The 57,671-nt window shown below is 42.5% G+C and carries 45 protein-coding genes and 3 pseudogenes (1 of these 48 running past the window's edge); 30 read left to right on the top strand and 18 right to left on the bottom strand.

The genetic code is table 11. From position 1 onward, the window contains the following. Positions 1 to 1,763: pseudogene (locus tag MICAI_RS27895) on the top strand (TIGR03032 family protein); it begins 1,357 nt to the left of the window's first position. Between the two features lie 148 nt (positions 1,764 to 1,911). Here MICAI_RS27895 and MICAI_RS13555 read toward each other — a convergent pair. Next, positions 1,912 to 2,793 (bottom strand): glutaminase, encoded by an 882-nt coding sequence (locus tag MICAI_RS13555; RefSeq protein ID WP_008202921.1) that lies wholly within the window; start codon positions 2,791 to 2,793, stop codon positions 1,912 to 1,914. An 11-nt stretch (positions 2,794 to 2,804) separates the two neighbouring features. Between MICAI_RS13555 and glp the strand changes: the two genes are divergently transcribed. After that, positions 2,805 to 4,031 (top strand): molybdopterin molybdotransferase MoeA, encoded by a 1,227-nt coding sequence (gene glp / locus MICAI_RS13550; RefSeq protein ID WP_008202919.1) that lies wholly within the window; start codon positions 2,805 to 2,807, stop codon positions 4,029 to 4,031. Positions 4,032 to 4,257: 226 nt separating this feature from the next. On the opposite strand, the gene MICAI_RS13545 is transcribed toward glp, so the two are convergent. The 5 genes from MICAI_RS13545 to MICAI_RS13525 form a co-directional block, all read right to left on the bottom strand. Next, complete coding sequence (locus tag MICAI_RS13545; protein ID WP_008202917.1) at positions 4,258 to 5,898, bottom strand: MBL fold metallo-hydrolase; 1,641 nt, start codon at positions 5,896 to 5,898, stop codon at positions 4,258 to 4,260. Positions 5,899 to 5,922: 24 nt separating this feature from the next. Further along, positions 5,923 to 6,045 (bottom strand): hypothetical protein, encoded by a 123-nt coding sequence (locus MICAI_RS27585; RefSeq protein WP_002737208.1) that lies wholly within the window; start codon positions 6,043 to 6,045, stop codon positions 5,923 to 5,925. Between the two features lie 493 nt (positions 6,046 to 6,538). Beyond that, complete coding sequence (locus MICAI_RS13535; protein ID WP_008202915.1) at positions 6,539 to 7,069, bottom strand: HNH endonuclease; 531 nt, start codon at positions 7,067 to 7,069, stop codon at positions 6,539 to 6,541. 15 nt (positions 7,070 to 7,084) lie between these two features. Then, the gene (locus tag MICAI_RS13530) at positions 7,085 to 7,447 is read right to left on the bottom strand and encodes a hypothetical protein (RefSeq protein ID WP_008202912.1); all 363 of its coding nucleotides are present in this window, start codon (positions 7,445 to 7,447) and stop codon (positions 7,085 to 7,087) included. Then, complete coding sequence (locus MICAI_RS13525; protein WP_008202910.1) at positions 7,444 to 8,139, bottom strand: hypothetical protein; 696 nt, start codon at positions 8,137 to 8,139, stop codon at positions 7,444 to 7,446. The genes MICAI_RS13530 and MICAI_RS13525 overlap by 4 nt, the downstream gene beginning before the upstream one ends. Before the next feature lie 83 nt (positions 8,140 to 8,222). Between MICAI_RS13525 and MICAI_RS26475 the strand changes: the two genes are divergently transcribed. From MICAI_RS26475 to cysK, 3 genes are all read left to right on the top strand, one after another. After that, on the top strand, positions 8,223 to 8,369 hold the full coding sequence (locus MICAI_RS26475; RefSeq protein WP_008202908.1) for a hypothetical protein: 147 nt from the start codon (positions 8,223 to 8,225) through the stop codon (positions 8,367 to 8,369). 106 nt (positions 8,370 to 8,475) lie between these two features. Further along, positions 8,476 to 9,711 (top strand): RNA-guided endonuclease InsQ/TnpB family protein, encoded by a 1,236-nt coding sequence (locus MICAI_RS13520; RefSeq protein WP_008202906.1) that lies wholly within the window; start codon positions 8,476 to 8,478, stop codon positions 9,709 to 9,711. Between the two features lie 89 nt (positions 9,712 to 9,800). After that, positions 9,801 to 10,760, top strand: a complete 960-nt coding sequence (gene cysK / locus MICAI_RS13515) for a cysteine synthase A (RefSeq protein WP_008202905.1) — start codon at positions 9,801 to 9,803, stop codon at positions 10,758 to 10,760. 219 nt (positions 10,761 to 10,979) lie between these two features. On the opposite strand, the gene MICAI_RS13510 is transcribed toward cysK, so the two are convergent. Then, positions 10,980 to 11,696 (bottom strand): hypothetical protein, encoded by a 717-nt coding sequence (locus MICAI_RS13510; protein WP_008202903.1) that lies wholly within the window; start codon positions 11,694 to 11,696, stop codon positions 10,980 to 10,982. Between the two features lie 532 nt (positions 11,697 to 12,228). On the opposite strand from MICAI_RS13510, the gene MICAI_RS13505 reads away from it, so the two are divergent. From MICAI_RS13505 to MICAI_RS13420, 17 genes are all read left to right on the top strand, one after another. Further along, a complete protein-coding gene (locus MICAI_RS13505) occupies positions 12,229 to 12,912 on the top strand; it encodes a hypothetical protein (RefSeq protein ID WP_008202902.1) in 684 nt (227 codons plus the stop codon). Positions 12,913 to 13,285: 373 nt separating this feature from the next. Continuing rightward, positions 13,286 to 13,906: a YcbK family protein gene (locus MICAI_RS22575; RefSeq protein WP_008202900.1), complete on the top strand. Its 621-nt coding sequence runs from the start codon at positions 13,286 to 13,288 to the stop codon at positions 13,904 to 13,906. Between the two features lie 61 nt (positions 13,907 to 13,967). Further along, positions 13,968 to 14,933, top strand: a complete 966-nt coding sequence (locus tag MICAI_RS13495) for a hypothetical protein (RefSeq protein WP_008202898.1) — start codon at positions 13,968 to 13,970, stop codon at positions 14,931 to 14,933. A gap of 27 nt (positions 14,934 to 14,960) precedes the next feature. Further along, positions 14,961 to 16,400: a hypothetical protein gene (locus MICAI_RS22570; protein WP_008202896.1), complete on the top strand. Its 1,440-nt coding sequence runs from the start codon at positions 14,961 to 14,963 to the stop codon at positions 16,398 to 16,400. 39 nt (positions 16,401 to 16,439) lie between these two features. Then, the gene (locus MICAI_RS22565; RefSeq protein ID WP_008202893.1) at positions 16,440 to 17,336 is read left to right on the top strand and encodes a peptidoglycan-binding domain-containing protein; all 897 of its coding nucleotides are present in this window, start codon (positions 16,440 to 16,442) and stop codon (positions 17,334 to 17,336) included. A gap of 80 nt (positions 17,337 to 17,416) precedes the next feature. Next, entirely contained in the window at positions 17,417 to 19,072 is a 1,656-nt protein-coding gene (locus MICAI_RS13480; RefSeq protein WP_008202890.1) for an N-acetylmuramoyl-L-alanine amidase, read from the top strand. Positions 19,073 to 19,124: 52 nt separating this feature from the next. Continuing rightward, a complete protein-coding gene (locus MICAI_RS13475; RefSeq protein WP_008202888.1) occupies positions 19,125 to 19,550 on the top strand; it encodes a tetratricopeptide repeat protein in 426 nt (141 codons plus the stop codon). A 34-nt stretch (positions 19,551 to 19,584) separates the two neighbouring features. Beyond that, positions 19,585 to 20,601: a hypothetical protein gene (locus tag MICAI_RS13470; RefSeq protein ID WP_008202886.1), complete on the top strand. Its 1,017-nt coding sequence runs from the start codon at positions 19,585 to 19,587 to the stop codon at positions 20,599 to 20,601. Between the two features lie 43 nt (positions 20,602 to 20,644). Continuing rightward, positions 20,645 to 21,394, top strand: a complete 750-nt coding sequence (locus MICAI_RS13465; RefSeq protein WP_008202884.1) for a DUF2272 domain-containing protein — start codon at positions 20,645 to 20,647, stop codon at positions 21,392 to 21,394. Positions 21,395 to 21,740: 346 nt separating this feature from the next. Then, positions 21,741 to 21,932 carry a hypothetical protein gene (locus tag MICAI_RS23970; protein ID WP_223210022.1) on the top strand — a complete coding sequence of 64 codons (192 nt, stop codon included), beginning with the start codon at positions 21,741 to 21,743 and terminating at the stop codon, positions 21,930 to 21,932. Positions 21,933 to 22,182: 250 nt separating this feature from the next. Beyond that, complete coding sequence (locus MICAI_RS22555) at positions 22,183 to 26,874, top strand: ExeM/NucH family extracellular endonuclease (RefSeq protein WP_008202882.1); 4,692 nt, start codon at positions 22,183 to 22,185, stop codon at positions 26,872 to 26,874. A gap of 52 nt (positions 26,875 to 26,926) precedes the next feature. Next, positions 26,927 to 27,439, top strand: coding sequence for a PEP-CTERM sorting domain-containing protein (locus tag MICAI_RS13445; RefSeq protein ID WP_008202879.1), 513 nt, complete (start codon positions 26,927 to 26,929; stop codon positions 27,437 to 27,439). Positions 27,440 to 27,646: 207 nt separating this feature from the next. Then, a complete protein-coding gene (locus MICAI_RS13440; protein ID WP_002736230.1) occupies positions 27,647 to 27,916 on the top strand; it encodes a YciI family protein in 270 nt (89 codons plus the stop codon). A gap of 173 nt (positions 27,917 to 28,089) precedes the next feature. Beyond that, entirely contained in the window at positions 28,090 to 31,620 is a 3,531-nt protein-coding gene (gene smc, locus MICAI_RS13435) for a chromosome segregation protein SMC (protein ID WP_008202877.1), read from the top strand. Between the two features lie 363 nt (positions 31,621 to 31,983). Further along, positions 31,984 to 33,564, top strand: coding sequence for a photosystem II high light acclimation radical SAM protein (locus tag MICAI_RS13430; protein WP_008202874.1), 1,581 nt, complete (start codon positions 31,984 to 31,986; stop codon positions 33,562 to 33,564). Between the two features lie 42 nt (positions 33,565 to 33,606). Next, positions 33,607 to 35,136: a WD40 repeat domain-containing protein gene (locus MICAI_RS13425; RefSeq protein WP_008202872.1), complete on the top strand. Its 1,530-nt coding sequence runs from the start codon at positions 33,607 to 33,609 to the stop codon at positions 35,134 to 35,136. 180 nt (positions 35,137 to 35,316) lie between these two features. After that, positions 35,317 to 37,197: a DNA-directed RNA polymerase subunit gamma gene (locus MICAI_RS13420; protein WP_004163413.1), complete on the top strand. Its 1,881-nt coding sequence runs from the start codon at positions 35,317 to 35,319 to the stop codon at positions 37,195 to 37,197. Between the two features lie 40 nt (positions 37,198 to 37,237). Here the strand turns inward: MICAI_RS13420 and MICAI_RS13415 are convergent, their stop codons facing one another. From MICAI_RS13415 to MICAI_RS13405, 3 genes are all read right to left on the bottom strand, one after another. Continuing rightward, complete coding sequence (locus tag MICAI_RS13415) at positions 37,238 to 37,654, bottom strand: RidA family protein (protein ID WP_081504677.1); 417 nt, start codon at positions 37,652 to 37,654, stop codon at positions 37,238 to 37,240. A gap of 125 nt (positions 37,655 to 37,779) precedes the next feature. After that, complete coding sequence (locus MICAI_RS13410; protein WP_008202866.1) at positions 37,780 to 38,283, bottom strand: HEPN domain-containing protein; 504 nt, start codon at positions 38,281 to 38,283, stop codon at positions 37,780 to 37,782. Continuing rightward, entirely contained in the window at positions 38,273 to 39,382 is a 1,110-nt protein-coding gene (locus tag MICAI_RS13405; RefSeq protein WP_008202864.1) for a DUF262 domain-containing protein, read from the bottom strand. The genes MICAI_RS13410 and MICAI_RS13405 overlap by 11 nt, the downstream gene beginning before the upstream one ends. 90 nt (positions 39,383 to 39,472) lie before the next feature. On the opposite strand from MICAI_RS13405, the pseudogene MICAI_RS23960 reads away from it, so the two are divergent. Beyond that, positions 39,473 to 39,660: pseudogene (locus MICAI_RS23960) on the top strand (helix-turn-helix domain-containing protein); the annotation flags it as partial. Here the strand turns inward: MICAI_RS23960 and MICAI_RS13400 are convergent. The 3 genes from MICAI_RS13400 to ileS form a co-directional block, all read right to left on the bottom strand. Beyond that, positions 39,658 to 40,869: a ParA family protein gene (locus MICAI_RS13400; RefSeq protein ID WP_008202862.1), complete on the bottom strand. Its 1,212-nt coding sequence runs from the start codon at positions 40,867 to 40,869 to the stop codon at positions 39,658 to 39,660. The pseudogene MICAI_RS23960 and the gene MICAI_RS13400 overlap by 3 nt on opposite strands. 10 nt (positions 40,870 to 40,879) lie before the next feature. Continuing rightward, entirely contained in the window at positions 40,880 to 41,302 is a 423-nt protein-coding gene (locus MICAI_RS13395) for a hypothetical protein (protein WP_008202860.1), read from the bottom strand. A 103-nt stretch (positions 41,303 to 41,405) separates the two neighbouring features. Beyond that, positions 41,406 to 44,264: an isoleucine--tRNA ligase gene (gene ileS, locus MICAI_RS13390; RefSeq protein WP_008202857.1), complete on the bottom strand. Its 2,859-nt coding sequence runs from the start codon at positions 44,262 to 44,264 to the stop codon at positions 41,406 to 41,408. Between the two features lie 209 nt (positions 44,265 to 44,473). Between ileS and MICAI_RS13385 the strand changes: the two genes are divergently transcribed. Both MICAI_RS13385 and MICAI_RS13380 read left to right on the top strand, forming a co-directional pair. Then, complete coding sequence (locus MICAI_RS13385) at positions 44,474 to 45,046, top strand: Uma2 family endonuclease (protein WP_039900140.1); 573 nt, start codon at positions 44,474 to 44,476, stop codon at positions 45,044 to 45,046. Positions 45,047 to 45,316: 270 nt separating this feature from the next. Next, positions 45,317 to 48,169: a UvrD-helicase domain-containing protein gene (locus MICAI_RS13380; protein WP_008202853.1), complete on the top strand. Its 2,853-nt coding sequence runs from the start codon at positions 45,317 to 45,319 to the stop codon at positions 48,167 to 48,169. Between the two features lie 366 nt (positions 48,170 to 48,535). On the opposite strand, the gene MICAI_RS13375 is transcribed toward MICAI_RS13380, so the two are convergent. Continuing rightward, positions 48,536 to 49,267: a sugar transferase gene (locus MICAI_RS13375; RefSeq protein ID WP_008202852.1), complete on the bottom strand. Its 732-nt coding sequence runs from the start codon at positions 49,265 to 49,267 to the stop codon at positions 48,536 to 48,538. Between the two features lie 705 nt (positions 49,268 to 49,972). Then, a complete protein-coding gene (locus MICAI_RS13370) occupies positions 49,973 to 50,770 on the bottom strand; it encodes an HpsJ family protein (RefSeq protein ID WP_008202850.1) in 798 nt (265 codons plus the stop codon). A 573-nt stretch (positions 50,771 to 51,343) separates the two neighbouring features. Here MICAI_RS13370 and pgl point away from each other — a divergent pair. The 3 genes from pgl to MICAI_RS13355 all read left to right on the top strand — a co-directional run bounded on the left by pgl (position 51,344) and on the right by MICAI_RS13355 (position 54,308). Further along, on the top strand, positions 51,344 to 52,066 hold the full coding sequence (gene pgl / locus MICAI_RS13365) for a 6-phosphogluconolactonase (protein ID WP_008202848.1): 723 nt from the start codon (positions 51,344 to 51,346) through the stop codon (positions 52,064 to 52,066). A gap of 145 nt (positions 52,067 to 52,211) precedes the next feature. Next, on the top strand, positions 52,212 to 52,838 hold the full coding sequence (locus MICAI_RS13360; RefSeq protein ID WP_008202846.1) for an FHA domain-containing protein: 627 nt from the start codon (positions 52,212 to 52,214) through the stop codon (positions 52,836 to 52,838). 222 nt (positions 52,839 to 53,060) lie between these two features. After that, entirely contained in the window at positions 53,061 to 54,308 is a 1,248-nt protein-coding gene (locus tag MICAI_RS13355) for a site-2 protease family protein (protein ID WP_008202844.1), read from the top strand. Here MICAI_RS13355 and MICAI_RS13350 read toward each other — a convergent pair. Next, positions 54,227 to 54,991 carry a metallophosphoesterase family protein gene (locus MICAI_RS13350; protein WP_008202843.1) on the bottom strand — a complete coding sequence of 255 codons (765 nt, stop codon included), beginning with the start codon at positions 54,989 to 54,991 and terminating at the stop codon, positions 54,227 to 54,229. The two genes, MICAI_RS13355 and MICAI_RS13350, sit on opposite strands and share 82 nt — an antisense overlap. Positions 54,992 to 55,368: 377 nt before the next feature. Between MICAI_RS13350 and tpiA the strand changes: the two genes are divergently transcribed. After that, positions 55,369 to 56,094, top strand: coding sequence for a triose-phosphate isomerase (gene tpiA / locus MICAI_RS13345; RefSeq protein ID WP_002760957.1), 726 nt, complete (start codon positions 55,369 to 55,371; stop codon positions 56,092 to 56,094). Here tpiA and MICAI_RS13340 read toward each other — a convergent pair. Beyond that, complete coding sequence (locus MICAI_RS13340) at positions 56,091 to 56,873, bottom strand: fumarylacetoacetate hydrolase family protein (protein WP_008202838.1); 783 nt, start codon at positions 56,871 to 56,873, stop codon at positions 56,091 to 56,093. The two genes, tpiA and MICAI_RS13340, sit on opposite strands and share 4 nt — an antisense overlap. Positions 56,874 to 57,018: 145 nt before the next feature. Here MICAI_RS13340 and rpsF point away from each other — a divergent pair, with 145 nt between their 5' ends. After that, positions 57,019 to 57,408, top strand: a complete 390-nt coding sequence (gene rpsF, locus MICAI_RS13335) for a 30S ribosomal protein S6 (protein ID WP_008202835.1) — start codon at positions 57,019 to 57,021, stop codon at positions 57,406 to 57,408. A gap of 6 nt (positions 57,409 to 57,414) precedes the next feature. On the opposite strand, the pseudogene MICAI_RS13330 reads toward rpsF, so the two are convergent. Beyond that, positions 57,415 to 57,671, bottom strand: a pseudogene (locus MICAI_RS13330) (Uma2 family endonuclease); the annotation flags it as partial.

Raw genomic sequence — 57,671 nt, 5'->3', positions numbered from 1 at the left:
TTAGCAAGGGAAATTTAGACGAGGCTATTATTTGCTTTAACCAAGCTATTCGTAGCAATCAAAACTATGCTTTTGCTGAGAATAATTTAGGTTTAGTCTTACAAATGCAGGATAAGTTAGGGGATGCTGCGGTAAAGTTTCAAGAAGCAATCAGGAAAAACCCTAATTATCCAGAGGCACACTTTAATTTAGGCAATGTGTTACAACTCCAGGGAAAGACTGAAGAAGCGATCGCTTATTTTCAAACAGCAATTAAACTTAATCCTAAGTATATTAAAGCTTATAATAGTTTAGCTTTAGCGTTAGGAAGACAGAACCAAGTAGAAGCAGCTATGAGCGTATTTAAGCAAGCTTTAGCCATTCAACCCAATTCACCAGAGGCTTTCGCTTGCTTATTTTCCATGAAGTAAATGACTTGTAATTGGGAGACAAGAGAAGCTGATTTAATCCAACTTTGGCAATTAACCGAAAACCAGTTACAAGAGGGAAAATCTACCGCAGTAACTCCCTTTGATAGCTTATATAAACCTTGGTCTGCTAGTCAACAGTTAAAAGTAGCTTGTAACTATGCTCAAGAGGTTAAAAGACAATTAGCCTTAGTGACTAAACCACTCAATTTTAACCATTCACGCACCCGATCTGGACGATTAAAAATAGGTTATTTATGCCATGATTTTCGTAATCATCCTACCAGTCATTTGATGCAAAGTGTCTTTGGTTTACATGATCGCAATAACTTTGAAATAATTGCCTATTCCTATGGTCCTGATGATGGTAGTGAGTATCGTCGTCGCATTGCCAATGATTGCGATCGCTTTTATGATATTGCTACTTTATCAATTACGGAATCTGCACAACGGATTTTTGATGATGGGGTGCATATTTTAGTTGATTTGATGGGATATATTGATAAAGCGCGGACGCAAATATTGGCTTTAAAACCGGCACCGATTCAAGTTAATTATTTGGTTTATCCGGGGACAATGGGAGCAGATTTTATCGACTATATTATTGGTGATGCCATAGTTACACCACCAAAGTCTGCTGATAATTTTACTGAAAAATTGGTAATTTTACCAGATAGTTATCAGGCTAATGATTATCAACAAATCATATCATCTAAACCGGTTACTCGTTCCCATTATGGTCTTCCTGAATCGGGTTTTGTCTTTTGTTGTTTCAACCATACCTATAAAATTGAGCCGCAAATATTCACTGTCTGGATGGAAATTCTGGCCAATGTTCCAGGTAGTGTATTATGGTTATTTTCGAGAGTAGCTGAAGCTGAAGCAAATCTACGTCGGGAAGCACAAGCGCGAGGAATTGAAGGCGATCGCTTAATTTTTGCCCATCTCCAACCTAAGCTGGAACATTTGGCGCGGCATCAACTAGCTGATTTATTTCTTGATACTTTATACTATAATGCTCATACTACTGGGAGTGATGCTTTATGGGCAGGTTTACCGATTATAACTTGTCCAGGTGCAACTTTTCCTTCCCGTGTTGGTGCTAGTTTACTGACAGCTATTGGCCTACCTGAATTAATTACTAAGAATTTAGAGGAGTATAAAAATTTAGCGATTAATTTAGCAAAATCTCCTGATAAATTGCACGAAATTAAACAGAAACTAGCACAAAATCGTCTGACTTATCCGTTATTTGATACCCTTCGTTTTACCCGCAATTTAGAAAAAGCTTATCGGACAATGTGGGATATTTATGCTGCGGGAAAATCACCAGAGATGATCAGGATAGCCAATTGATCACTGGAATTATCAGGGTAAGCGCATCTTAACAATCCTTGACAAAATGAACTTTATCCCTCCGGGGTTTCACGGTACTTGACCAGAAAAATCAGAAAAAGTATCGGTATTTTTTTGAGGAATTAAAGCTTATTTTCATAGATTAAATTTACTTGACAAAATGACTTATGTGTGTTAATAAATTAAGTCCTAAAATTGAATTACCTTGCTCATTTAACAGGGGACTATAACAAGCGATCGCTCCCTGTTTCGGTACAATTGATAACAAAGCTCCACTAACTCCCGATTTAGTGGGAAAACCTACCTCAAGGGCGAATTGTTGGGAAGCTTCATAGAGTCCACAATTAGTCATAATTTCTAGAATAATTTCGCCAAAAGGAGCAGCTAAAATCAACTTACCTAAATTAGCAAGATCGGCAATTTTTCCAGATAAACAACAGATTTGATTGTAGGTTTCTAGAGCTAAATAACGATGACTGATATAACCATTTTTTTCTAATTCTAAGCTTAAAGCCTGATTGTGGGTATTAGGATAGGAGTGGACAGAATCAAGGACAGAGCGATCAATAAATAATTGACAATTACCCATTTCATTTAACCATAAAAGCAAATTTTTACAGCGAGATTCTGGCGTTTCTCCTGCTAATAAATCCGCTAATGCGATCGCACCACTATTAATCATAGGATTACGGGGAAAACCTCGATCCTCTTGCAGTTGAGTTAAGGAATTAAAAGGATAACTAGAAGCTTGTTTTCCCACGCGACGAAAAACAGCATCTTCCCCTAAATGAGTTAAAAGATATAATAACAAAAAAGGTTTAATCACACTCATCAAAGGAAAAGTTACAGTTTCATCTCCCCAAGACAAAATCTCCCCCTCAAGACAGTGAATCTGGAGAGCGAAAACCTCAGGATTAACTTGCTTCAAAACCGGTATATAATAGGGAGTCTGACCCTTCCTATCCGATAAATGCACTTCCCCGAGCCAAGCTTGTATATCTTCCACCCTTAATCTAGCTAATCGGTTCATTTTTTTAATCCATGTACTCAGTCAAAGAAGCAGAATCTATAATCTTAACTCAAATTCAACCCCAACACCCAACCGAAAAAGTTTCTCTAGGGGCAGCTTTTGGGCGCATTTTAGCCGAAGATATCAGCAGTGATTTAGACTTTCCCTATTGGGATAATTCCGCTATGGATGGCTATGCTGTCCGCTACGAAGATGTCAAAGACACTAACCCAGAAAATCCCGTTACTTTAAAGATTATCGCCGAAATTCCCGCCGGCAAAGTCCCCGAAAAAATTATTCAACCGGGAGAAACAGCGCGAATATTTACCGGAGCGATGTTACCCGCCGGCAGTGATACGATTATTATGCAGGAAAATACTCAAAAACAAGGGGAGCGAGTGGCGATTCTTATCCCTCCCGAAAAAATAGGTCTTTTCGTGCGTCAACGCGGCACATTCTATCGAGCGGGAAATACCCTATTAAAAGCCGGTATTGCCCTTAATTCCCCAGAAATGGCGGTTTTAGCCACGGCACAAGCTACCGAATTGACAGTTTTTTCCCGTCCCCAAGTGGCAATTTTCTCCACGGGAGATGAATTAATTAATCCCGATGAAACCCTACAAAAAGGTCAAATTATTGACTCGAATCGCTATGCTTTAACGGCATTTGTCGCCAGTTTAGGGGCAATTCCCAGGCCTTTAGGTATAATAAAAGATAATCCTGATCTTCTCAGAGAAACTATCAAAAAAGCCATTAATTCTAGTGCTATCGTCCTTTCTACTGGAGGCGTTTCTGTGGGAGATTACGATTATATCGAGGGAATTTTAGGGGAATTAGGGGGAGAAATTCTGATTGGCAGCGTTGCTATTCAACCGGGTAAACCCTTAACCTTTGCTACTTTTCCTAACGGTTGTATTTACTTTGGTATCCCCGGTAATCCCGTCTCTGCTTTAGTTTGCTGTTGGCGCTTCGTACAAATGGCCATTAAAAAATTATCGGGATTGACAGATTATCAGAACAAATTTCTGCGAGTTGTCACCCGCGATACTCTCAAATCTAAGGGACAAAGAGAAGTTTATCTCTGGGGAAAAATAGAAATTATCGAGGGAGTTTATCAATTTCAACTTGCTCCCGGACAACACAATTCGGCTAATTTAATTAATTTAGCGGGTACTAATGCTTTAGCCATAATTCCCCAGGGTAAAACTACCATACAAGCGGGAGAAACAGTAGAAGTTATGACTGCACTTACCCTTTGAGAGCCAGTTTCAGATTTTGGCAAGGGTTCTTTTTTTGACTTGATCTCCTTCTCGGCAAGAATCAGGTCGAAGAACAGCAGCTGGGGAATTATACTAGCTAGGGCTAAAAGTCTTGGAGAGCCTGGGTTAAAATTTAATTTTTTAGTATTTCTGTATGGAGGAAGTCCAAGAATACTGACTCCCGAATACCGACTCCTAACCCCCAAACTTTTTCAGCAGACCCTAACTATATATTGGCCTCAAAAACGGGACAATAGCCTTCGGCAACCACTTTAAAACCGTAGAGAGGAGAAGCGGGATTCCAACAGCGCTGACTTTTGTAGTGGACACAGACACGACAGCAATCCATCTCCTCTAAAGCTTTGGTGGTGCGATTGGGAATCTCGCTTAATAATTCCCGTTGGGAGACTCCCCGCAATAATAATTCTTCCCCTTGCCAGCGCGCTTCCACCAGTCCCGTATCGGCGAAATTACTCCACCGGGGATCCCGGGTGATCGGCTCTGGTAAGGTGATAGTGATGATCGAATCCGATTCATTTAATTCTCCCTCATAGTGACTGGGGGCCGGGGGTGTCGGTTGCAAAAAGCGATCGCCAATAGGCAATTCCACCAGGGTTCCCACGGCCGGAGAATGGAGTTGATAACGGCTTTGTAATTCTTCTAAACTGGTCAAATCCGCTAGATATAGGGGCGAGCCATGGACGAACATGATATGCTGCGGTCGCAGGTTATGGATTAGTTGGGTGGTGTTGCGACTATCGCTATGTTCGGCCAGTAGATAGGTTTCTTGGCTAATTAATCCCGAACGCTGTGCCGCTTTTAATCGGGGATTCTCCAGGTTGATATCGTGCAGGTGTTGGGGAGCTAACATTAACCAAGGTTTATCCCCTTGCAGATATTTACTCACCTCCTCTAGGCGATCGATTAGTAAAATGATCGGAGTGGTTCCCCCTAGAGGTGTCGGTTTTTCTGGCAATCTTCGCAACCGGGGACAGATGCGCTCATCCCAAAATAAGGGCTGATGTTTGGCAAAATTTTGCACAGAGGCAGGAAATTGTGGCAAGATTTCTAGGTAGGCATCGCAAGCTTTAGCGATTTTGCCCCCAACCCAGATATCAATGTCGCGGCCCGTGAATTGGTGGTGCGATCGCAGTAATTTTAAAATTTCCTGACCCAATCCCAAAGCGGGGACGGGTAGTAGGACATTTTGCCCCTCGGCGATCGCATGATAGATGCGATTCATCAACTGTTTTTCCTGCTGTCGTCGGTGGGGATGGCGCTCTGTGCCGTAACTGCCTTCAATAATCAGTACATCGGGGGATATTCCCCGCAGCAGATCGATCGATAATCCTTCCACCAGTTGAAAATTAGATAGGGAAAAATCGCCGGTATAGAGGACCTTATAGGTGCGTTTGGGGGTTTTGTAGGTGAAGAGAACTACAGCAGCCCCAGGTAGGTGGCCGGCCGGAAAAATCTCGACGGTGAGATCATCGAAGAGAGTGATCGGCGATCGCCATGGCCAACCCTGACAGAAACTGCCGATTTCCTCGACAGAATCGGGCCATTGTAGGGGCAGCAGTTGTACTGTCACCTCGCTGGCATAAACTGGCAATTGGGGATAGGTCTGATGGAGAGCCATTAACCCACGGATGTGATCGCTGTGGGCATGACTACAGAACACCAGATCCACGGGTGGTTTTTTGTTTTGGGTCAGGGGTTGCATATCGGCCAAACCGCAATCTAAAAGTAGGCGATAGGGACCGATTTTCAGGAGGAGACAAACCCCTTCCGACGCGTGACCGACACCAAAAGGTAAACAGGATAAAAGGGATTTTGACCCCCAGACAGCAGTAGAGCGTTGAACCATGGCAACCCTGATTATGATGACTGGTTAGTGAGCCGAACCATTGCCATCGTAGTTATCGCTATCGTAAAAACCGTTGCGGGTGCCGAAAAAGAGACAAGAGACGGTGAATACAGCCGTTAATGCCAACAGGATTAATTTGATGTCCATATAATTAGTGCAACTCCTCAGAGGGTATCTCCCCTAATACTAACCCAACTTTTTCGGTTGTTAGCAGCTAGGTTTTGAATTTGTCCCTGGGCGCTCAACCTCTTTTAATAATTAAACTTGCCAGTAATTTGTGATGATTTCATCAAAAACTACTGATAATTGTCGGAAGAATTAGCATTTTTTGTCATAATAGTCAAGAAAATTTCATAAAAATTTAGCCTGACTTTAAATGATCCTTTTCTCACGTGCGACGTAATGATACTAAATCCGTTGAGTATCTGCTACATATCAAGACAGGCAATAGGCAAAAGGGGAAATAAATAATCATTCTTTAATAACCGGATTTAGTATTAGACATGAGGCAAAAGCAAACAAGTTATTGATTTTGACTCAGATTAGCTCAATTCAATTATAGTGGAATTTTACTATGGGTTTTCGATTAAATTTGAAGGCTATTTGATTAGATGATAAAGTTAATTAAGGTTGATTAAAATTAAGGTTTGTTAAACTCGGCTAAGTCATTGGTCTTTTCAAGAAGAGGATAACGAATTGCTGTTTCATCGACTAGACTAGATAAATACTCATAAGTGTGACTAATTTCATAGGCATTATCATCACTTTTTGCTTGGTTACACTGCCAGCAGACCAGTTGTAAATTGTCAAAATCAAACATTTTTTCGGGACAGCGGGCTTTATTAATTATATGATCGATAGTGACATAATTGGGATGAAAAAATATCTGATTGATTTGATTAATAACTTTTTCCCCTTGAGAATTATTATATTCGTAACCCCTTTTGATAGCTTCTGACTGAGAAGAAGTTTTAAATTCTTCGCCATGTTTCATCTTTTTACCACAAAAAGGACAGAGTTTTTCTTTGGCCATTGTTCGATATTGATTCGGGCTAATTAATCCTTTTTGGGGATGTTCGATAACTGCTAGATGTTGATTAGCATTCCAGATTTCTGCAATTTCATCGGAGCTATATAATTGGGACAACTTTGATTTTGATACTTTAGTCATGGCAGTACATAATAATCATAATAAAGGATATTTAGCCAAAGCTTTATCAGCTATTTCATGCAAATTTTTCGAGACTTTTTCCAACTCTTTTTTTCCGTCTTCAGATATTTTTTTAGCTTTTTCAGACTCAATAATTGCTAAATCAATGGCTTTGACGAGATTTCCTTTATTTAATTCATGCTCAAATAAACTGACAACTTTATAAGTATTATTTTTAAAATCCTGAAGAAGTTCCCAAGAGCTTTTAACCTTTCCCCAGCCGCTATTATAATAGCCCTTTTTTCTCGCTTGTCCTTGTTGCTCTAGGGAAAGGCGATGAAATACTTCACTATTTCTTTTTTGCCATTGGCGATAGTTCATTTCTTCTAGTAAATTCATGGCTTCAGTTCCTGGTCATCTGCAAAGTAACGAGTGATTTCTTGCCACTTTTTGTCGCCATAGTTATTAATAATATATTTTTTAATATCCCCCATTTGTCTTCGTAGTTTATCATTAGTTTTTTCCAGAGATTCAACTGTAGAGATGGCTCGCTCTTTTATTTGTGTAATCCCATCCTGTTGTTGCTGAATAGTATTTTTTAGATCGCTCACCGCTAGATTATAACTGTCTTTATGAACTAATTCCTTTTCTAGTAAAGCCTGTTGACGTTCCCAGCCAGTTTTAGATAGACTAGCCTTTAACCATTGACCTAAACGATAAATCTCAGATTGATCAAAGTCTAATAAATCTTGACGGAACCGCTCTAACTTGTGTAGCAACTCATTAACTTTTTCTTGCCAATAACTGACTTCTTGTTTAAGCTCAACATTCTCGTTGGATAAATTCTGATTACTTTTTCCTAACTGTTCAATTTTGCCCTCGTGTCTGGATATTTGCAAGGACTGAGTTGAATTAACTTTGGTTCTCTCATTTCGTTCTTGTATGATAATCTGGAACAATTCCGCCGCTACAGGATCCTCAAGATGTTCTACAATCCATTCTAGATGACGTGCTTTTAACCTATCGCTCAAATAGCCCTTAATTTCTATATGTTGTTCTTTCAATAGGGCTAGATTAGATTTAATGGTCATGACCGTAATTCTGACTTTAGTAAACTATCCATAGTTATTTTAGTACAAGTATAAGCTTTTGGAAAAAAGCAATCTTATCGGTCATGGTAGTTTTGCCTGTCTCTGGGAATCAACTCGGACTGATTGAAGAAACAAAAGAAAACGGAAATTTTGCTGATCTAGGGCTGGCCTTTGCTATAAGTGAGCTATATAGCGCATCCTTGGCTAGTGAGGAAATTCTCAAACGCTAAAGCTGAGAACTTACCGAAAAATTGGGTTTAAGGTTCCCCGCCCGACCGGGCGGCTTTTTCTTCTCAATAGTTGCTTATCAACCACCTCTTGTGATAAAATCAAGACATGATAGTTAGAGAAGCCAAGCTACTAAACGCCACTAAAGAGCAATACCAAGCTCTGGATGAAGCCATCCGTACCGCCCAATTTATTCGTAACAAAGCGGTTAGATACTGGATGGATAATTCGGGGGTAGGAAGAAATGATTTATATGCACTGTGCAAAGTCCTTGCTCAAGAGTTCTCTTTTGCCAAAAAGTTAAACTCTGCCGCTCGTCAAGCCAGTGCAGAAAGAGCTTGGGCTTCTATTTCTAACTTCTATACTCGTTGTCGAAAAGGAGAAAAGAAAAAAGGCTATCCAAAATTCAAAAAGCATTGTCGCTCTGTTGAGTATAAGGTTTCGGGATGGAAACTCTCAGAGGATTGTATGTATATTACTTTCACTGACGGTTTTAATGCCGGTGCTTTTTCTCTTTATTGCGACAAGGAAACAAGAGAAGACCTCTTTCGACTAAAGATTAATCGTGTTCGTGTTGTACGCCGAGCCGACGGGTATTATGCCCAATTTTGCTTTGATGCTGACCGCAAAGAGCAGGGAAACTATACAGGCAATGTTATCGGTCTTGACCTGGGATTGCAATATTTTTACAAAGACCAAAACGACAATGCTGTAGTTTATCCTAAGTATTTGCGAAAAGCAGAAAAAAGGCTAAAACGTCAACAAAAACGATTAAGTAAAAAGCATAGGAAAGGGGCAAAACCTCAATCCAAGAGCTACCATCGAACCAGAAAAAGACTGGGTAAACTCCACCTGAAAGTTCAACGCCAGCGGAAAGATTGGGCGATTAAGTTAGCCCGAAACGTAGTGGCATCTAACGATGTTGTGGTGTATGAGGCTTTAAAAGTGTCGAATCTGGTCAAGAATCATAACTTGGCTAAGTCTATTTCTGATGCAGGTTGGTATCAATTCACTCAATGGCTAGACTACTATGGCAAAATTTGGGATAAAGCAATAGTTGCGGTTGCACCCAACTATACTTCCCAAGATTGCTCTAATTGTGGTCATCGGGTGAAAAAGTCACTAAGCACTAGAACTCACTCTTGTCCTCACTGTGGAATTAAAATCTGTCGTGATACAAATGCGGCTTTAAATATTCTTAAAAGAGGAATGGAAGTTCTCGGGATGGAATGGCAAAACAGTACCCAAGGGCATTGGGAATCTGGGTCGGAAGACCGAAAGCATGGGGAGAAAACCGCCTCTACTATTGAAGGGAAACCAGAGATAGCAAGTGGATTTCTATGAACTATGAATAAGAATCCCCCGTCGTTCACGCGGGGGAGTATGTCAACGCTATAACTAAGCACACAAATCACCCAGACTGAGAAAATATCATGCGTATCGCTCACGATGTCACCGAATTGGTTGGCCGCACTCCTTTAGTACAATTGAATCGGATTCCCCAGGCGGAGGGCTGTCTTGGCCGAATTGTGATGAAATTAGAAGGGATGAATCCCGCTGCTTCCGTCAAAGACCGTATTGGCACCCACATGATTAATAGCGCCGAAAAAGCGGGTTTAATCAATCCAGAAACCACGGTTTTAGTGGAACCCACTTCCGGCAATACGGGAATTGCCCTCGCGATGACTGCGGCAGCTAAGGGTTATCGCTTAATTTTAACTATGCCGGAAACGATGAGTTTAGAGCGCCGGGCGATGTTAAAAGCCTACGGTGCTACCCTAGAACTTACCCCCGGTTCCCAAGGTATGAAAGGGGCAATTTTACGCGCTCAGGAAATCGTTGATAGTATCCCCGGCGCTTATATGTTGCAACAATTTCGCAACCCTTCTAACCCAGAAATTCACCGTCTCACCACTGCTGAGGAAATTTGGCAAGATACCGACGGACAGGTAGATTTTATTGTTGCAGGTGTGGGTACTGGAGGCACGATTACGGGAGTCGCTGAAGTGATTAAATCTCGTAAACCTAGTTTTCAAGTAGTCGCGGTGGAACCTTTCAATAGTCCGGTGATTTCTGGTGGTAATCCCGGTCCCCATAAAATTCAGGGTATCGGTGCGGGTTTTATTCCGGAAGTTTTACGCACAGATCTGATTGATGAGGTAATTACTGTCAGTGATGAGGAAGCTTTTCAATTTGGTCGTCGTCTGGCCAAAGAAGAGGGTTTACTTTCGGGGATTTCTTCCGGTGCCAATCTTTGCGCTGCGATTCAACTGGCCCAACGACCGGAAAATGAGGGTAAATTAATTGTGGTGATTCAGCCTAGTTTTGGAGAACGTTATCTGAGTACCCTGATGTTCCAAAATATCGAGGAGCGCGAGTTAACTTTGGTGTAAAAAAATATCCTCTTCAACCTCTACAGTCAGCCTTTAGCTTTAACTATAGCAGTTATCTTAAATGGTGGCCTAGGATTCAGGCGCAGGTCGTCGGTCGTCAGTATTCTCCGAGTCAGGAGCCGGTCGTTAGGAGACAGGTTTTAGGTTTTGGGGTTTTGGGGTTTTAGTTCAATTTCCCCACTCCCCCACTTCCCTATACTTTTTAAACAGGATTTAGTATTAATCGTATTTTAGGAGGGATTTTTTCACCTGTAGGGGTATTTGTAAAGGTTGCGGTTTGATTGTTTCTTTGCCAGAAAAATTATCCAATAAAGCCGATCGCACTTGCGTGTCGGTTTCTCGCGAGAGAAGATAACGGAAGTATTCTTGGCATTGTTCTCGACGACTGGGGGAAAGTTCCATTTCACTTAAACGTCGGACTGCCATTAAGCGCATTAAGGGATCATTGACTGTTAATTTTTCTAACCAGCGATCGAAGTTTTTTGACTCATTTTGACCGCGATGGTCGAGAAAATGCCATCCTAGCAGGATTAAAGTCAAAACCGTGCCAATTCCTTGCAAAATTGAGGCTAGAGCTAACCAGCGATTTTCGGCATAGGTCCAAATGGCGACAGCGAGATAGGTGGCTAAACTGCCCAAACCGCCACAGACTACCGCTAAAGTTAACTTACCGCTATCGGCAGTGAAAAAAGCACGCCCCCACAGCCACAGCGATGGCCAGTTTTGACCCTGGAGATGGTAAACTCCAATCATCGCCCCCACTCCGGTTAAAGTGGCCAAAACTAACTGCCAATTCCACGCCCAGAGGATCAAAAAACTAGCACAAGCTGCCGCCCATGTCAAGAATTGACGGGTTTTTTTTGCTGCGAGAGTTTTGATGACTCGACGCTGCAGAGCGGGAGAAAAATAGCGAGGAAGGCGGAATACTGAAGACACGGGAAGTTTTTCACTGAGGGTTTGATGATCACTATAGCCTGTTCTCAGGCAGACAGATCATTTTTCTCGGTAAAAATCCTCGTGGCAAAAGAGCGCAGTGCTAGGGTGGCCTAAAATTGCGATCGAGAATCGGCTAAAGTTCAGGTTGGCGAGCTTAGGTGTTAAGATACTTTGCCATCAAACTCAACTTTTTTTGTTAATAAATAGCTCAACAATATTCTGTAAACTTATATACAGAAACCTAAAGAAATATATTAATTGGCAGTCTTTAAGGGCAGTAAGTTCTGATAAATAATCTAGAGTGTTAAGTATAAGTACCGCATCTAATTTTACCTAGTCACGCCAGCTATCTAACTCATCTATAGCGTTTTTCAGTCTGCTGAGGTACAAAAGTTATGGGTTTTAGGCAAAAGGCAAGAGGCAGAAGGCAAAAGGGAAGAAAAATAGGTGTACCTCAATAGCTTAGGAAACGCTATATTTCACTTCCGAACAGAGTTAGAACTTCCTTTGTTACGTTCTGAGAGGCAAAAAAATGACTACTCAACTACAACAAAAAGCCGAACTTGAAATCGTCACCTTGAACCCTGTTTACGGAGTTAACTATAACAAGGGTTACATCGGTTTTACCTATGACGGAACAAATCCAGTTGGTCGAGGAATTGCTTATTTTACTAAGTGGGATAAAATGAGCAATATTTATGCTACTCACGCTCTCATCGTTACGGGTGAAAATACCTGTATTGAAGCGAATGCTGGCACGAATATGGTAGAAGAAAATCCTCTAGAACCCTATTTTCAACCTTCTAATTGCCAAATTTTCTTCCGCAAACCCAAAGATTTAACTGATGAGATTGCAGAGCGTATTGTTGAGATTCTCAAACCAGAAGTAGGTAAAAAATATGACTATAAACTAATCCTAGCTCATGCCTTTTCTGGAAGTTTACCTGGTCAAATACTCAATCTTTTATCACGGCAAAAAATCAAAAAGTTACTGTCTGAAGCTCTCAACTGTCCTGATAAATGGATTTGTAGTGAGTTAGCAGCTTACGCTTTAGATGAGCAACCTGAATACCGAGATATCGGAGTTCTGATCAATCCTAATTCTACCATTAATCCTCAAAAATTATTTGAAGATGATCTGATTTTTCAAGCTTGGGAAAATCAGGTTGCAGCAAAGTTTAAAGATTTAATCACTGGGACAACAGTAATTGCTTAAATGTCTTACATAGCAATTAAGGATAACAGTGGGGGGAGAGTATTCGCTTACTAAGGCTTAAGGGAATTAGAAAAGATTAGTAAGTAGTCGTGCAAAATTAATTTCCTAGTGAAAATAGGCAAAAGGCAAAAGGCAGGAGGCAAGAGGTGGTTAGATATGTGTAATTAATTTTGCTTAGGTACTTAACTTATTAGGAAAAGTCAATATAGCGGTTCTCGCATCTGTGCGGCACACTTAAACCTTTGCTGATTAAGCTGTTCAGAATCGGGAATGTACCTCGTGTGAATCAGAAACGCTATAATTTCTTTACCGTTGGTAGTACGCTTTCCCTCATTCTCAATACTATTAATTACCCCAAATGCAGGTCAAAATCATGAACGATACTCAAGAACAGTCCTCATTAAATTTAGAAATTTTGGCAGAACGATTAGAAAACATTGAATCCCTTCTTTTTGCCCTACATAGTAATGCAGCCTATTTAGAGAACGAACCGTTTGAAGTGGTTGAGACAGAAGAGGTGGTTCTTCAATCCCTAACCTCACAGTTAGAAAACTATATTGATGGTTTAGGCTTGCAATATTTCAAAGGCCGTGAGTTAACGCCCTATTGGAATCGCACTTGTGGCAATACCCGTAATTCCGTCCCTCCTCAGAATCTTTGGCCAAATTTAGCACGAACCTTAACCGTTTTAAACAAACTACGCAGTGATCTAGGTGTCCCCATCGTTATTACCAGTTCTTATCGAGATCCTGATTATAACGCTTGTGTCGGCGGTGTTCCTGGTTCTGAACACACTAAAGCCCTAGCCTTAGATTTTGTGGCTCGTGGGGGTACTCCTGCCCAATGGGCGGCTAAATTAAGCTCCTATCGCGGTAGAACCTTTAATATTCCGGGTATTGGTAACTATGTCTTTCACGGGGGGATTGGCACTTATCCAAGTCGAAACTTTGTTCATGTTGACACCAGAGGGACAGATGTAAATTGGACGGCTTAACTCTCTGTTGTTTTTGGTTTCCTAGCCAATATTTAACATCATTCATAGTGAGGGAAAATCTATGCTTAAAGAATCTTCCATTCAAGGATGGGTGCTCGGTTCCTTAGGAATTCTGGCTTTAAGTTTGACGTTGAATGGATGCAGTCCCGAAAGAAGGGCAATTTTACGACTAACAGCCCTCAATTTTCAGACTCAAGCCACGGAAGCGATCGCCGCCACCAAAGTCATTTATCAACTTACAGCGAATGCTAGACCTGAAAATCAGCGCCGAGAAGTCCTAGTCAGAAGGCTTTTAACTGATCCTAACCTTGATTTTGGCAATCCAGAGGCAATTAATAAAATTATTGGCCAAATACTGGGTATTAGTCCAGCCATTCCTAATCCCGTCAACGAAGCTCTCGATGATCTGCGTCAAGAATATGTCGTCGCCGCGGAAACCTTTACCAATCTTGAGCAAGCAGGCTTATTAGGGACAGAATCGAAAGCAGTGGCAAGTGCAGCCGAACCTGCACGAAGGTTAACCGTGAAAATGCTTCTTTTAGCCGAAATGATCCGTCAAAATCCCCCCAGTCCTAAAAATGCTAATCGGGTTTGGATTTTCTATCAATTTGCTCAACTACGCACTCGTTATGCTTCAGCAACCACAGACGCTGAACGAAGACAAATTATCGAGACAGCGAATCAATTGCTTGATCAACTTTTTACCATTAATGCCCAAGAAACCACAATCGTCTGTCAAGCAACGGCTAAATTGCTCTTAACTGCCCAAACAGGCACACAACTTTCGGCTTTAATTGAAGACTACGATCGCCTCAGTCTTAACGAAATTGTGGCTAAGATTACCACCGCTTTAGGCATTGCTTCCAGTTTAAGTGGTCGCGATTTAACCAGCGTTAATAGCAAAATCACCGAGATTCAGACAAGCATTCAAAAGGATGCCGCTTTAAACCGAATTCTCAATGAACTTCCTCAACAGCGTTGGCAAGTCAGTTCTTCTGCATCTGCCCCCCTAAATTGTTCTCAGTAAACATTTAATTAACGAGAGGTTGCAACTATGCCTACTAACTATTCCGAAGCTCAACTGCAAGGAGCTTATCAAAAAGCCTTTAAAGCCTACATGGGAAGGGATTACGTCACAGGGGTTGATGTCGGTTATCAATACACGGAAGGTCAACCCACGGATAATATTGTCGTTCGAGTTCATGTTAAGGAAAAACTGCCGGAATCTAGCTTAGAAGCAGTGGAAATCTTCCCCAAAGAGATTGATGGTATTCCTCTTGACGTGATTCAAGGGATTTATCGACCTCATATAGCTGTTGTGGCAGAAACAACGTTGAAACGGCAAACTCGTCTTAATCCAATTCAACCAGGAATTAGTGTGGGTCATTTTCGGACAGCGACGGGGACTTTAGGGGCGATCGTCTATGATAAGATGACAGGAAAACCTTGTATCTTGAGTAATTGGCACGTTTTAGTCGGAAGTAAGGAAGCTTCTCCAGGGGATGAGGTTATTCAACCCGGTGCGGCTGATGGCGGACGATTAACCCTTGATCGAGTGGGATGGTTAGGGCGTTCTCTGCTGAATGAAGAAGGGGACGCAGCGATCGCTTTTTGGGATAGTCCCTCAGATCGTAGCCTTGAATTGGCTCAGTTTAACACGGGAGTGGTCGTTAAATCGGCTCGTTTGGCTAGTTTAAGCGATGTCGGTCAAATTTTAGAAAAATCAGCCAGAACTACGGGAGTAACACGAGGCAAAATTGATGGGGTGGGATCATACACTCTGACTTATCCAGTGGGCAGCAAAACGGTTCAAGGGTTCAAAATTGTGGCAATTATCCCTAATAATCCCGATAATGAGGAAATTAGCGCAGGGGGTGATTCGGGAGCAATTTGGTACGATCCTCAAACCCATGAAGGGGTTGGTTTACACTTTGCGGGAGAATCAAATCCCGATCCCAGACAAGAACACGCAATTGCTTGTCATTTACCGAGAGTGTTATCGGCGTTAAATGTATCCTTAACCCCTTTAGTACCAAAAGACGTAGATTTGAACAGAGAAAGCTTAGAAACAGTTACAACTGCATCTCCCAATCTTAATAAGATCATGGCTGAGATCAAACAACTGATCGATACCGTGAGCTTAACCGCCAATCTTCCCGTCGGAACACCTATTGATCTGCAAATTCTCCGCCAAGCGGAAAACAGACTTAAAAACATCGAATTTCGCCTACAGTTTGAATTACTGAGGGCAGAAGATAACAATGATTGGGCTTTGGCTGATTTACTTTATGATGCCATTGAACAATGCCAAAAAGCGTTAAATGCTGTCAGAGGCGCATTAATTCGTCTTGTTGTCATTGGAACGGATCACGCTCAAATTATTGCCCAATGCCGCAGTATTCGCCAAGATATTGACCGTGCGGTTCGGACACAACAGGTGATTGATTACTTCATTCGTGTAGCCATTTTAGTCCGTCGCTTTGTCGGCGTTTAATAAGTCAATTATGTCAATTTTTGACAAGGAGCATCCAGAATGAGTACCTTACAGCAAGTTATCGACCAAAATAAATACATTACTTTCGGCGAAATTGCCTCTTCTCCGTTAAACGAGGATGAAGAACTCTGTCGAGAAATTCAAACCATCCTTAAAGGATTAAATTTATACAATTACACCATTGACGGTGATTTTGGGGGCATTACTCGGCAAGCCTTACGGGATTTTAAAGAAGAAAAAGGACTGACGGGGGGAGACATCTTGGGTCCTTCTACCGCCAAGGCACTCTTACGATATAGTACAAACGGCGTTTTACCCCCACCCCCTCAACCCCCTCTGCCTGATGGTTTAGCTCGTGCGGTGATTCAAGAAGGTCAAAAACACGGCTTAACCTTAAGAACTCAGATTGCCTATATTATGGCAACCGTACAACATGAAACTGCCAATACTTATAAACCAGTGCGAGAAGCCTTTTGGAAAACCGAAGAATGGCGACGACAAAATCTTCGTTATTATCCTTACTACGGTCGAGGCTATGTGCAACTGACTTGGAGAACGAACTATCAGAAATATAGCAATATTTTAGGAGTTGATCTCGTTAATAATCCCGATCGAGCCTTAGAGCCAAGTATTTCTTTATATATCCTTGTTCATGGGATGGCTAATGGCATCTTTACGGGACGACGCTTAGGGCAATATGTCAGTGTTAACCGTACTGACTTTGTGAATGCGAGAAAAGTCATTAATGATATGGATCGGGCGCATCACATCGCTAACTTAGCTCAACAATGGTTAACCAAACTGAATAACTTCCCTGTCCCTGAAGCCTTACCTGAAGCTGTCAATCTTGGAGCGGGAATGCCAGCGTTTATCGAAGAAAATGTGCAACTCTCAGAAGATGAGCTTTTCCTGTTTGAGCAAATCATGAGTAGTTAAATCAGCAAGTTCCCCTCTTCTGTGTGTGGGAGAGGGGAGTTAATACTTGTTGCCTTTTGGGAAAATTGAGGATTAAAATGATGGTTAGCCGTAAAAAACTTGGAGAAAGCTTAAATTTAGAAATCGACTTAATTCCTGAGTCAAATTCTAATCGTCCCAACACAAAAATAACGCCTAGTTTCATCACTATTCATAACACTGATAACTCGGGAAGGGGGGCCGATGCTCGCGCCCATGCCCGATATGTAAAAGGTCAAGATGCTCAAAATCGGAAGGTTTCTTGGCATTATACTGTTGACGACAAGCGTTCTATTAAACATTTACCTGTCAATGAAAAAGGATGGCACGCCGGAAGTGGTGAAGGTAATAAGAAAAGTGTGGGTATTGAGATTTGCATGAATGAAGGGATTGATCAAGAAGCTGCTAATGATCGTGCGGCTACCTTAACGGCGATCTTAATGTATGACCTCAATATTCCTCTCAGTAACGTTGTTACCCATAAACATTGGACGGGAAAAAACTGTCCCCGATTACTTCTAAATGATTGGGATCGTTTTAAACAACAGGTCAAAGACATCTACAATAGTATTGAACCCCAACCTGAAGCGATCGCAGAATTATTTGCTGATGAGAGTCTGTTTGAGGGTCACGGTCAAGAATTAGATGAAGAAATCCCCAAACTTGAACAGTTAGAACATCCTGCCTTTTGCAGTTTACCGGCTGTCCCAGAGCGTCTTCTATCAGAGGATATTGACCCAAATCGGGCTTCTCTCATTCTGATCAGTCAGAAAAAATGGGTTAATCGAACGATACTCCATTATTGCTTTTTGGATACACCTAGTCGTTGGCGAGGAGAAGAAAGACAAAAAGAAGCCGTCCGCCAAGCCTTCAATACATGGAAAAATTTAGGCATTGGTTTAGCATTTGTTGAAGTTACCGATCCCAGTGAAGCAGAAATTCGGATTGGTTTTGATCCACAAGAGGGATCTTGGTCTTATATCGGACGCGATGCCATCGATTATGTGACCAATCCCCGTGAACGGACGATGAATTTTGGTTGGGATTTAACCACTCCCTACGGACGAGATACGGCATTACATGAAATTGGTCATGCCCTTGGTTTTCCCCATGAACATCAAAATCCCTTAGCTGGTATTGTCTGGAATGAAGAAAAAGTCTATCAAACTTATGCGGGAGATCCTAATTATTGGTCACGGGAAAAGACGTATAATAATATCATTCGCAAAATTTCTCCCGATTTAGTTAAAGGTTCAGGTTGGGATAAAAATTCCATCATGCACTATCATTTTAAGGAGGGATTAATCCTCTCGCCATCGGGTTATGAAACTCTACCTTTGATTCCTGAACCAGGCTTATCTCCGATTGACATTGAAACTGTTAAACGTTTTTATCCGCGGACATCTGAAGTCAATATTGAACTCAAACCGTATCAGTCAATTTTAATCAACATCAATCCTAGTGAGCAACTCGATTTTATCATTCGACCAGAGGAACCCCGAAAATATACTATTGAAACCATCGGTCATTTAGATACGGTAATTGTCTTATTTGAAGATGTCAATGGAACACCTCGCTATATGGCAGGTGATGATAATAGTGGTTTGGACAACAATGCACAAATTATCACTCGTTTAATTAAAGGACGAACCTATTATCTTCGATTACGACTTTATACCGCTCAAGCCAGTGGTCAGGGTGCAATTATCCTTTGGTAATATCTGTTGATTGACTGTTCCCTGAAAGTAGTTAAAAAGGGAGGATAGCTAGATGAAATTTAGCCTCATATTACTCATGATTATTGGGTTATTAGCGGGGTGTATGCTATCTTCTCTAGATCAACCTTTAACGCTTGAACCAGAGACAACAACTTTTTTCCCATCTTGTGACATTTCTAGACCTCTTAATCCTGACCCTGAACCTCAACCCAATGAAACAGTATTAGATCGATATTTTCGGTTAGCTTTCACTCAAGAAGTTTCTGGAAATTTCACAAAAGCTATTGATTATTATCAACAGGCGGCTAACTTATCTCAATGTGAATGCGATCGCCGACACGCTTTAGCCGGAAAACAGGCCGCCGAAGAATCACAAAATCTTCTCGAAAAAGAAGGAATAGAAAGTAAACCCACACAATTTTTCTGGGTAAGATTACAAGAATTAACGGAAAACTTACCTTGTATTCAAGTTCAATAACACAGAATTTAGATAAATTTGACAGGAGTAATCTATGAGTACCTTACAAATTATCAATCCTACCAATCATGCTCGATTTGAATGTCTAAAACCTGTTACTTTTACAGGCAAAGTCGATCCTGGAATAGTCACTGTAGAACTAAAAGCAGACGAACAATATTCCCTAGGCAGTGGTCAGGTTAAAGCGGATGGTTCTTGGTCGATTACTTATTCAGGATTTACCAATATCGGTGAGCGCAAAATTACCGCCATCGGTTTTGAGCAAGGAAATCAAAAAAAGGCAGAAACCAGTATCTATATTAATGTTGTTTACGCCACGGATGGACTTGATAAAATTATTGAGGTTGCCGCTAATTCCCAAATAGCCCGTTATCACTGGCTCGATCGAGGAGTTGCACCCAAAGGTTACATTAAAGGGATGGCAGTTGTCTACGCTAAGGTTTATTGCCAGTTGAAAGCAGCTAATCCCTTTGCCAAAGAAATGGCGAAAGCTAACACAGGAAACTCCGATAAAGATGCCTTAGCACACTACGCTCAGAAATTCCGTGATTTAGGGATGAATAATAGCGTGGCAGGGGTTGATACCCTCAGACATTTATTTGTCTTGCTGATAGGTTTAGGAATGCGAGAAAGTTCTGGAAAACACTGTGAAGGACGTGATCGTTCAGCCAGCAATACCACTGCTGAAACGGCGGAAGCGGGATTATTTCAAACAAGCTATAATGCCCGAAATTCTCATCTATTGTTACCTCAGTTATTTGAACAGTATTTAGCCAATTCATCAGGGTTTATCGAAATCTTTAAGGAAGGGGTTACTTGTCCTCCTCAAGACTGGGAAAACTATGGAGAAGGGAAAGGAAAAGAATTTCAACGCTTGTCGAAAGCTTGTCCGGCTTTTGCCGCCGAATTTGCTGCTATTGGCTTAAGAAATCTCCGAAAACATTGGGGACCAATTAACCGCCTAGAAGCTGAAATTTGTCCTGAAGCTGATGCTCTGTTACAGGAGGTTCAGAAGATTGTTGATCAATTGAATCTTTGTTCATTGTTTTAATTATCTTTTTTTCTATCTCTCAAATAAGGGAAAGGAGGGAGTTATGAAACTTTTCAATACTCTAATTGCTGGTGGATTATTAACTATTAGCTTTTTAGTCATTACTGGGGCAACAAAAGCTCATATCTTTCAAGAAAAAGTGGCTGAAAACGCTGTTAAAGAATGGCGAAATTTTCATAATCCACCCATTGTTGTCAGAGCTAAAGCAGATACTGAAATACGCAGAGATACAGGAACAGCTGAAAGACCTCTAGAATATGCTCAATGTAACATAGTTAATCGTTACTGGCGCAGTGTAAAAACACCCCCTAGAGGTGACTTTTGTAGATTACCCAGAATAGCAGATAAAAATCAAGGAGGCTGGGATAATTATCCTTGGTCAGCCGCTTTTATTTCTTTTATTATGAAACAATCACGGGCAGGTGATCAGTTTAAATATAGTGTCCGTCACGCTACTTACATCGTTGATGCCGTCAAAAATCGGGACAATCCTAATGCTTCTTTTCGAGGCTATCCCATTGATTGGATTCGTCCATCTGTTGGCGATCTAATCTGTGCGCCGCGAGGAGAAAATGCGGGTTTAACCTATTGGAAGATTATTGATCAAGGAGATTTTGAATCTCATTGTGATATTGTGGTTGCCAAAAATAACAATCAATTAGAAGTCATCGGTGGGAATGTAGGAGATAGTGTGGCAAAAACGATTGTTTCTCTAGACGATCAGGGACACATCAAAGTCACCAAACCTGATTTCAGACCTTGGTTTGTGGTTATTAAAAATAATCTCAGATAAGGTGCAACTCTTGAAGTGATGGCAAAGTTGAAATCTTTAAGGAGGAAAGGCGATACATGGGAAAATCCTGCGCTTTTCCTCCCCTATAGAATTTAAGCGTATTGTCGCTGGACAAGAATATCATTTTCAAGCAACAGGTCAATGGACAGACTGGACAATTACCTCTAATGCTGATGGTTATGAAAGTCCTAAGTGGGTGGGTGGAATTAAATATAAGATGAACGTAGGTTGGGTTGAAGCATGAAACCCAACGCCCGCATGGGTTACGCTACCGCTAACCCATCCTACAAATAATTGTGCCTCCCTACTTAATTTCTTGCTGAAACTATGTGAAGGACTACGACGAATGCCTAATTCAGCTTGGTTTTCACTGATTGGTTCAATTGATAAAGATCAAGATAGTTTCTTCCTCATCGGCACAAATAAACAGTTTATAGCCCCAAAAACAGGACGGCTTTACTGCTTTGCTAACGATGTGATCATCGCCTATGGCAATAATCGAGATAGCATCCAACTCACTGTAACTTCCTTAACTTGACAAAGGGAACAGTCAAACTAGAGGCCCTATGAGGTGAAAGTCTCATGTACGGTTCGGAATGGCAGGGGATGGGGACGACGACCTTCTCGACCCCTACTCAGTTTAAAGGCAATACAGTTGACAATGCACCCCATTCGATAAATCACCGATAAATATTGCTTAATTGAACTAACACTGTCCCTTAACTACAGGTTTACCCCAGATTAATTTCTGGACTCTAAGGTAGTAAAGGCATCTTGATCACTACAGTATGAGTAACGCTACCTTTACAGAAAATTTTAATGCTTTTACTGGTTCGGGATTCGCCCCGATTCCGAGTCTAGGTCAGCTAGATTCCGACCTTTGGATTATTTCCGGTCTTTCCGATGGCAGCATGACCCATGGGGACACCCGTACTTCTTCAGGAGATTTTGCCAGAGGACAGACATCTAACCCTGTCACCACTGGGGGAGTTTATGCTTTCAGCATCGCTTCGGGAAATAATGCTTTTGGGGTACAACCCACAGGAGATGATTTTACCCCCGGCGCTATCACCCTACGCTTACAGAATGTCACTAATAGCTTAGTGGATTCGATTACTCTTTCCTATATCATCCGCTTTCGCAACGACCAAAATCGGGCTAATTCTCTGAATTTTTCCTATTCTGGGGACGGAAATACTTTTACTGCTGTTAGCAGTTTAGACTTTATCACCCCGGATAAGCTGGACAGTTCCGGTTGGCAGTCGGTAACTCGTTCTATTACCCTTTCTGGATTAAGTATCGCCGCTAATAGTAATTTTTTCCTGCGTTGGACAGGAGATGATGTTAGTGGTAGCGGTAGTCGCGATGAATACGCAATTGATGATATTGCCGTGACTGGTTTAGCTGCCCCCAGTACATATATTCTACCCACTCCTACCCTCGTAAAAATCCATGAAATTCAAGGCACGGGTTTAGTCAGTCCAATTTTAAATCAATTGGTGACTGTAGAGGCGATCGTGGTGGGAGATTTCCAGGGTAATACGGGATTAAGTGGTTTTTATCTTCAGGAGGAAGATAGCGATAGCGATAGTAATCCTCTGACTTCCGAAGGTTTATTTATTTTTGAAGGCAATATCCCGATTATTAACCTTACTATCGGCGATAAAGTTAGAATTACAGGAACAGTTAGTGAATTTGGTAACGCGGGGGTATCCTTAACCCAACTGAGCAGCATCACAGAAGCGTTAATTATTTCTAATAATAATCCCTTACCCACGGCCGCCACTATTAGCAATCTCTCGAACGCGAATGCTCAACCGCAAGTTTTAGAAGCTTTTGAGGGAATGCGGACAACTTTCGCCGAAACTCTCTCTTTAACCGAATATTTCCAACTTGGTCGTTTTGGTAGTGTGGTTTTATCCTCCGGGGGACGTTTACAGCAACCCACTAACGTTACCAATCCGGGGACAGATGCCAATACTTTACAAGCGAGTAATAATCTGCGACGAATTACCCTAGATGATGGTAGTAATCTCACTTTTCCGACGACTCTATTCGGACGTGGTGGCAATCCCCTCAGTACCAGTAATATTTTACGGGCCGGGGACACAGTAACGGGATTAACCGGAGTTTTAGACCAACGTTTTGGAGTCTATCGCATCCAGAATAACCAAGGTGTGGACTTCCAAGCGGTCAATAATCGCTCAGAAACGCCCACTAATGTGGGTGGTCGCCTAAAAATTGCCAGTTATAACGTCCTTAATTACTTTACCACCATCGCCAATGGCACTAATAATGCCCGGGGTGCCAATAGTATCAACGAATTCCAGCGTCAAGAGGAGAAATTAGTCACGGCACTTATCGGTCTTGATGCCGATGTTTTCGGGTTGATAGAATTGGAAAATAACGGCGATGGGGCGATATCTAAGCTTGTTAACGCTTTAAATGCCGTTGCAGGTGCAGGAACCTACGCTTTTATCCCCACAGGTACAATTGGCACTGATGCGATTAAGGTGGGAATCATCTACAAACCCGCTAAAGTTACCCCTGTAGGTGATTTTAAGATCTTAGACAGTAGCGTTGATGCTCGTTTCGATGATACTCGCAATCGTCCCGCCCTAGCACAAGCCTTCCAAGAAGTCAATACCGGTGCCAAATTTAATTTAGTCGTCAATCACCTAAAATCAAAAGGTCAATCGGGTTTAACTAATACAAGTGATCCTAACTTCGATCGAGGGGATGGTCAAGGTTTCTGGAATGCCAGTCGCACCAATGCGGCCTTAGCCTTAAGGGATTGGATAGCCACGGATCCCACTAATAGCGGTGATAGGGATTATTTAATTATCGGGGATTTCAATGCCTACGCCCAAGAAGACCCTATTCGAGCGCTCGAATCCGCCGGATATACAAATTTAGTGGGTCAATTTGGGGGTATTAACGCTTATTCCTACGTTTTCGATGGTCAAGCTGGTTATCTTGACCATGCTCTCGCTAATGCTAGTTTAGCCTCCCAGGTAACGGGAGTGACAGAATGGCACATTAACGCCGATGAACCTAGTGTTTTCGACTACGATGACAATATCGTTGACCCCGGGGAAAATCCCTCCAATCCTCCCTTAAACCCCTCTGCACTCTACCAAGTTAACCCCTATCGTACCAGTGATCATGATCCCGTTTTAATTGGTTTAAATTTAACCACCCCTCAACCCTTTAAACTGCAATTATTCCATTTTTCCGACAACGAAGGCGGAATTTCAGCCCTTGATGATGCCCCGCGCATGAGTGCGGTGTTAAATGCCCTCAAACAGCAGGACATCGATAACGATGGTGTAGCAGGTTTTGCCAATACCCTCACCCTTGCGTCTGGAGATGCCTACATTCCGGGGCTATTTTTCGGGGCCAGCGAACAGGTATTCGGGGCAGTTGGCCGCGGCGATATCCAGATTCTCAACAATTTGGGAGTACAAGCGAACGCTTTTGGCAATCATGAATTTGATCAAGGTACAGCAGTTGTCCGTAATCTAATTCTTGCCAATGGCAACTATCCGGGTACAAATTTCCCCTATCTCAGTTCTAATCTTAATTTTGCCCCCGATACCAACTTAGCCAGTTTAGTGACTGCCGATGGTCAGGAAGCGAGTACCATTGCTAATAAAATCGCTAAGAGTACGGTGATTACTCTGCCCGATGGCGAGAAAATTGGCATTGTTGGGGCAACTACCCCGATTTTACGCTCAATTTCCAGTCCGGGTAACGTGGGAGTTTCTCCTGCTAATCCAAATGACCTTGATGCTTTAGCGGCCATTATTCAAGCTTCCGTCGATGCACTTTTGGCCGCTAATCCGGGGATGAATAAGGTCGTTTTGTTAGCCCATATGCAACAATTATCGATCGAACAGGCCCTAGCGGAACGTTTACGCAATGTCGATATTATTGTCGCTGGTGGTTCCCATACTCGTTTAACCGACGAAAATGACCGTTTACGCGCCGGAGACACCTTCCAGGGCGTTTACCCCATTGTCAAAACTAACCCGGAGGGAAAACCGGTAGCGGTAGTTAATACCGACGCTAATTACAAATACGTCGGGCGCTTAGTTATCGATTTTGATAGCAGTGGTCATATCATTCCCGAAAGCTACAATCCCAATATTAGCGGCGCTTACGCCACCGATGCCCAAGGGGTGACGGAAGTGGGGGGAACAGGATTAGAAGACCCCGAAATTCGGGGGATTACCAATTCCCTCAGAGGGGTTATTAACGCTCAAGAAGGCAATTTCTTCGGTTTTACGCGAGTTTTCCTCAACGGTCAACGGTCGGGGACAGGATTAGATGGAGTTCGCCAACAGGAAACCAACCTCGGCAATATTACCGCCGATGCTAACCTAGCTGAGGCCAAAAAAACCGATGCTAACGTGGTTATTTCCCTGAAAAATGGCGGTGGTATTCGCAATAGCATTGGCAGTATCATCGTTCCCACCGGTACGGAAGCCGTACGGGTAGCACCGGAAGAAGTACCCGGAGTGAAACCGGCCGGGGGAATTTCAGAAGTAGCGATTAAAAATGCCCTCAGTTTTAATAATTCCCTTAGTCTCACCACTGTCACCGCGAGTGAATTAAAGGGGATTTTGGAGTATGGTCTGGCAGCTAGTACAAATGATCCTGCTAATTCCCAAGGCCGTTTCCCGCAAGTGGGAGGAATGGCCTTCAGTTTCGACCTTGATGACCCCGCTGGCAGTCGGATAAAATCTTTGGTAATCAAGGATGAAAACGGCACAGTTATCGATGTGGTGGTGCAAAATGGCGCAATTGTCGGTGATGCTAATCGTAGCTTCCGCATGGTGACGCTTTCTTTTCTTCTTGATGGCGGTGATGGTTATACCATTCCCCAGCGCAATCGCGTCAATTTGCTAGGCAGTACACCCAACTTCACTGGAAATGCAACTTTTGCCCCCGATGGTACGGAACAGGACGCTTTTGCGGAGTATTTACGGGCGAATTTCTTCAATCAACCCTTTTTAGGGGAAGATGTGAGCAGAGAATTTGATACCCGTCTGCAAAACCTCAATTTCCGCAGTGATGAAGTTTTGCGTTCCACTCGTTCGGGTACGGCCAGCATTGATAATCTAGTGGGTACTACCGGTGATGATGTCTTAGTCGGGTTTCAAGGTCGCGACACCCTAACTGGTTTAGGTGGTAATGATTTGTTTGTTTATGTCAGTTTGAGCGATCGCAGTGATACTATTACTGATTTTACCGTCGGCAGCGACAAAATTGTTCTCACGCAACTGCTTAATAGTTTGAATTACACCGGCAGTAATCCCATTGCTGATGGTTATATCACTTTTACTGCTCGTGGTAGTAGTACGGTTCTCAATATCGATACTGATGGTTTTGGAACTGCCGCAAGTCCTTTACCCCTAGCGTTAATTAATAACGTTGCGGTGGCGGTCTTGAATAACCTTGCCAATTTCCTGTTCTAGTTTTTTTTGGTGGGCTATCAATGCCCACCGTTTTTTTTAAGGAGTAATTTCCATGAATAAAGTTGCTGTAATCACAGGTTTAGCCCTAGCATATTTTGCCGTCAATGTCAATAGTTTACAAGCGGCAAATATCACCTACAATTTTCAAGGTGTTATAACTTCTGGAAGTCTGAATGGGAGTTATTCTGGTTCGGCCAGTTTCGATGATGGGGCGATTACAGGCGTAGATTTTGAATCTATCCCCTTGACCAATATTAGTTTTAATCTCCTCGACCATAGCTTTAATCTCACTTCGGCCGATGCCCCTCCCGTGGCTAATTATTTCGATGGGACTTTTATTGGCATCGATTATAGTGTCACCTCTACTAATGCCTTCTTTCCCATCGCTAATTTTGCCCTGACTAGCGGATTTTTTGAACTAAGTGAAGCGGCTTTTACCTATACTCCTCGCTTGGGTATTGCAGGACAAGGTAGCCTAACTTTTAGCAAAGTTCCTGAACCTTCTATCGTTATCGGTTTAATTACCTTAGGAGGAATAGGTCTTGTCTTTCGCAAAAGTCCCTAACTAATTTGAGACTTCCTTAGCTAAAAACGCCTACCTCAAACTAATGGGTAGGCGTAGTTTATCGATTACTCTACTTAAACTTTCTGTAAAACTTTGGCATAGACAAAATCAGCCAACTCCAACCCCCCCCCACTTTTCTAGATTGATTTAGTCTGATTGACGATTCGATCGTAAAATAGCAACAGATCAAGAGAGTACAGGTCAAATATGCCGAAATTTGTTGTCTGGGGTAGTTATTGTGAAAACGTGCTGGAAAAACGCGCACCCTATCGTCAAGCACATCTAGAGGGATTAAATCAACAGAAAGAACGGGGAATTCTCGTTACTATCGGACCAACGGCAGATTTAAGCCAAGTTTTCGCAATTTATCAGGCAGCCAGCGAGTCAGAAGTGCGAGAATTAATCGAAGCGGATCCCTACTGGCAAAATGGCATCTGGACAGAGTACCAAGTCAAGGAATGGATTCAAGCCATCTAAGGGGGCTATCAGCTATATTTTTCTATAAGGGTGTTGTCATAAAATTTTCCAACTACGCAACTAATCAAACTCATCTCCGGTCAAGTCTGAGGATATTGTCAAGGATAAACCGGAGTTATCCCTTATCGATTCCAGCTGACAGCTGATAGCTTGCCTACTTTTTGCTTATTGCCATGGTTTACATCAAAAAGGTCGAACTCTCACACTTCAAATCCTTCGGGGGAACGACTCCTATACCCTTTTTACCGGGGTTTACGGTGGTTTCTGGTCCAAATGGTTCGGGAAAGTCGAATATCCTTGACGCATTGCTATTTTGCTTGGGATTAGCTACTTCCAAGGGAATGCGGGCCGAAAGATTACCGGATTTAGTCAATCACAGCTATAACAGTCAACGTCATAGCTCAGAAGCGAGTGTTTCGGTGACTTTTGATGTTAGCGATATTCCTGACGCAACCGATAGGGATTGGACGGTTTCCCGACGCTTAAAAGTGGCTAAGGGTGGCAGCTATACTTCTACCTACTATATCAATGGGGAAACCTGTACGGTTAGCGAACTTCACGACCAATTAAACCGTTTACGCATCTATCCCGAAGGGTACAACGTGGTGTTACAGGGGGACGTAACCCGAATTATCAGCATGAATGCCAAGGAAAGACGAGAAATTATCGACGAATTGGCAGGAGTAGCCGAATTTGACCGCAAAATTGAGAAAACTAAGGAGAATATCGATTCGGTTAAAGAAAGGGAAGAACGCTGCCAAATTATTGCCACAGAATTGCAAAAATCTCTGGAGAAATTAGCACTCGATCGCATTAAAGCCGAAAAATACCAAAAACTCAAGGCCCAAGTCCAAGAAAAACAACAATGGGAAATTGTCCTCCATTGGCAAAATCTCCAGCAGCGCTGCCAGCAAGTAAAAGAACAAATTCAAGCTGGGGAAAGGGAAAAACAGGTTTTAACGGAGACTATCGCCAATTTATCCAAACAAATCGCCCAAAATAGTCAAGAATTAGAGAAACTCAATCAACAGGTTAAAGCTTTTGGGGAAGATGAACACCTGTCCCTAACTTCCCGATTAGCGAGTCAACAGGCCAAACGACAACAACAGCAACAACGACAAAAAGAGTTAGAAAACCTCGAAAAAGAATCTCAGGCACAGAAAACCAGACTTTTAGAGGAAATTAATCGCTATAATCGCGAATTAAACCAGATTACTGCCCAAAAAAGCCGTTTAGAAACTGAAATTTTACCCAATCTCCTACGGACAACCCAAACCGCAAGGGAAACCCTAGAAACCCATCGTCTGCAAGCAAGTAGTCTCGCGGAAGCGTCAGAAGCTTGGGTAAAAGAACAAAGTGACCTTTCCCGCAATATTACCCGTCTTCAGGAACAATTAAACCCCTACCGTAGCCAACGGGCCCAATTGACCGAAAGATGCGATCGATTGCAAACTAATATAGTAGAAGCTGGTCAACGTCTGCAAGAATTAGAGCAAGTCATTAGCATAAAAACGGAAGAAAGTCAAGAAATATTACAAAAAATTAATCAATCGGAACCCGATATTCAAAATTTAGCCCAAAAACTCACCATTGCCGAACAAAATCGCGTCATCAGTCAGGACACCCAAAAACGTCTGCTCAAGGAACAACGGGACAAACAGAGGGAATTAGATAAACTGGAAGCGACCAAGCAAGCGCAACAGGAGGCCCAGGGAACCTATGCTACTCAAATATTATTACAGTCAGATTTGCCCGGAATCTGCGGATTAGTGGCACAATTGGGGGAAGTAGAGGAACGTTATCAAATTGCTCTGGAAATCGCCGCCGGAGGTCGTTTAGGTCATGTAGTCGTCCAAGATGATAGCGTCGCGGCTGCCGGAATTGCCTTACTAAAACAGCGTCGCATCGGTAGGGCCACTTTTTTACCCCTGAATAAAATTCGTCCTCCCCGTCCCCAGGATATTTCCTCTCTGCGTCATGCGCGGGGTTATCTGGATTTAGCGGTGAATTTGGTTAAGTTTCAACCCCAGTATCGGGAGGTTTTTAACTATATTTTTGGCAGTACCGTGGTTTTCGAGGATATAGATTCTGCCCGTTATTATATCAATCAATATCGCATCGTTACTTTGGATGGCGAGTTATTAGAGATGACTGGCGCTATGACCGGAGGCAGCCAACCGACGCGATCGGGGCTGCGTTTTGGTAAAATTTCTCCGAAGGAGTCTAGTGAAGCGGAATCTCTACGGGAAAGATTAGCAGAAATCGATCGCATTCTTACCCGCAACGAAGAAAAAATCACCCAAGTTAATCATCTTATCAGTCAGTTAACCCAACAGTTAACCGAAACCCGTCAAAGTCATCGGGAAAATCAATTATCTCTACAACAATTAAGCAAGGATTTACAACGTTTAACCACAGAAAAAGAGGATTTAACCCGTCAATTATCGGGCCAGCAAGAGGAAATTACTATTTCTCGTCAACGGTTAGAGGTATTAACTAGAGAAATTCCAGAGTTAGAGTTATCCTTACAGCAAGAACAGGAGAAATTAACTGCTTTAGAGGCCAATCATACCCATAGCGAATGGCAACAGGTACAGGGAATAATTCGCGCTCAAGAATTAGAGTTACAAACCCAAGAAAATCACCTCGCTACAGTCCGCGAACAGTTAAAAGATTTACAAAGTCAACAAATCAGACTAGAGGAAAAAAGTCAAGAGTCTGCGGATAGAATTACCGAGATTGAGAAAATAATCACCGATGCAGTTAATCAGAGAAATATCGGTAATCTGGAGATAGAAAAACTTGATCACCATATTTTAGAAATCAATCAAGGTTTACAGCAATTATCCCGACAAATAGGGGAAACCAAGCAAAAAAGAGACCAATTAGAGACAGTTTTGCGACAACAACAAAACCAACAACAACAGGCTATCTGGCAATCAGAAAAGTTGGTCAACAATCAAGAGGAAAGACAAGCATTACTAACCACTTTACAGACAGAAATTAGTCAACTAGAAAGCGACTTACCCAATCCCTTGCCTGAAATTCCTGAAAGCGAGCGAGATTTCGAGAAAATTCAAAGCGATATTCGGCAGTTACAAAAGAAATTGGCAGCTTTAGAACCTGTGAATATGTTAGCTTTAGAAGAATACCAAAAAACTAAAGAGAGATTAGATGAACTATCAGAAAAACTGCAAACTCTAGAAGGGGAAAGAACCGAACTACTTTTACGGATAGAAAACTTTACCACCCTCAGATTTAATGCTTTTCAGGAAGCATTTACTGCTGTGAACGAAAACTTTAAGACCATATTTGCCACCCTGTCCGATGGCGATGGTTACTTACAACTAGAAGACGAAAATGACCCCTTTAATGGTGGCTTAAATCTGGTGGCACATCCGAAAGGAAAACCCGTACAGCGATTAAGTTCCATGTCTGGAGGTGAAAAATCTTTAACCGCTTTAAGCTTTATTTTTTCCCTACAAAGATATCGTCCTTCTCCCTTTTATGCGTTTGATGAAGTGGATATGTTTTTAGATGGGGCCAATGTAGAAAAATTGGCTAAAATGATTCAAAAACAAGCACAACAAGCGCAGTTTATTGTCGTTAGTTTGCGTCGGCCGATGATTGAAGCATCGGAAAGAACCATCGGTGTCACCCAAGCGCGGGGAACCCATACACAGGTACTAGGAATTAAAGTTTAACCTTAGACGCAAGTGGGGTGTGGGAATTATGAATTATGAATTATGAATTATGAATTATGAATTATGAATTATGAATTATGAATTATGAATTGGGGTGTGGGGAAGTGGGGTGTGGGGTGTGGGGTGTGGGGTGTGGGGAAGTGGGGTGTGGGGTGTGGGGTGTGGGGTGTGGGGAAGTGGGGAAGTGGGGTGTGGGGTGTGGGAAGCTTTTCAGTAAACAGTAAACAGTGAACTGAAAACTCACATCTGATAACTGATAACTGATAACTGATAACTGATAACTGATAACTGCCAGACAAGCCGGACAAAGTTAAGTTATATTAAGATTACTCAGAATGCGTCCTCGTCCCATTCAGAAATCTCATGACTCAACCGCAAGCGCAACGCATCCTCTACGTTAGACTCCCCTGTAACCCCATTTTCCCCATCGGTGTGGTTTATCTTTCCGACCACGTTCATAAACTATTCCCCGACATCGAACAAAGGATTTTTGACCTTGGCACCGTCCCCCCCTTAGACTTTAACCAGGCACTCGATCGCTGTGTTGACGAATTTCGGCCCACCCTGCTAGTATTCTCCTGGCGGGATATTCAAATATATGCCCCCGTCGGTGGTCGCGGTGGTAATCCCCTGCAAAACGCCTTTGAATTTTACTACGCTAAAAACCCCCTAATCAAGCTGCGAGGTGCTTTAGGAGGTTTAAAGGTGACAACCGCCTACTACGGCGAATTATGGCGCAATCAGGGACTAATTCGCCGCGGGTTGCAGCGGGCCAGAAAATACCATCCCGAAGCGCGAGTTATCGTCGGGGGTGGTGCCGTCAGTGTTTTCTACGAACAACTAAAAACCAAACTGCCCACAGGAACAATTGTATCAGTAGGAGAAGGGGAAACCCTGCTAGAAAAATTCCTCTCTGGCCGGGACTTTAGCGATGAACGTTGTTATGTGGTCGGAGAAACCACACCCCGGCCGCGTTTAATCCACGAATCCCCCACCCCGTTAGAAAAATCCGCTTGTAACTACGACTACATCGCCAGTATTTGGCCGGAATTTTCCTACTATTTCCAAGAAAACGACTTTTATATCGGGGTACAAACCAAGCGCGGCTGTCCCCATAACTGCTGCTACTGCATCTATACCGTCGTCGAAGGGAAACAAGTACGCATTAATCCTGCCGATGAAGTAGTTAAGGAAATACGCCAATTATACGACCGCGGCATTCGCAATTTTTGGTTTACCGATGCCCAATTTATCCCCGCCAGAAAATTTATCGACGATGTAGAAGAACTATTAGAAAAAATCCTCGATGCTGGGATGAAAGATATACGTTGGGCTGCCTATATTCGTGCCGATAATCTCACCCCGAAACTGTGCGATTTAATGGTAAAAACAGGCATGAACTACTTTGAAATTGGTATCACCAGTGGTTCTCAGGAATTAGTCCGCAAAATGCGTATGGGCTATAATTTGCGGACAGTTCTGCAAAATTGTCGAGACTTAAAAGCGGCGGGTTTTAATGATCTGGTTTCGGTAAATTATTCTTTCAATGTCATTGATGAAACCCTAGAAACCATTCGTCAAACTATCGCCTATCATCGGGAATTAGAAAATATTTTTGGAGTCGATAAAGTGGAACCAGCCATCTTTTTTATCGGACTACAACCCCACACCCATCTAGAAGAATACGCCCTCAAAAAAGAAATTCTTAAACCCGACTACGATCCCATGAGTTTAATGCCCTGGACAGCCAAAAAACTGCTCTGGAATCCTGAACCTTTGGGGTCATTCTTTGGCGAAGTTTGTCTGCAAGCATGGCGACAAAATCCCGATGATTTTGGACGGGAAGTGCTGAAAATTTTGGAAGCAAGACTAGGGAAGGCCGATTTAGAATCCGCTTTAACCGCACCGATAGAAACTAAGGAAAAAGTCTTAATTCCTGCTTAAAAATTAATTTTAGTCAATCCCAAGGCGGCAATTAGCGTTACCATGAGTCTGAAATCAGGAGATGATCAAAATCCCTTTACCGGTAACTGCAAAATGACCGACCATCGCCTCCATGGGCTAGAATTAGCGGAATATATCGCCCTAGGATTAACCCTGCTTACCCTTATCGCCATGGGTGCGGGGTTTTTGCCTTTGTTCCTCCTAGTCGTGACTTTCGGGTTGAATATTCTCAATCGTCTCCGAGAAAGAACCCTGCAAAGTCAACGCTTAACCGAGATAACCGGTCATTTACAGGAGCAGTGGGAAGAAGAAAAAGAAGCTTTATCGGCCCAAATACAGTCCCTCGATCCCGCAGTGGCCAGCGATAACGACCTTGCGGTCGCAACGCGCTCGCTACGCGAGATCGCAGAATTAGAGGAGAATATTCTCGCCCTCGAACAGTCCTACAATCAAATTATTCAATACATCAACCGTAACGCGCTGCTGGAACGCATCGAACATCTGGAAAAATCCTACAGTCGCTTACAAAGAGAGATTTTGCCGCTTAAGGAAGAATCGGCGGATATTCCCGCCACCAAAGCGGAAAATGAGCCACAAATCACCCTACCTACCCTTAATTTAACTCCCACTTCCCCCCCTGTCCCCCATTGGCACTATTATCGCCGTCTGACCGCCCATCGGGAAATGATTACAGCGATCGCAATTACCGAGGATCAACGGTTTTTAATTAGCGTTAGTTGGGATCGTACCCTAAAAATCTGGGATTTTGCGAGAGGAACCCTGATTAATACGGTGGAAGCTCATGATCAGGGCATTTTAGCCCTAGCAGTCACCGGAAAGGGCGATTATCACCTAGCGACGGGGGGATTCGATCAAACCGTTAAATTATGGACTTTAGCCAGCGATGGCAGTAATCTGGAATTAGATCAAATTTTCCTCGGTCATCTCGGTTCGATTCACGGCCTAGATTTTGCCCCTCGGTGGCATTTTTTGGTTAGTGGTAGTTACGATCAAACCCTAAAACAGTGGAATTTAGAGCAGGAAAACGAAGAATTTAGCTCCTATGACAGTCTGGGGGCAATTTATGCCCTAGCAGTGGCTCCTAATCAAGATTTTATCGCCGCAGCTGGAGGTGATGGCACTGTCACCCTCTGGCAATTAGGATCGGGAGAAAAAATCGCCGTCTTATCAGGTAACGTTTCTTCGGTGCAGAGTATTGCGATCGCAGCCGATAGTCAGATTATTGCCGCCGGTTGTGTGGATGGGACGGTGAAGATCTGGCACTACCACCCGGAGAAAAGCGGTCATTTTGCGCCAATTCGGGTGATTAATGCCCATAATGGTCAGGTGACAAGCTTGGTATTTGCAGAGGAGGGTCAATGGTTATTTACTGGGGGAACCGACGGAGAGATTAAAATCTGGTTAGCCAATTCTCAACAGGCGATCGCAACTCTCACCCCTGCCGATGGGCGATTATCGCCGATCTCCAGTTTAGTTCTCAGCCCCGATTATTGCCACCTAGCGGCGGCCGCGGCCGACGGCAGCATCACCATCTGGGAAAATATCACTTAATGGTCGATCGAACTAGAAAAATTGTATAATGTAATGTCCCGGACTCGATCAGGCCAGTTTGACCCGAAGAAAAAGTGACTGAGTTAACTGTCGTTTCTGCCTAATAGTTGTCATCGGGGCATCGAGAACGCGAGAGCGATCGCTTATCCCAGAATCATTACCCATAGTAAAAAATTCAGAATGAAGACTCCAACAGATCAAAGATTTGATTACGTCAAAATCGGTTTAGCGTCCCCCGAGAGAATTCGGCAATGGGGAGAAAGAACTCTACCTAACGGTCAAGTCGTCGGAGAAGTAACCAAACCAGAAACGATCAACTATCGGACTCTCAAACCGGAAATGGATGGGTTATTCTGCGAGAAAATTTTTGGCCCCTCCAAAGACTGGGAATGTTGGTGCGGTAAATACAAACGCGTCCGTCACCGGGGAATTGTCTGTGAACGTTGCGGGGTAGAAGTCACCGAGTCCCGGGTACGTCGTCATCGCATGGGTTTTATCAAATTAGCTGCCCCCGTCACCCACGTTTGGTATCTCAAAGGTATTCCCAGTTATCTCAGTATCCTGCTCGATATGCCCCTGCGGGACGTGGAGCAGATCGTCTATTTTAATGCCTATGTGGTTCTCGATCCGGGTAACGCGGGCAATCTTAGTTATAAACAACTCCTCAGCGAAGATCAATGGTTAGAGATCGAAGAAGAAATCTACGCGGAGGATTCGGAATTAGTCGGCATTGAAGTGGGTATCGGGGCCGAGGCTATCCAAAGACTCTTACAGGAAATTAACCTGGAAGAAGAAGCGGAAAGACTGCGGACGGAAATTGTCGAAAGTAAAGGGCAAAAACGGGCAAAATTAATTAAACGTCTCCGGGTAATCGATAACTTTATCGCCACGGGTTCTCAGGCAGAATGGATGGTTTTAAGCGTAATTCCCGTGATTCCTCCCGATTTACGCCCGATGGTGCAGTTGGACGGCGGCCGTTTTGCCACCTCTGACCTGAACGATCTCTACCGTCGGGTGATTAACCGCAATAACCGTTTATCCCGTCTGCAAGAAATTCTCGCCCCGGAAATTATCGTCCGCAACGAAAAACGGATGTTACAGGAGGCCGTCGATGCTTTAATTGATAACGGTCGTCGCGGTCGCACGGTGGTGGGGGCCAATAATCGCGCCCTGAAGTCTTTATCGGATATTATCGAGGGTAAACAGGGGCGTTTCCGTCAAAATCTCCTCGGTAAACGGGTTGACTATTCGGGACGTTCGGTAATCGTTGTCGGTCCGAAATTGAAGATCTATCAATGCGGTTTACCCCGGGAAATGGCGATCGAATTGTTCCAGCCCTTCGTTATCCATCGTTTAATTAAATTAGGCATCGTCAATAATATCAAGGCAGCCAAGAAAATGATCCAACGGGGGGATGCCAATGTTTGGCACGTCTTGGATGAAGTAATCACGGGACACCCGGTGATGTTAAACCGCGCCCCCACCCTGCACCGTTTGGGCATTCAAGCGTTTGAACCGATACTGGTGGAGGGCCGGGCGATTCAGTTACATCCCCTCGTCTGTCCCGCTTTTAACGCTGACTTTGACGGCGACCAAATGGCCGTACATATTCCCCTCTCCCTGGAAGCACAATCGGAAGCGCGATTATTGATGTTGGCCTGTCATAATATTCTCTCACCGGCGACCGGTCGCCCGATTGTTGCCCCTTCTCAGGATATGGTTTTGGGTTGTTATTATCTCACGGCCGAAAATCCCAAGGCCCAAAAGGGTGGAGGTCGTTATTTCGCCAGCATGGATGACGCTATTCGCGCTTTCGATCAGGGATTGGTGGATCTGCACGCTTCTGTGTGGTTGCGTTTACCCGTCGGAGAAAAGGTGAAAACCAATAAACCCGATGAGGAAGTCCTGGAAACGGAAACTCTCCCCGATGGCAGCATCTGGAAATATTATCGGGAGCGCAAAACCCGGGAGAAGGATGGTGAGATAATTTCTCAGTATGTGCGTACTACTGTAGGGCGAATTATCTACAATAAGACGATTCTAGAAGCTTTGGTGGTCTAGAGAGAGATTAGGTTAGGGTGGGCATTGCCCACCTTAATTTTTAGGCTAAAGCGGCAATACATTCGATTTCCACTAGCACATCTTTGGGAAGACGGGCCACCTCCACACAGGCCCGGGCCGGGGCAGTTTCTGGGGGGAAATAACAGGCATAAACTTGATTCATCGCCTCGAAATTGGCTAAATCAGAGAGAAAGACGGTAGTTTTCACCACATTTGACCAATTAGCCCCAGCAGCGGTTAAAATGCCCTCTAGATTGGCCATAACTTGTTCGGTTTGGGCGCTAATTTCCCCGGAGACGATTTCACCCGTGACGGGATCTAGGGGAATTTGTCCCGCAACAAAGAGAAAAGGACCGGTAGCGGCGATCGCTTGATTATAGGGACCCACAGGGGCCGGAGCTTTATCAGTACGGATGACCTGATTATTCATGGGCAGGATAGTTAAAAAAGATGACATTGAATCAATTGAATATTTTCCCAGTTTTTCGATCGCTTGCAGTTAATTTTCGCCGGTTAGGGGATTTAATTTTGACTGATTGTCTTTGTCGAAGGTGCGCTAAAAGCGATTGTACGAGAAATAAGTCAACATTTATGACGTTGCAATTCTGCATCTAACTCTGTTAACAAAGCATATATTCTATCAAAATCATGTTGAGTTTTAGAAGGAGCGTCATAGGTTCTCAAAGTACCTTTAGTATGAGTATGAGCCGCTCGATTGCGACTTCTCTTTAGATTAACAAGATCACCTTTTAAAGCACTAATTTTACCGGTTTTTTCTAACTTTTTTTCGATTTTTTCTAATGTTGCTAAACCAATAACCATAATCAACATTTTTCTAAAAGCTTCATATTGAAAGTTAGAGTTAGGCTTAATAATCTCGTCTTTGATGAATTTTTGGTTAGCTGGGGACTTTAAGCATCGTTTAGCACATCTTAAAACTATATCATCCATAGTTTCCTCGATCCAGCCACATAATTCTATAAGAGCTAGTTTAGAATAAAAAATCTTTTGATCATCACTTGTAGAGTCATTATAGAGTTTATCAAGCCTGTTTAGCGTCTTGAATAAATAACTTTTAGTAATCATTACCAGTAGATGAAAAAATTTTGATAGATGTATTAATCCTCTCTAAAGCCTTATCTTTTTGATAAATACCACCAGCTAAATTTTTAGTCAAAAATGGTTCAGATTTTATTAATCTAGAATACTTGTCTTGTAATTCACCATTGGAGAGATTGACTAAAGTATCTAAATTCTTGGCAACTCCTAACAAAATTCCCTCAGCAATAACTTTACTGGTTTTGAGAGGTTCTCCTGTGGAAATTTTATCATAAATTAAGTCAACAGTTTGCTTAAATAATCTATCTTTAGATTGAATAAAATCTTCATGAGCCAATCTATGTTTATACATATAATCATTTAAAAATCCGGTCAATTTCCCCTTGTAGTTCTGGTATCCATCATAAAAAGCAAAGAAACGAAGAACTAATTCTTCATCTTCAAATCGAGATGCTTTTTTCTGCTTTCGATCCATCAGCAAAAGCCAGTTTTCATATTGAGCGCATTCTTTTAAAAAAGTATTAAACTCGCCATTATAGATACAATTTCTGATCTCCTGATTATTAAGTTTTACTCCACCGGTATTTAAGCGATGGAAAATGTTAAAAATATAATTATTATGAGCTTTTTTGCTGGAGTCATAGCGAATCATGGTGATGGGAATAGTCATATTTTCTACGCGTTCATATAATTCTTCATGCTGAGTTTTTATTTCCTCAACTGTTTTTCCAGAAATAGACGAATCTACATCAGCTAATTTTGATAGCTTCCAATCTTCAGTAGTTAAAAATTTGACGATGGTACTAATTCGTTGTAATCCATCGATGATATAGCGTTTATCTGTCTTATAGTCAAGACTAATACACATACTAGGAATCGGTAACTGTTTCATTAAACTATCAATAAAACGAGTTTGTTGTGGATCAGTCCACACCACATCTCTTTGAAAATCTGGATCGATAACCAATTGTTTTTTTTGATACATTCTAACTAGATCAGAGCAGGATCGCTGCTCATTGTAAGCAATAATATCCGCAGGAGGAAAATCCACATCATCTTCTTCCTCTAGATACTTTTCTTCTTCGGCTGCTAGTAATTTCTCTTCTTGAGTGAGATAATTAACCATAATTTTTATCCGTCCTAATATTGCCAATTCAAAAATGAAACGCACGACTCCTTAAGAGTTGACAGAAAAAGGCTCATCAGGTACTGTCTGATCAATACAACAACAGATCAGACACAAAAACGAAGCCACCAACATCTTAACATAGAACAAAGAAACTTGCTCTATCAACTTGGTCAAGAGGGAAATTTATCTCAATGGCAAATGGCAGCTGGGATGTCATCAAAGCACGACCAAAGCGAGAATTAAGAAGGAATCAAGGTTCCCTCGGATGCTATCTACTGAAAATTGGTATCTTCATCGATTAAGTTAGCAATGGGAGTATAATAATCCAGTAATCCAGTGACAGGATAACGGTCTGCTAGAGCGATCGAGGGAATATAAGGTATGATTAGATAGTCTTCTGAATCTATATCTAAATCATGATCGGTAGTTTCATCTATATCTATATTTTTGTCAATATGTTTTTGTAAAATTTGCCAAGCATGAGTAACTTTAGTTATTCCTGTATCACTTAAATCGGGAACGGGTGAAAAAACAAAATTAAGCGAAAGTCGGCCAAAAGAAGTCAAAGATTGCAAAAGAAGCTCGATTCCTTTTTGATTTTGTTCGTTAGGAAATAAAAAAATAATTGCTTCGTTGGCTGCCTGTAGTAAAGATAAAGCTCCCCATTCATTGATTCCAGTACACGAATCTACTAAGATAAGATCAGGTTTTAACTGATTTTGAATCTCTCGACTAAAATTTGACCAGAGTGTTTCCCCATTATCGAGAATTGTTGTTGCTCGCAGATCATCAACTTTAGTAATGTAATCAAGACTCAAATCACCCGCAGGAACAATAAATAGTCTTCCCGTTGCATCGGGAATATTAACTTCTCCAAATATTTCAGTGATATTAATCTTTGCTGTTACACCTTTTGGTAAATAGGATTTTTCATAAAAATAGTCCACAATTCCGTATTTCGGTGAGGGATTTAAGGGGAAAGCTGTGCTTAACCCCGGTGCTTCTAAATCCAAGTCAACAGCTACTACTTTACGACCTCGCATCGCTAAAATCCAAGCAACATGAATTAAAGCAGTTGTCCTACCTACTCCCCCTTTAAAAGAATAAAAAGTTACGGTTCTAGGAAGACAAAGTTCAGGAGAAGACGGTGATTGATTTTGTGGATTAGCTGACCACAAGGCTAAATCTTGCCAAGTGTGAATTGATTTTTCGTCCAGAAGTTGTGGAGCTTTTAGATCGAGAGAGGCTGCCTCCTGAATAGTATATAAAGATATAAAACCTAAAGATTTATGCTGTTGTTCTATGTCATTTTTAACTGCTTCTCTTCGCTGAGTTGTTGATAAATTTTCAAACTTATCACTGACGATAGTTATATTCAAAAGTCCAGCAGTAGATACATTGAGATCAACCCATTCTTGTGCTTCTTTTTGAACATATATATCTGTTAATTTTTGTTTCAGTGATCTTAACCAAGTTTCTGACATAACTATCTCCTTAAAGTTGAGTAGCTTGTTTCTGAAGCCATCTTTTCAGACCTGTATAAGCTGATAACCACTCTTTGTATTTATCGTCATTCGGTTCACTGCTGGAATAACGCATATCTATAAAATTTTGACTAGGATTTTCTACTATATTAATCCATTTTATCACGTCTGGATAATTTTGAACTCTCGAATAGAGACGATTATTACTTTTTAGAGCAGCTGTCAAACTGTGACCCGGATTAGTTATGGTATGTCCGGGGTTATTGGACTTAGTTTTCCATTCTTTATTGGATACCGAAGCTAAGATCATAGATTTCAGCAAACATTCGATCGTAATACCTCCAAAGTGCATAGCAGCTATTTTCCTATTAGATTTACAAAGTATTTCTGTATCTTGATGACGTTGTAAAAAAGCTGATTGGTAATCTTCCATCCCTAATTATCTATTCCCTAGAGTTAATACCTGTGAATAAGTTTTTAGCTGAGTATTAAACAAGGGTACTTTATTAAACAATAAAGCACCCTTTTAATTTAGCTTAGAACTCTCCTTTTAAAGCGGCATTACAGCGCTCGCAAATAGTGGGATCATCGGCAAATTTTCCCACTTGAGTGGAATAATTCCAACAGCGATCGCATTTTTCGCCGTCTGCTTTGACGATTCCCACCGAAACAAAGTCGGATTCTCCCTTATATTCTGCGGTTTGAATCGCGCTAATATCACTAACTAATTCCACTTGAGAAGAGAGAAATAGATAACGCAATTCATCGACTTTGTTCCCCGTTAAACTATCACAATTGTTGAATAATTCTAACTCCTGTTGTAAGGTTTCATCGGGAACATAAAGTAAAACTTTTGCCTCTAAAGAAGCACCGATCGCTTTATCATTTCTGGCAGTTTCCATCACCTTATTAACTTCGGTGCGTAGCTGCCGGAATTTGGCCCATTTATCGGCCAATTCGCGATTATTCCAAGCAGGATCGATGTTTAGCCATCCTGACTCAAATACCGATAAATAAGGAGTTTTGTAGGGGAGAAATTGCCAGATATCTTCCGCTAGATGAGACAGGACCGGAGCGATCGCTTTAGCGAGATTTTCTAAGGCAATAGCATAGACTGTTTGACAACTGCGACGACGGAAAGAATTAGGATCAGAAATGTATAAACGATCCTTAGCGATGTCGATATAAAAGTTAGATAAATCGACAACACAAAAATTCTGTACCGTCTGGAAAAAGCGGAAGAATTGGAAACTTTCAAAAGCTGCCGTTACTTCCGTAAACACCTCCGAGATACGATGTAACATATAGCGATCGATCTCCGGTAGATCTTCATAAGCTACTGCATCTTTAACGGGATCAAAATCATTTAAACTCCCCAGTAAAAACCTGGCAGTATTCCGGATTTTATTACGGATATCTACCAACTGTTTAAGAATATTTTGACCGATATTCACATCATTGGTATAGTCCACCGAGGACACCCATAACCGAATCACATCTACCCCATAAGCGGGTTCTTTTTTCTGGTCTTTACCACCATTAATGATCACATTGGGATCGATGACATTACCCAGAGATTTACTCATTTTTCGTCCTTGTTCATCCAAAACAAAACCGTGAGTTAACACCGTTTTATAGGGAGCAATACCATTAGCAGCGACACTGGTTAATAAACTCGATTGAAACCATCCCCGATGCTGATCCGATCCTTCTAGATACATATCCGCAGGATAACTTAATTCTGGTCGAGCATTAGCCACTGCATTCCAACTAGAACCAGAATCAAACCACACATCCATAGTATCCATTCCCTTGCGATAACTGCGACCATTATCGCGATAACTGGGAGGCAATAATTCCTCTACGGATAACTCCCACCAAGCATTAGAACCCTTGACTGCGAAGATAGCTTGAACGTGATTAATCGTCTCCTCGGTTAACAGAGGTTCATTCGTTTCTTCGTCATAAAAAACAGGAATAGGAACCCCCCAACTGCGCTGACGAGAGATACACCAATCGCTTCTTTCACTAACCATAGAAGTGATGCGATTCTTACCGGTTGCAGGAATCCAACGCACCGAATCAATTGCTTCTAAAGCTAATTCCCGGAATCCTTCCACGGAAGCAAACCATTGTTCTGTTGCGCGGAAAATTGTCGGTTTTTTGGTTCTCCAATCGTAGGGATATTTATGCTGATATGCTTCTTCTTTGAGTAAGGCACCCTTTTCTGTCAGTGCTAAAATTATCGCTTCATTAGCATCTTTCAGGACATTTAACCCCGCAAATTGTCCCGCTTCTGCGGTGAAATTTCCCTTATCATCCACGGGAGAAAGTATCGGTAAACCGTAACGTTGGCCGACGATATAATCCTCCTGACCATGGCCGGGAGCAGTATGAACTAATCCGGTGCCGGAATCAGTGGTGACATAATCCCCACCGATGAGAATAGCACTTTCTCTGTCAAACAAAGGATGACGATATTTAGTATGTTCTAATTCCAGACCTTTAACCGTTGCTTTAATCGTCAAAGTCCTGTTAAAAGTATCGGCCAATTTTTCGACTAAATCCGTCGCTACGATTAGATAATTAGACTCGCTAGTTTCTACCACTGAATAGTTTAATTCTGGGTTTAATGCGACGGCTAAATTCCCGGGTAAAGTCCAAGGGGTAGTCGTCCAGATAGCCACGGATAAATTAGGCAAAAATGGCGTTAAAACCGGGGTTGAAACTGATGTGATCGGGAAAGCAACATAGACACTGCGGGAAGTGTGACCTTCGGGATATTCTAATTCTGCCTCAGCTAAAGCGGTTTGAGAACTAGGACTCCAGTGAACCGGTTTTAGTCCCCGATAAATATAACCTTTTAGGGCCATTTTTCCGAATACGGCAATTTGAGCGGCCTCGTATTCAGGTTGTAGGGTTAAATAGGGATTTTCCCAGTCTCCCCAGACTCCATACCTTTTGAAACCTTCACACTGTTCTTTTTGCGTTTGAAGGGCAAAATCGTGGGCTTTCTGACGTAATTTCAAAGGGGTTAGACCCTCTTTTTCCGAGCTTTTGAGACTTTGTAAAACCTTTAGTTCGATCGGCAACCCGTGACAATCCCAACCAGGCACATAGCGCACTTTGTAGCCTTGCAGCAGTTTATATTTATTGATAATGTCTTTGAGAATTTTATTTAAAGCATGACCGATATGCAGAGACCCGTTAGCGTAGGGTGGTCCATCGTGGAGAATAAATAATTCTTTGGGGTTATTTTGCGCTAATTTCTCATATATTTGCTCATCTTGCCAGAATTTCTGGATTTCTGGCTCACGTTTGCTGGCATTTGCTCGCATATCAAAGTCAGTTTGGGGCAAATTAACGGTATCTTTGTAACTTTTAGCGTTGGACATTCTAGCAAACCTATGGATATCAATCGTTTTCGGGATTCATTCCTAAATAACGTCCCTTTGAGAGTCGTTATCTCTAGTCTGTCACATAACTGTAATATAAATATTACAAGTGACAATCATCGATCTATAAGTCTAGCGAGATTGTGTCCAAGAGCGATGATTCCGAAAGGCTATAATTCAGTTATTCAAGGATAGGGAGCATGGGGACGATGGTGACGAATCCTAATTTTTTTTATGTCTCTCCAGAAGTGTATCTAGAAGGGGAAAGAGTCAGTCCGATCAAGCATGAGTACCGAAAAGGACGGATTTATGCGATGGTAGGCGCAAAAAAGCCCCATATTGTCTTAAATACAAATCTAGCCACTTTATTGAGTATCCATCTCGATGATAGTCCCTGTCTTGTTCTCACTTCCGATATCAAAGTCCGGTTAGAGGAGGCAAATTGTTATTATTATCCCGATATTGCGGTGGTTTGTGACGAGAGAGAGATTAACAATACCGATGATTTTATTCTTTATCCCGTTCTGATTATTGAAGTATTATCGAAATCTACGGAATCCTTTGATAGGGGTGATAAATTTAGCGATTATCAAACCTGTCCCACCTTAAAAGAATACATTCTTATTCATCAAAATCAGATGAAAATTGAATGTCACCGTCGCGAGGATTCGGGAGTTTGGCAAGAACAGATCTATGAAGCGGGAGATGAGGTAGAATTTACCAGTGTAGGATTCCGGGGATCGATCGCTTCTATCTATCGCAAAGTCCCCGGTTTGGTATGATTGCCATTCTTTCTTGACATCGCACTTTTATGTGTCTAGGGATAGGGGGATATCTGTCTCCCTTTGCCTAAAAACCGAGATTATCAAGCATTTAATTCTATTTATCACACCTCTAGGAAGTTTTCCTTTTCGGTAGCTGTTCGTCAATACCAATTTAGGTTATACTTTATGTTTATGGGAAGCGATCGCTGTTAGTTTCCCACTGTCCTAGGGAACAATAAACATAGCTGAAAGACAGCACTCGATCATGTAAGGTCAGGTGAGGTGACAATGGATAAATCAAACCTAAATAAGCAATTAGTAATTAATAATATTCAGGAATTTGCCGAGCTTGTTGGTAATTATGATCAAGCTTGGAAGCTTCTTGTGGGTAAAAAGGTTAGTCGTATTCGTGCAGAAGTGAAATATAAAGGGAAAAAGACGGGGATAAAAGGCACTAAGAATTATAAATATGGACAAATCATCAACATAAAATACGAGGATGATACCGTGTCTGTGCATATTAAGTATCAGCGTAATTTTTTTGCTGAATATAAAATCGAGAAAATTATTAATCAATTTAGTGATATATTTCCCTTTATTACCGTACAAGAAATTTTCCAAAAAGTACCAGAAATAAAAAATAAAATACTAGAGGAGATTTATCAAACTCTTGAATATGATTTCCTTAATGTCAATAAACTTTATCAGGAAAGATTGTATAAATATCTGACTAAGGAAGAATTTGGACAAGAAAAATATAGATTTGTGCAATCTTGGCTAGAAAAAAATCTAGGAAGAAAACCAGATTTAGAGCAGTCTGTAGCCATTGGAGAAGTTAATAATAATATCCAAGTCTTAGCGCGTGCGGGGAGTGGCAAAACTAGCACATTAGTCAACAAAGCTTTATTTTTGCAGAAACATTGTGGTATTTTACCAAGGGAAATATTAATACTAGCTTTCAACCGCAAAGCAGCCGAGGAAATAAGAGAAAGAATTGAACACAATTCAGCAAATAACATTCCCTATGTGATGACATTCCATGCTTTAGCTTATGGGTTAGTTCACCCAGAAGAAGAACTAATTTTCGATCAATCCGGTGGGGAACAAAGAAAAAGCAAAGCTTTACAATCAGTAATTGATGATCACCTCAAGTCTCCACAGTATTTCTCAAAGATTCGTGATTTAATGATGGCTAAGTTTCGCGGAGATTGGGAAAATCTAGTTAGAGGTGGTCATTTATTAAATCGAGAAGAAATGTTATCTTATCGTCGTTCTCTACCCAGAGAAGGATTAGATGGTAGATACTATAAATCCTTTGGCGAAAAGGCGATCGCAAACTTTTTATTTGAGCATAATTTATTCTATAGCTACGAACGTAACTATGATTGGAATGGCATAAATTATCGGCCAGACTTTACCATATTTACTGGCAAAAATCAAGGAATTATTATTGAATATTTTGGATTACAGGGTGATCCAGATTATGACGAAATGTCCGCAAGAAAACGTCAGTTTTGGCAAAATGCTCAAAATCAAGCTCGATGGCAATTTCTTGAATTTAATCCTGGGGATATAAAAGCATCACAGGAGCAATTTGGTAATTTACTGAAGCATAAACTTGCAAGTTTTGGTTTACTCTGTAATAAACTGAGTGAAGATGAAATTTGGGCAAAAGTCAAAAGACGCTCGATCGATCATTTTACCAAAGCGATGGTTCAATTTGTGCAACGCTGTCGCCAGCAGTTTTTAACCACTGAAGAATTAGAGAATAAAATTTTTAATCATAATTGTCTAGAGGAATTTGAGTCACAGTTTCTAGAATTAGGACAGGTTTTTTATCGAGCGTATCTAGAAAGATTAAAAGCTACAGGAGAAGAAGATTTTGACGGATTAATGCAAACAGCATCTAAATTGATCACCTCTGGACAAACAATTTTTAGACGGAAATCCAGTGGGGGTGATTTAAGATTACTTAAATATATTTTAATTGATGAATATCAAGACTTTTCCGAACTATTTTACCGCTTGATCACAGCCATTAGACAGCAAAATTCTCAAGCTTGTTTTTTTTGTGTAGGGGATGATTGGCAAGCTATTAATGGTTTTGCTGGCTCAGATCTTAACTATTATCAAAACTTTGCTAATTATTTTCCCAATTCTCTAAAATTAAATATATCAACAAATTATCGTTCAGCCTCTGCAATTGTCACCACAGGAAATAATTTGATGAATGGTTTAGGAAAACCCGCTCAACCTCATAAAAAAGAGTCGGGATTTGTTAAACTGGTTGATCTACAAGATTTTGAGCCAACCCCAAGAGAGATTGAAGATCATAATGGGGATCATATTACTCCTGCTTTATTACGTTTAATCAAGAAGATTATTATTGAAAATAATCAAGAAGTGGTTTTACTCAATCGCAAAAATAACCTGCATTGGTTTGTCAATTATCAAAATAAATTAGAAGACTTTCTTAATGCAATCCGTGGATATCTCCCCGAAAATTTGCGAGATCATTTGACTATTTCCACATCCCATAAATATAAAGGATTAGAAAAACAAGTTGTTATAATTTTAGATGCGGTTAATCGTTCCTATCCTTTAATTCATCCCGATTGGGTTTTTACTAGAATTTTTGGCAGTCATCCCGAGGGAATTGTTGCCGAGGAACGTCGTCTTTTTTATGTGGCTATCACCCGTGCGATCGAGCAACTCTATATAATTACAGAAAGTCCTAACTATTCGCCCTTTCTTGCCCATTTAAATCTGAATAAAATTAATTGGCAAGAATATCCAATACCAGGAGATAATTCAAAATATATAACTATTGAAATCGGCAATCAAAAAGGGAAGGGTTCTCACCCGACTATTCAGATTAGAGACTTGCTAAAAGCTCAAGGATATAAGTGGAATTCCCATCAACATCGACAAATTTGGTATCGTCATGATTTAAGGGCTAGTTTCACCACGGTGGATGATTTCTTCCATCAGTCTTCTTGGTATGCTATTGCTGATGGAGTTGAGGTGTGTTTTTATGACGATTTTCGCAATTTATTATGTGTTTGTCACGTTAACAATGGACAGCATGATTATCTGAAAGCACCGAATATTGAGTTATATTCTCAGGATTTAGAGCCTTGACATACTCCCAAGTTATCAATTGTTTCTCCCCGCTCCCCTCTCCCCTATCACCCCACTTCCCCCCGCATCGCGTACGCAGTAACCACCCCACTGTCCTATACTTTTTAAACAGGATTTAGTATTACTGTGATCATCTTTAAGTAGGTAGGCGTTAAAAGTTGTCAGATCCCCCCGCCTATCGGCATCCCCCCTTATCAAGGGGAGATCAAGGGGGGATTAAAGGCAAAATCCATTTTTAATTTAATTATAACCAGCTACTTATCAAAAAAAGAGGAGAAAAAAGCAAGTTTTGCCCTTCTCTCCTCCAGTCTAGCGATTCATTACATTGAAACAGCAGTGAGTAATTTTTAATTACTATCCACCGCTTTAGTAAGCACCATTATTTTTGGGAAAAACCACAACACCGATAGTTTTGAAGACTACCCAGATATCGGTTAACCAGTTACGGGAATTAACGTAATACACATCCATCTGCACCCGCATGGGATAGGGGATGTCATTACGTCCAGAAACTTGCCATAAACCAGTTAAACCGGGGCGAATAGTTAAAACTTTGTCGATGCGATTGCCATATTTCTGCAATTCTTCGGGAACTAAAGGCCGCGGACCGACGACGCTCATATCTCCCCGCAGGACGTTCCAGAATTGGGGAAACTCGTCTAAACTGGTTAAGCGGAGAAATTTGCCAATCCAAGTTATGCGGGGATCGTCCTTCAGCTTGAAATTATCCTCGAATTCCGCTCGCAGTTGGGGAGAGTCTTCCATCAGTCTCTCTAACACCTTATCGGCATCCATTACCATAGTACGGAACTTGATACAGTTGAAAGGCTGGAAGTTTTGACCGACGCGCTTCTGCATATAGAAGACTGGACCGGGGGAGCTAATCGCGATCAGTAAGGCTAAGATTAAATAAAGCGGCGAAAAGAAAATTAGAACCGATAGGGAGAAAACGATATCGAATAATCGTTTTGAGGTATCGCCGTCTAAAGCTATTAACCAAGATTTTTGATGCCGTCTACCAGAGACCGAAGGTTTGAACCCTCGCTTCATCAAAGCTTGTAGAGCCTTGACGGAGATAAGTTGGCTATTAGCAGTCATCTTACTCCTTCACATCACACACACCACACAGTAACCATGATAAAGCCACAAGACTGAAAAAACAAGTCTTCTGGCCAATAACTGGCACGGGTTATTTTAGAGCCTTTGTACTGAAAAATTTCTGATTAGGGTTTGCGGCAAAAAGTTCCTGGCTGGGGTTAGGAGTCAGTCCCGATGAAAAAATTTTCACCCCCACAGATGAAAGAGGTTTCCTTCCCTACACCCGTTCGGACCTCGGCGTGAGCTTTTGTCGAACGCTGAGCTCACGGCCGAAGCCCACACCCTACACCCTTTTTCCAGTCAGGAGTCAGTAGCCGGTCGTCAGGAGGGGAAGTCAGAATAACAGAATGACCTTGCCCACTGGCAAGCAGAACCCTTTGCAATCGCCTCTGGAAAGTGCAAGGGTTTTGAGTCTCTCGGATCGATTTCTCAACCTTCGTTTCTGGCACTTTTTTGGCTAAAAAAGTGCCAAAACCGTTTTCTAGTAAGGCTTTCAGTAATTTTCAGCAAAAATTAATTATGCAACAGGTTTAATAGATAAAAGGGCATCATTTGCTGATACCCTTTGTGGCTGAATATTTAAGTAGTCACAGATTTGACCCTAAGGATGAAGTATGTTCTTATGTGCGCTCGTCTCCTGACTCGGAGAATTCTGACTCCCGAAAACGAAAACTTTATACTTCATCATTAAGATAAATCCCCTGCTTAGGCAGTGCGTTTTTTCATACTACCTAGTTCTCGAATGCCTAACCAACCGATCAAACTATAGCAAATCGATAGCAACATACTTTGAATACCAATTCTTAACCACTGTTTCAAAGCCTCCAAGTTAGCTTGGCTTTCTGCCTGTTTTCGCCGATCTTGCAGCTGAGTTTGTAGCTGATTTTTGATCTCATCTAATCGCTGTTTAAACTCCTTCGGTTTTTTGGATAAATCCCGTAAATTAGTTAATTGTTCTCTTTGTTGACGTAGGGTCTGTAACTGTTCTGTGCTGATCGTTTGTCCTTGGAAACGACCAGTTTCAATTACTTGATTTCTCTGAGAGATCTGCTGTTCTAATAGTTGGGGATTTTGCGATAGAGTATTCAACTGGGCTAAGAAAGCCTGAATTTGTCCCTCTCCTTGATCAACACCCTGTTCAATTTGAGTCAAAGCGTTGTTTTTAATCTGGTTGATATTATTGATGTGAACAGGAATCATCAACAGAAAAACTAAACCCAACAGTGTAGAAAGAATAAAGATCGGCCAACGCAATTCAAAGCGGGATTTCCTAGGAATAACATCTCTATCTCTATTGTTAGCTTCAATCCAGTAAGCAATTAAAACGAGAATGATACCCAGGAGAGGAACAATTCCTCGATCAACAAAGGTGGTGACGAACCCTACCTGCCATTGGGATTGACTGAATTGATAGGGCAGCGGCAGGATAAACCCATCCAAAAGGAAGGAAATAATGAAAACCAATCCCGTTAATTTCAGGGACAAAGAAGTAAAGCTGTTCATCGCTGTTTCTGTAATGGTATGTCAATGAATAGATTCATTAGTCTGTTTAAAAGTTCTCGCTGGGGATTCCCAGAAGGATTTTGCCGAGAGGCCCTCTGACAAACTGTAATTTCTAGTTAACTCTCGTTTAACCTCCCGCTAAACCCTACGTTAAACCCTTCGGCTTGTCAACCCCTGTCGAGAATCGACTTTAGAAATATTACCTCAATATGGTATCGGTAAACTTATCCCTGTCAAAGAATAGCTCTCTCGCAAAAATCAAAAATCTTCCTTTAGCTGAGAAGACGGTCGCCAGGAGGAGAAAAAAGACAATAGAAAACTATAATATCGATAAAAACTAAGATTATAGCAAATTTATCCGAATTTTTAGATATTTTGACCCGATAGCACTTCGATAACTTACTTTTGCCGCAGGTCTAATAAAATTTTCCCAAGCTCTCAGACTGGGTTTCCCCCCGTATCTCTTACCTAAGACAGAGGCTGTCAAAGGATAAAATTTTCCCAAGCTCTCAGACGAGTCCTGAATCGTTAGCCTATAGTAAAGACAGCCCCCCTGAGTCGATAACAAAACCCATGCAGAAATTGGTGGAAATTTTAGCCGATAAACAAGCTCTGATCGCAAAATCTCTGGCGCTGGTTCTGGAAAAAATCACAACCAGCCTCGACCAACAGGACCATTTTACGATCGCTCTGTCCGGCGGTAGCACCCCGAAACCTCTCTACGAAGCTTTATCCTCTCAACCCCTCGACTGGTCAAGAATTCACGTTTTCTGGGGAGATGAACGCTACGTTAGTCCCGATCATCCCGACAGTAATCAACGCATGGCCCGGTTAGCATGGCTCGATCGCATACCGATCCCGGCCGCTAATATTCATCCTATGCCCACGGATGACCCCGATCCCCACCGGGCTGCCCAAAAATACGATGATCATCTCCGCCAATGGTTTGGGGTCAATTCGCCCGATTTTCCCGTTTTTGACCTGATTTTATTGGGAATGGGCGATGATGGTCACACCGCCTCTCTCTTTCCCCACACGGCAGCTTTAACGGTCAGCGATCGCTGTATCACCGTCGGCGAGAAAGATGGCAATCCCCGCTTGACTTTTACTGTTCCCCTGATCAATCAGGCCCGTTGTGTGATCTTTATCGCTGCCGGCGAAAGTAAACGCCCCGCTCTACATGAGATTTTCTCTGCCTATGGTGACTCTTTCTCCTATCCTTCCCGTCTGATCCACCCCCCGGCCGGGGAATTATACTGGTTACTCGATGCCGCCGCCGGTTCCTCTTTTGTCTAGAGAATAGGGAAATGGGGGAATAGGGAAATGGGGGAATTCAACTAAAACCCCAACACCCCCCGCAACGCGCACGCAGTGACCACCCCAACACCCTAACACCCCAACACCCTAATCGGCTTTTTTAGTTTTTCCTTTTTTCTTAAAAATGATCGTTTGTCCCAATTGCGAACATACTAACCCCGATGAGGCCACTCAATGCGAGGCCTGTTACACTCCCTTGCCACGGATGTCTTTCTGTCCTAGTTGTGGGGCAACCATCCAAACTGATGCCACCTTTTGCGGTCAGTGTGGCTACAATTTACAGCCTAATTCTGTCCCCATGGTGGCAGCCGAGGCCGAATCGGAACCTGAACCCGTCTCACCAGTCCCAACACCCACGCTCGCTTCGATCGCACCTCCTCCTGTTGCCCCCCCACCGGTTCCGGCTGCCACCCGCCTACAGATGGAAATGGCTAGTCTCCAGCACCTACAAACCGATAGCAAAATTGAATTACCCCTACATCTATCGGTAATTCATATCGGCAAACCTAACGCTCGCATTCCCCCCGATATCGATGTTTCCGGTTTTCCCGATTCTGATATCGTCTCCCGGGTTCATGCCGATATCCGCGTCGAAGGAGGCATCTATTACCTCGAAGACAGCGGCAGCGCCAACGGAACCTACGTTAATCACACTCCCCTACCCCCCGGCAATCGTCATCGTCTCCGTGCTGGCGATCGTATTTCCCTCGGTAAAGGGGACAAAATGACTTTTATTTTCCAAATGTCTTAAAAGGGTACAGGTGTTAGCGGTTAGGGGTTAGGGTTTTAGGGTTTTAGGGTTTTAGGGTTTTAGTTGAATTCCCTCATTTCCCCATTTCCCCATTTCCCCACTTCCCACTCCCCACTTCCCACTCCCCAATTCATAATTCATAATTCATAATTCATAATTCCCACTCCCCAATTCATAATTCATAATTCATAATTCCCACTTCCCACTTCCCCACTGAAAATTATGGGTACAAATTGGCGAATCGGCTCTTTATTGGGCATTCCTCTCTATATTGATTCCTCCTGGTTTTTGATTTTGGCTTTTGTCACCCTGATCAATGCCACCGATGCAGAAATTCAGTCTCAGGCTGGCCAAAGTTCTATTTTAGCGTGGTTACTTGGTTTAATCATCGCTTTATTGCTGTTTATCTCGGTTTTACTCCACGAATTAGGTCATAGTTTCATGGCCCGATGCCAAGGTATCAAGGTCAATTCCATTACCCTATTCCTCTTTGGGGGTATGGCCTCGATCGATCGAGAATCTCGGACTCCTCCAGAGGCCCTGCAAGTAGCGATCGCTGGACCCCTCGTCAGTTTTCTCCTGTTTTGTCTCCTCTCCCTAGCCAGTCACTTACCCTATTTAAACGCCAATTTAACTTATATATGCGGGCATTTAGCGATAATTAACCTGTTTTTGGCTCTATTTAATCTTATCCCTGGGTTACCCCTCGATGGCGGTCAAATTTTCAAAGCAATCGTCTGGCAAGCGACTGGCGATCGCTGGAAGGGTTTACATTGGGCTGCGATCAGTGGTCAATTAATCGGTTGGTTGGGGATTATTTTGGGGATTTTCTTGGTTCTCTTGACGGCAGCTGTGGAGGGAGCTTGGTTAGGATTAATGGGCTGGTTTATCCTCAGAAATGCCCGCGCCTACGATAATTTGACTAATTTACAGGAAAGTCTCCTCAATTTCACAGCGGGAGAGGTGATGAGCAGAGATTTGCGGGTTTTAAACGCCCATCAAACCCTAGAGGAATTCGCCCAAGAATACGTTTTAGACCGAGCGGCTGCCAATACTGCTTATTTTGCCGCATCCGAGGGGCGTTATCGGGGATTAATTCGGGTGGAAGATTTACAGGCGATCGAGCGGAGTTTCTGGTCAGAAAAACAACTGCTTGATCTTGCCCATCCCCTCGCGGAAATTGCCACTGTTGAGGAAAAAACCCCCTTAGTGACGGTGGTGCAGAAATTGGAAACCATCCCAGACCGCATGATCACGGTGTTAACACCAGCCTCCGCCGTAGCGGGAGTGATCGATCGCGGCGATATCCTCAAGGCAATTGCGATTAAATACCAAATTCCCCTAGAGGAAACGGATATTGAACGCGCTCGCGAGGGAGTTTACCCCAGTTATTTGCCCTTAAATGTTATTGCTGCCGCTCTCGACAAGAGTGAACCGCCAAAAATCGGCGAACCTTCCTTAATGTCCTGACCTAGAGAGGATGGACGGTAATAATCTTGAATATGGCTAATGCGAAAATTTCCTCGCTGGTTAACCTGCCACAATTTCCCCGTTTCCACATCTAAACAACTTAACCAGCCTTGGCCGTAGGCCCAAGTATCAATACAAATGGCATGGCCGAGATTAACCGGTTTACCGCTTTTTTGGCTGGTATGGCCGCAAATCATGGTTTTTCCCGAACTATGGGCGGCGGGATATTGAAATTTCTCCCAAAAGAGTTTGTATTCTGGTTGTCTGGCTAGGGGTAGATTGGGATCGAGACCAGCGTGAACAAATAAATGATTTGCAGTTTCGTAGCTATTTATACAGACTTTTCCTAAAAAATCCCAGTGGGATTCAGGAATTTTAATCAGGTGGCCTTCGCTATAGGATTTGAGGGTGGCTTTACCGCCTTTTTCTAACCAGAGACGCTGTTTGAGGGGGTTATTACGGGCTTGCAGCATGATAATCTCGTGATTACCTTTGAGGGGAATCAAATTTCCCTGTTTATGTAGGGAAATCAGGCGATCGATCACCCCTTTCGAGTCTCTGCCCTTATTAACGTAATCACCGAGGGTGATTAAAGTATCTTGCGGTTTGGGGTTGACGATCTCTAGCAAGTGATCTAGAGCTTTTGAGCAACCATGTATATCGCCGATCGCTAAGGTTCGCATGAGGATTTGGTAGGGGATTAGGGCATAGGTAGGGTTTGCGGCAAAAAGTTTTTCGTGGGGGCAGGGTGTGGGGTGTGGGGTGTAGGGTGTAGGGTTTTACCGATTTTGAGGTGGTCAGTTACCTAATTTTCAGGGAAAAAGTCCAGGAATTTTACCCCCGATCCCTCCAATGGTAGGCACTTTTTGAGGTCAAAAAAGTCTAAAAGCCTTATCAAACAAAGTTTTTAGATTTATTCAGCAAACCCTAGGTAGAGGTAAAACTACTCAAGAAATCTGTTCACGACAAACAGCGATTATCGCTGATCTTGCTTAGGGTAACAAAAAGGCTTAGAGTAAAATGTACCATAAATTATCAAATCTACTAAATTAATTAAGCTGTGCCGAAAGTTGTTATTGCAGGTAACTGGAAAATGCACAAAACCCAGAGAGAAGCTTTGGAGTTTTTGCAAGATTTTAAATCCCATCTAGATGAAACCCCCGACGACCGAGAAGTAGTTCTTTGCGCCCCTTTTACAGCTTTAGCTGTCCTCTCTAAAACCCTCCACGGTGGTCGTATTCGCTTGGGGGCGCAAAATGTCCACTGGGAAAAATCGGGGGCTTATACGGGCGAAATCTCGGCGGATATGTTAACCGAAATCGGGGTTCACTATGTGGTTATCGGTCACAGTGAACGCCGGCAATATTTCGGCGAAACCGATGAAACCGTCAATTTAAGGGTCATATCTGCCCAAAAACAAGGTTTAATCCCGATTATCTGCGTGGGAGAAAGTAAAGCCCAAAGAGATGCCGGAGAAACGGAAAAGGTAATTATCAAGCAAATTCAAGGGGGTTTAGTCAATGTTGACCAAAAAAACCTCGTTATCGCCTACGAACCCATCTGGGCGATTGGGACGGGGGAAACCTGCGAAAGCGAGGAAGCTAACCGCGTTATCGGTTTGATTCGGCAACAATTAGACAATCCCGAAGTAACCATTCAGTACGGTGGTTCGGTAAAACCCGATAATATCGATGAAATTATGGCTCAATCGCAGATAAACGGGGCTTTAGTCGGTGGGGCGAGTCTAGACCCCGCCGTATTCGCTAGGATTGTTAATTATCGTTAATTGATTTCTGCTGCCATGACGCTATTTTCCAAAACCCCGATGCCTTCTATTTCCACCCGAACCTTATCCCCCACCTGCATCGGTCCGATTCCTTCGGGAGTTCCCGTTAAAATCACATCCCCCGGCAGCAGGGTCATCACTTGGGAGATATAAGCCACCAAGACATCGGGGGGAAAGACCATATCACTGAGATAACTGCTTTGTTTGGGTTCGCTGCCATCATTGAGAAAAGTGGTTAATTGCGCCCCGATACTCAATTCCCGGACAATCCAGGGGCCGAGGGGACAAAAACTATCAAATCCTTTCGCCCGCGTCCATTGGCTATCTTTTTTCTGTAAATCCCTAGCGGTGACATCATTAGCAATGGTATAACCCCAGATTTTGCTTCTGGCCTGGGCTGTGGTGCAGTTTTTGGCGGTTTCTCCGATAATTAATGCTAATTCTCCCTCATAATCTACTCTTTCCGATTGGGGCGGATAAAAAATTGTTTCACCATCGGCGATAATTGTCGTCGGTGGCTTGAGAAATAAAAGCGGTTCTTCCGGTACAGGTGTTCCCATCTCGGCGGCGTGGGCGCGGTAATTTTTGCCCACAGCAATAATTTTCGACGGGAAACAGGGGGCTAATAGTTGGTAGCTATCAGGTTCTAATTCTATTTTGGTTAGTTGCCCTCCTTGCCAGGGAGGGGCATCAAAGACAGCAACGCTACGGTTTAGCTGTAACAGTCCGTAGAAGATTTGTCCTTGACGATGTTTCACTCGTACATAGCGTTGCGCCATATTTTTCTGGGAATGACTAGCGATCGACTCTCGGATAGTAGTATGATCATATATCCTTGCTTCTTTATTAAAAGCTAGAGAGTTATTAAAATCAATTAACCTCTGGCCTTGACAAAGAAGCCTTCTAGTCCATAAGGATTCTGAGATGAGCAATAACTACGAAACTCTTTACATTCTCCGTCCCGATTTAGGGGAAGAAGTCGTTCAGCAACAAGTGGAACGTTATCGGACTCTGATTAGCGAACACAGCGCCACAGACATTGAGGTTAAGGTGTGGGGTAAAAAACGCCTGGCCTATCCCATCAAAAAACTCAATGATGGTGTCTATGTGCAGATGAATTATCAGGCCAGCGGCAAACAAGTCGCCCCCATGGAACGGGCCATGCGTTTAAGTGATGAGGTTATTCGTTATTTAACCCTAAAACTCGATCGCGTGGTGGCCCCCCCGGCCGATTTATCTCCCCTAACGGAAATTCCCCCCTCTCCTATCACCGAAGCAGTGGTGGAAGATGACGGTATCTCCGCTGAAGATTAATTATAGTCACAACTGTGTCGGGTCAATGCCCAATTCCCGTAATCGGGCAAAAGCGCGGTCGCGTTCTTGTTGTGCTTGGTTGCGTTCTTGTTGTGCTTGGTTGCGCTCCTCAAAGAGGGTTTCAGGGTCTTTAAATCGTTCCCCATCCGGATAAAAGACCTCTAAACCCTCTTCAAACATCTCAAACCGAATCCCTAGGATTGGGGAAGTCCAAGGAAAATTCAAGGCCGTTACTGGGAAAAAATCCTCTTGCTGATTGGGTC

The organism is Microcystis sp. T1-4 (genome assembly GCF_000297435.1).
Lineage (GTDB): Bacteria > Cyanobacteriota > Cyanobacteriia > Cyanobacteriales > Microcystaceae > Microcystis.
The sequence above is the reverse complement of the archived record's forward strand: the minus strand, read 5'-3'. Positions and strand labels throughout refer to the sequence as shown.

Excerpts from the sequence above, each read along its gene's own strand:
- MICAI_RS13555 (WP_008202921.1), bottom strand. The coding sequence starts at position 2,793 with ATGAACCGATTAGCTAGATTAAGGGTGGAAGATATACAAGCTTGGCTC.
- glp (WP_008202919.1), top strand. The coding sequence starts at position 2,805 with ATGTACTCAGTCAAAGAAGCAGAATCTATAATCTTAACTCAAATTCAA.
- MICAI_RS13545 (WP_008202917.1), bottom strand. The coding sequence starts at position 5,898 with ATGGTTCAACGCTCTACTGCTGTCTGGGGGTCAAAATCCCTTTTATCC.
- MICAI_RS27585 (WP_002737208.1), bottom strand. The coding sequence starts at position 6,045 with ATGGACATCAAATTAATCCTGTTGGCATTAACGGCTGTATTCACCGTC.
- MICAI_RS13535 (WP_008202915.1), bottom strand. The coding sequence starts at position 7,069 with ATGACTAAAGTATCAAAATCAAAGTTGTCCCAATTATATAGCTCCGAT.
- MICAI_RS13530 (WP_008202912.1), bottom strand. The coding sequence starts at position 7,447 with ATGAATTTACTAGAAGAAATGAACTATCGCCAATGGCAAAAAAGAAAT.
- MICAI_RS13525 (WP_008202910.1), bottom strand. The coding sequence starts at position 8,139 with ATGACCATTAAATCTAATCTAGCCCTATTGAAAGAACAACATATAGAA.
- MICAI_RS26475 (WP_008202908.1), top strand. The coding sequence starts at position 8,223 with ATGGTAGTTTTGCCTGTCTCTGGGAATCAACTCGGACTGATTGAAGAA.
- MICAI_RS13520 (WP_008202906.1), top strand. The coding sequence starts at position 8,476 with ATGATAGTTAGAGAAGCCAAGCTACTAAACGCCACTAAAGAGCAATAC.
- cysK (WP_008202905.1), top strand. The coding sequence starts at position 9,801 with ATGCGTATCGCTCACGATGTCACCGAATTGGTTGGCCGCACTCCTTTA.
- MICAI_RS13505 (WP_008202902.1), top strand. The coding sequence starts at position 12,229 with ATGACTACTCAACTACAACAAAAAGCCGAACTTGAAATCGTCACCTTG.
- MICAI_RS22575 (WP_008202900.1), top strand. The coding sequence starts at position 13,286 with ATGAACGATACTCAAGAACAGTCCTCATTAAATTTAGAAATTTTGGCA.
- MICAI_RS13495 (WP_008202898.1), top strand. The coding sequence starts at position 13,968 with ATGCTTAAAGAATCTTCCATTCAAGGATGGGTGCTCGGTTCCTTAGGA.
- MICAI_RS22570 (WP_008202896.1), top strand. The coding sequence starts at position 14,961 with ATGCCTACTAACTATTCCGAAGCTCAACTGCAAGGAGCTTATCAAAAA.
- MICAI_RS22565 (WP_008202893.1), top strand. The coding sequence starts at position 16,440 with ATGAGTACCTTACAGCAAGTTATCGACCAAAATAAATACATTACTTTC.
- MICAI_RS13480 (WP_008202890.1), top strand. The coding sequence starts at position 17,417 with ATGGTTAGCCGTAAAAAACTTGGAGAAAGCTTAAATTTAGAAATCGAC.
- MICAI_RS13475 (WP_008202888.1), top strand. The coding sequence starts at position 19,125 with ATGAAATTTAGCCTCATATTACTCATGATTATTGGGTTATTAGCGGGG.
- MICAI_RS13470 (WP_008202886.1), top strand. The coding sequence starts at position 19,585 with ATGAGTACCTTACAAATTATCAATCCTACCAATCATGCTCGATTTGAA.
- MICAI_RS13465 (WP_008202884.1), top strand. The coding sequence starts at position 20,645 with ATGAAACTTTTCAATACTCTAATTGCTGGTGGATTATTAACTATTAGC.
- MICAI_RS23970 (WP_223210022.1), top strand. The coding sequence starts at position 21,741 with ATGCCTAATTCAGCTTGGTTTTCACTGATTGGTTCAATTGATAAAGAT.
- MICAI_RS22555 (WP_008202882.1), top strand. The coding sequence starts at position 22,183 with ATGAGTAACGCTACCTTTACAGAAAATTTTAATGCTTTTACTGGTTCG.
- MICAI_RS13445 (WP_008202879.1), top strand. The coding sequence starts at position 26,927 with ATGAATAAAGTTGCTGTAATCACAGGTTTAGCCCTAGCATATTTTGCC.
- MICAI_RS13440 (WP_002736230.1), top strand. The coding sequence starts at position 27,647 with ATGCCGAAATTTGTTGTCTGGGGTAGTTATTGTGAAAACGTGCTGGAA.
- smc (WP_008202877.1), top strand. The coding sequence starts at position 28,090 with ATGGTTTACATCAAAAAGGTCGAACTCTCACACTTCAAATCCTTCGGG.
- MICAI_RS13430 (WP_008202874.1), top strand. The coding sequence starts at position 31,984 with ATGACTCAACCGCAAGCGCAACGCATCCTCTACGTTAGACTCCCCTGT.
- MICAI_RS13425 (WP_008202872.1), top strand. The coding sequence starts at position 33,607 with ATGAGTCTGAAATCAGGAGATGATCAAAATCCCTTTACCGGTAACTGC.
- MICAI_RS13420 (WP_004163413.1), top strand. The coding sequence starts at position 35,317 with ATGAAGACTCCAACAGATCAAAGATTTGATTACGTCAAAATCGGTTTA.
- MICAI_RS13415 (WP_081504677.1), bottom strand. The coding sequence starts at position 37,654 with ATGTCATCTTTTTTAACTATCCTGCCCATGAATAATCAGGTCATCCGT.
- MICAI_RS13410 (WP_008202866.1), bottom strand. The coding sequence starts at position 38,283 with ATGATTACTAAAAGTTATTTATTCAAGACGCTAAACAGGCTTGATAAA.
- MICAI_RS13405 (WP_008202864.1), bottom strand. The coding sequence starts at position 39,382 with ATGGTTAATTATCTCACTCAAGAAGAGAAATTACTAGCAGCCGAAGAA.
- MICAI_RS13400 (WP_008202862.1), bottom strand. The coding sequence starts at position 40,869 with ATGTCAGAAACTTGGTTAAGATCACTGAAACAAAAATTAACAGATATA.
- MICAI_RS13395 (WP_008202860.1), bottom strand. The coding sequence starts at position 41,302 with ATGGAAGATTACCAATCAGCTTTTTTACAACGTCATCAAGATACAGAA.
- ileS (WP_008202857.1), bottom strand. The coding sequence starts at position 44,264 with ATGTCCAACGCTAAAAGTTACAAAGATACCGTTAATTTGCCCCAAACT.
- MICAI_RS13385 (WP_039900140.1), top strand. The coding sequence starts at position 44,474 with ATGGTGACGAATCCTAATTTTTTTTATGTCTCTCCAGAAGTGTATCTA.
- MICAI_RS13380 (WP_008202853.1), top strand. The coding sequence starts at position 45,317 with ATGGATAAATCAAACCTAAATAAGCAATTAGTAATTAATAATATTCAG.
- MICAI_RS13375 (WP_008202852.1), bottom strand. The coding sequence starts at position 49,267 with ATGACTGCTAATAGCCAACTTATCTCCGTCAAGGCTCTACAAGCTTTG.
- MICAI_RS13370 (WP_008202850.1), bottom strand. The coding sequence starts at position 50,770 with ATGAACAGCTTTACTTCTTTGTCCCTGAAATTAACGGGATTGGTTTTC.
- pgl (WP_008202848.1), top strand. The coding sequence starts at position 51,344 with ATGCAGAAATTGGTGGAAATTTTAGCCGATAAACAAGCTCTGATCGCA.
- MICAI_RS13360 (WP_008202846.1), top strand. The coding sequence starts at position 52,212 with ATGATCGTTTGTCCCAATTGCGAACATACTAACCCCGATGAGGCCACT.
- MICAI_RS13355 (WP_008202844.1), top strand. The coding sequence starts at position 53,061 with ATGGGTACAAATTGGCGAATCGGCTCTTTATTGGGCATTCCTCTCTAT.
- MICAI_RS13350 (WP_008202843.1), bottom strand. The coding sequence starts at position 54,991 with ATGCGAACCTTAGCGATCGGCGATATACATGGTTGCTCAAAAGCTCTA.
- MICAI_RS13340 (WP_008202838.1), bottom strand. The coding sequence starts at position 56,873 with ATGGCGCAACGCTATGTACGAGTGAAACATCGTCAAGGACAAATCTTC.
- rpsF (WP_008202835.1), top strand. The coding sequence starts at position 57,019 with ATGAGCAATAACTACGAAACTCTTTACATTCTCCGTCCCGATTTAGGG.